At 70.3% G+C, this 57,521-nt stretch carries 53 protein-coding genes and 1 tRNA gene (1 of these 54 running past the window's edge); 6 read left to right on the forward strand and 48 right to left on the reverse strand.

The features are described from left to right. Together rpsA and polA are read right to left on the reverse strand one after the other, a co-directional pair. A partial coding sequence (gene rpsA, locus VJ976_RS05595) for a 30S ribosomal protein S1 (protein ID WP_324099127.1) occupies positions 1-1,358 on the reverse strand: 1,358 nt, incomplete at its 3' end. 224 nt (positions 1,359-1,582) lie between these two features. Continuing rightward, on the reverse strand, positions 1,583-4,306 hold the full coding sequence (gene polA / locus VJ976_RS05600; RefSeq protein WP_414693569.1) for a DNA polymerase I: 2,724 nt from the start codon (positions 4,304-4,306) through the stop codon (positions 1,583-1,585). On the opposite strand from polA, the gene VJ976_RS05605 reads away from it, so the two are divergent. Both VJ976_RS05605 and VJ976_RS05610 read left to right on the forward strand, forming a co-directional pair. Further along, positions 4,305-4,745: a hotdog fold thioesterase gene (locus VJ976_RS05605; protein WP_324099129.1), complete on the forward strand. Its 441-nt coding sequence runs from the start codon at positions 4,305-4,307 to the stop codon at positions 4,743-4,745. The genes polA and VJ976_RS05605 overlap by 2 nt on opposite strands. Before the next feature lie 31 nt (positions 4,746-4,776). Next, positions 4,777-5,565, forward strand: a complete 789-nt coding sequence (locus VJ976_RS05610) for a DUF554 domain-containing protein (protein ID WP_324099130.1) — start codon at positions 4,777-4,779, stop codon at positions 5,563-5,565. 37 nt (positions 5,566-5,602) lie between these two features. Here VJ976_RS05610 and VJ976_RS05615 read toward each other — a convergent pair whose 3' ends face one another. The 15 genes from VJ976_RS05615 to VJ976_RS05685 form a co-directional block, all read right to left on the reverse strand. Then, entirely contained in the window at positions 5,603-6,202 is a 600-nt protein-coding gene (locus tag VJ976_RS05615; protein WP_324099131.1) for an ANTAR domain-containing response regulator, read from the reverse strand. Between the two features lie 17 nt (positions 6,203-6,219). Beyond that, positions 6,220-6,302: transfer RNA gene (locus VJ976_RS05620), tRNA-Leu, on the reverse strand. A gap of 15 nt (positions 6,303-6,317) precedes the next feature. Next, positions 6,318-7,787 carry a pyruvate kinase gene (pyk, locus tag VJ976_RS05625; RefSeq protein WP_324099132.1) on the reverse strand — a complete coding sequence of 490 codons (1,470 nt, stop codon included), beginning with the start codon at positions 7,785-7,787 and terminating at the stop codon, positions 6,318-6,320. Positions 7,788-7,796: 9 nt separating this feature from the next. After that, a complete protein-coding gene (gene lgt, locus VJ976_RS05630) occupies positions 7,797-8,726 on the reverse strand; it encodes a prolipoprotein diacylglyceryl transferase (RefSeq protein WP_324099133.1) in 930 nt (309 codons plus the stop codon). Continuing rightward, positions 8,723-9,391: a DsbA family protein gene (locus tag VJ976_RS05635; RefSeq protein WP_324099134.1), complete on the reverse strand. Its 669-nt coding sequence runs from the start codon at positions 9,389-9,391 to the stop codon at positions 8,723-8,725. Before VJ976_RS05635 ends, lgt begins: the two co-directional genes overlap by 4 nt. 55 nt (positions 9,392-9,446) lie before the next feature. Beyond that, the gene (locus VJ976_RS05640; protein WP_324099135.1) at positions 9,447-9,992 is read right to left on the reverse strand and encodes a DoxX family protein; all 546 of its coding nucleotides are present in this window, start codon (positions 9,990-9,992) and stop codon (positions 9,447-9,449) included. Further along, positions 9,989-10,783 carry a tryptophan synthase subunit alpha gene (gene trpA / locus VJ976_RS05645; RefSeq protein WP_414693570.1) on the reverse strand — a complete coding sequence of 265 codons (795 nt, stop codon included), beginning with the start codon at positions 10,781-10,783 and terminating at the stop codon, positions 9,989-9,991. Before trpA ends, VJ976_RS05640 begins: the two co-directional genes overlap by 4 nt. Then, positions 10,780-12,063, reverse strand: a complete 1,284-nt coding sequence (gene trpB / locus VJ976_RS05650) for a tryptophan synthase subunit beta (RefSeq protein WP_324099136.1) — start codon at positions 12,061-12,063, stop codon at positions 10,780-10,782. Before trpB ends, trpA begins: the two co-directional genes overlap by 4 nt. Beyond that, a complete protein-coding gene (trpC, locus tag VJ976_RS05655) occupies positions 12,060-12,884 on the reverse strand; it encodes an indole-3-glycerol phosphate synthase TrpC (protein WP_324099137.1) in 825 nt (274 codons plus the stop codon). The genes trpB and trpC overlap by 4 nt, the downstream gene beginning before the upstream one ends. 40 nt (positions 12,885-12,924) lie before the next feature. After that, complete coding sequence (locus VJ976_RS05660) at positions 12,925-13,137, reverse strand: HGxxPAAW family protein (RefSeq protein WP_324099138.1); 213 nt, start codon at positions 13,135-13,137, stop codon at positions 12,925-12,927. A gap of 50 nt (positions 13,138-13,187) precedes the next feature. Then, positions 13,188-13,784, reverse strand: coding sequence for a Trp biosynthesis-associated membrane protein (locus VJ976_RS05665; protein WP_324099139.1), 597 nt, complete (start codon positions 13,782-13,784; stop codon positions 13,188-13,190). Further along, entirely contained in the window at positions 13,781-15,601 is a 1,821-nt protein-coding gene (locus tag VJ976_RS05670; protein ID WP_324099140.1) for an ABC transporter ATP-binding protein, read from the reverse strand. The genes VJ976_RS05665 and VJ976_RS05670 overlap by 4 nt, the downstream gene beginning before the upstream one ends. Continuing rightward, on the reverse strand, positions 15,598-17,502 hold the full coding sequence (locus VJ976_RS05675; RefSeq protein WP_324099141.1) for an ABC transporter ATP-binding protein: 1,905 nt from the start codon (positions 17,500-17,502) through the stop codon (positions 15,598-15,600). Before VJ976_RS05675 ends, VJ976_RS05670 begins: the two co-directional genes overlap by 4 nt. 91 nt (positions 17,503-17,593) lie before the next feature. Further along, on the reverse strand, positions 17,594-18,856 hold the full coding sequence (locus VJ976_RS05680) for an RNA polymerase sigma factor (protein ID WP_324099142.1): 1,263 nt from the start codon (positions 18,854-18,856) through the stop codon (positions 17,594-17,596). 11 nt (positions 18,857-18,867) lie between these two features. After that, the gene (locus VJ976_RS05685; RefSeq protein ID WP_324099143.1) at positions 18,868-19,224 is read right to left on the reverse strand and encodes a YciI family protein; all 357 of its coding nucleotides are present in this window, start codon (positions 19,222-19,224) and stop codon (positions 18,868-18,870) included. A gap of 121 nt (positions 19,225-19,345) precedes the next feature. On the opposite strand from VJ976_RS05685, the gene VJ976_RS05690 reads away from it, so the two are divergent. The 3 genes from VJ976_RS05690 to VJ976_RS05700 are packed head-to-tail and all read left to right on the forward strand — an operon-like array spanning position 19,346 to position 21,726. Then, on the forward strand, positions 19,346-19,984 hold the full coding sequence (locus VJ976_RS05690; RefSeq protein WP_324099144.1) for a TIGR03085 family metal-binding protein: 639 nt from the start codon (positions 19,346-19,348) through the stop codon (positions 19,982-19,984). Further along, the gene (locus tag VJ976_RS05695; RefSeq protein ID WP_324099145.1) at positions 19,974-20,576 is read left to right on the forward strand and encodes a hypothetical protein; all 603 of its coding nucleotides are present in this window, start codon (positions 19,974-19,976) and stop codon (positions 20,574-20,576) included. Before VJ976_RS05690 ends, VJ976_RS05695 begins: the two co-directional genes overlap by 11 nt. Then, the gene (locus VJ976_RS05700) at positions 20,569-21,726 is read left to right on the forward strand and encodes an FUSC family protein (RefSeq protein WP_324099146.1); all 1,158 of its coding nucleotides are present in this window, start codon (positions 20,569-20,571) and stop codon (positions 21,724-21,726) included. The genes VJ976_RS05695 and VJ976_RS05700 overlap by 8 nt, the downstream gene beginning before the upstream one ends. A 28-nt stretch (positions 21,727-21,754) precedes the next feature. Here the strand turns inward: VJ976_RS05700 and VJ976_RS05705 are convergent, their stop codons facing one another. The 24 genes from VJ976_RS05705 to VJ976_RS05820 all read right to left on the reverse strand — a co-directional run bounded on the left by VJ976_RS05705 (position 21,755) and on the right by VJ976_RS05820 (position 51,631). Next, the gene (locus tag VJ976_RS05705; protein ID WP_324099147.1) at positions 21,755-22,234 is read right to left on the reverse strand and encodes a PH domain-containing protein; all 480 of its coding nucleotides are present in this window, start codon (positions 22,232-22,234) and stop codon (positions 21,755-21,757) included. Then, complete coding sequence (gene rpe / locus VJ976_RS05710) at positions 22,234-22,905, reverse strand: ribulose-phosphate 3-epimerase (RefSeq protein ID WP_324099184.1); 672 nt, start codon at positions 22,903-22,905, stop codon at positions 22,234-22,236. Before rpe ends, VJ976_RS05705 begins: the two co-directional genes overlap by 1 nt. 44 nt (positions 22,906-22,949) lie before the next feature. Further along, positions 22,950-24,389, reverse strand: a complete 1,440-nt coding sequence (locus tag VJ976_RS05715) for an RsmB/NOP family class I SAM-dependent RNA methyltransferase (RefSeq protein WP_324099148.1) — start codon at positions 24,387-24,389, stop codon at positions 22,950-22,952. Further along, entirely contained in the window at positions 24,386-25,342 is a 957-nt protein-coding gene (fmt, locus tag VJ976_RS05720) for a methionyl-tRNA formyltransferase (RefSeq protein WP_324099149.1), read from the reverse strand. The genes VJ976_RS05715 and fmt overlap by 4 nt, the downstream gene beginning before the upstream one ends. 20 nt (positions 25,343-25,362) lie before the next feature. Continuing rightward, positions 25,363-27,159 (reverse strand): ABC transporter ATP-binding protein, encoded by a 1,797-nt coding sequence (locus VJ976_RS05725; RefSeq protein ID WP_414693571.1) that lies wholly within the window; start codon positions 27,157-27,159, stop codon positions 25,363-25,365. Beyond that, positions 27,159-28,235: an ABC transporter permease gene (locus VJ976_RS05730; protein WP_324099150.1), complete on the reverse strand. Its 1,077-nt coding sequence runs from the start codon at positions 28,233-28,235 to the stop codon at positions 27,159-27,161. The genes VJ976_RS05725 and VJ976_RS05730 overlap by 1 nt, the downstream gene beginning before the upstream one ends. 7 nt (positions 28,236-28,242) lie before the next feature. Then, positions 28,243-29,760 (reverse strand): ABC transporter permease, encoded by a 1,518-nt coding sequence (locus VJ976_RS05735; RefSeq protein WP_324099151.1) that lies wholly within the window; start codon positions 29,758-29,760, stop codon positions 28,243-28,245. Between the two features lie 166 nt (positions 29,761-29,926). Next, positions 29,927-31,735, reverse strand: a complete 1,809-nt coding sequence (locus VJ976_RS05740) for an ABC transporter substrate-binding protein (RefSeq protein ID WP_324099152.1) — start codon at positions 31,733-31,735, stop codon at positions 29,927-29,929. A 204-nt stretch (positions 31,736-31,939) separates the two neighbouring features. Continuing rightward, the gene (locus VJ976_RS05745; RefSeq protein ID WP_324099153.1) at positions 31,940-34,027 is read right to left on the reverse strand and encodes a primosomal protein N'; all 2,088 of its coding nucleotides are present in this window, start codon (positions 34,025-34,027) and stop codon (positions 31,940-31,942) included. A 51-nt stretch (positions 34,028-34,078) separates the two neighbouring features. Beyond that, positions 34,079-35,293 (reverse strand): methionine adenosyltransferase, encoded by a 1,215-nt coding sequence (gene metK, locus VJ976_RS05750; RefSeq protein ID WP_324099154.1) that lies wholly within the window; start codon positions 35,291-35,293, stop codon positions 34,079-34,081. A gap of 57 nt (positions 35,294-35,350) precedes the next feature. After that, the gene (gene coaBC / locus VJ976_RS05755) at positions 35,351-36,631 is read right to left on the reverse strand and encodes a bifunctional phosphopantothenoylcysteine decarboxylase/phosphopantothenate--cysteine ligase CoaBC (protein ID WP_324099155.1); all 1,281 of its coding nucleotides are present in this window, start codon (positions 36,629-36,631) and stop codon (positions 35,351-35,353) included. A 37-nt stretch (positions 36,632-36,668) separates the two neighbouring features. Further along, entirely contained in the window at positions 36,669-36,938 is a 270-nt protein-coding gene (gene rpoZ, locus VJ976_RS05760) for a DNA-directed RNA polymerase subunit omega (protein ID WP_324099156.1), read from the reverse strand. Next, entirely contained in the window at positions 36,935-37,534 is a 600-nt protein-coding gene (gene gmk, locus VJ976_RS05765; protein ID WP_324099157.1) for a guanylate kinase, read from the reverse strand. The genes rpoZ and gmk overlap by 4 nt, the downstream gene beginning before the upstream one ends. A gap of 27 nt (positions 37,535-37,561) precedes the next feature. Further along, positions 37,562-37,879 (reverse strand): integration host factor, actinobacterial type, encoded by a 318-nt coding sequence (gene mihF / locus VJ976_RS05770; RefSeq protein ID WP_324099158.1) that lies wholly within the window; start codon positions 37,877-37,879, stop codon positions 37,562-37,564. A gap of 227 nt (positions 37,880-38,106) precedes the next feature. Next, the gene (gene pyrF, locus VJ976_RS05775; protein ID WP_324099159.1) at positions 38,107-38,961 is read right to left on the reverse strand and encodes an orotidine-5'-phosphate decarboxylase; all 855 of its coding nucleotides are present in this window, start codon (positions 38,959-38,961) and stop codon (positions 38,107-38,109) included. Beyond that, the gene (gene carB / locus VJ976_RS05780) at positions 38,958-42,284 is read right to left on the reverse strand and encodes a carbamoyl-phosphate synthase large subunit (RefSeq protein WP_324099160.1); all 3,327 of its coding nucleotides are present in this window, start codon (positions 42,282-42,284) and stop codon (positions 38,958-38,960) included. Before carB ends, pyrF begins: the two co-directional genes overlap by 4 nt. After that, positions 42,271-43,476 carry a glutamine-hydrolyzing carbamoyl-phosphate synthase small subunit gene (gene carA, locus VJ976_RS05785; RefSeq protein WP_324099161.1) on the reverse strand — a complete coding sequence of 402 codons (1,206 nt, stop codon included), beginning with the start codon at positions 43,474-43,476 and terminating at the stop codon, positions 42,271-42,273. The genes carB and carA overlap by 14 nt, the downstream gene beginning before the upstream one ends. Beyond that, on the reverse strand, positions 43,473-44,813 hold the full coding sequence (locus VJ976_RS05790) for a dihydroorotase (protein ID WP_324099162.1): 1,341 nt from the start codon (positions 44,811-44,813) through the stop codon (positions 43,473-43,475). Before VJ976_RS05790 ends, carA begins: the two co-directional genes overlap by 4 nt. After that, positions 44,810-45,742: an aspartate carbamoyltransferase catalytic subunit gene (locus VJ976_RS05795; protein WP_324099163.1), complete on the reverse strand. Its 933-nt coding sequence runs from the start codon at positions 45,740-45,742 to the stop codon at positions 44,810-44,812. Before VJ976_RS05795 ends, VJ976_RS05790 begins: the two co-directional genes overlap by 4 nt. Then, positions 45,739-46,293, reverse strand: a complete 555-nt coding sequence (pyrR, locus tag VJ976_RS05800) for a bifunctional pyr operon transcriptional regulator/uracil phosphoribosyltransferase PyrR (protein WP_324099164.1) — start codon at positions 46,291-46,293, stop codon at positions 45,739-45,741. Before pyrR ends, VJ976_RS05795 begins: the two co-directional genes overlap by 4 nt. 75 nt (positions 46,294-46,368) lie before the next feature. After that, positions 46,369-47,340, reverse strand: a complete 972-nt coding sequence (locus tag VJ976_RS05805; RefSeq protein WP_324099165.1) for an electron transfer flavoprotein subunit alpha/FixB family protein — start codon at positions 47,338-47,340, stop codon at positions 46,369-46,371. Next, positions 47,337-48,110 carry an electron transfer flavoprotein subunit beta/FixA family protein gene (locus tag VJ976_RS05810; RefSeq protein WP_324099166.1) on the reverse strand — a complete coding sequence of 258 codons (774 nt, stop codon included), beginning with the start codon at positions 48,108-48,110 and terminating at the stop codon, positions 47,337-47,339. Before VJ976_RS05810 ends, VJ976_RS05805 begins: the two co-directional genes overlap by 4 nt. Further along, positions 48,107-50,629 carry an FAD-dependent oxidoreductase gene (locus tag VJ976_RS05815; protein WP_324099167.1) on the reverse strand — a complete coding sequence of 841 codons (2,523 nt, stop codon included), beginning with the start codon at positions 50,627-50,629 and terminating at the stop codon, positions 48,107-48,109. Before VJ976_RS05815 ends, VJ976_RS05810 begins: the two co-directional genes overlap by 4 nt. A 228-nt stretch (positions 50,630-50,857) precedes the next feature. After that, positions 50,858-51,631: an IclR family transcriptional regulator gene (locus VJ976_RS05820; protein ID WP_324099168.1), complete on the reverse strand. Its 774-nt coding sequence runs from the start codon at positions 51,629-51,631 to the stop codon at positions 50,858-50,860. A gap of 208 nt (positions 51,632-51,839) precedes the next feature. Here VJ976_RS05820 and VJ976_RS05825 point away from each other — a divergent pair, with 208 nt between their 5' ends. Further along, on the forward strand, positions 51,840-52,631 hold the full coding sequence (locus VJ976_RS05825) for an IclR family transcriptional regulator (RefSeq protein WP_324099169.1): 792 nt from the start codon (positions 51,840-51,842) through the stop codon (positions 52,629-52,631). Here the strand turns inward: VJ976_RS05825 and VJ976_RS05830 are convergent. The 7 genes from VJ976_RS05830 to aroC form a co-directional block, all read right to left on the reverse strand. Next, on the reverse strand, positions 52,628-53,506 hold the full coding sequence (locus tag VJ976_RS05830; RefSeq protein WP_324099170.1) for a methylenetetrahydrofolate reductase: 879 nt from the start codon (positions 53,504-53,506) through the stop codon (positions 52,628-52,630). The genes VJ976_RS05825 and VJ976_RS05830 overlap by 4 nt on opposite strands. Before the next feature lie 55 nt (positions 53,507-53,561). Beyond that, on the reverse strand, positions 53,562-53,975 hold the full coding sequence (gene nusB, locus VJ976_RS05835) for a transcription antitermination factor NusB (RefSeq protein WP_324099171.1): 414 nt from the start codon (positions 53,973-53,975) through the stop codon (positions 53,562-53,564). 6 nt (positions 53,976-53,981) lie between these two features. Next, positions 53,982-54,542: an elongation factor P gene (gene efp / locus VJ976_RS05840; RefSeq protein ID WP_324099172.1), complete on the reverse strand. Its 561-nt coding sequence runs from the start codon at positions 54,540-54,542 to the stop codon at positions 53,982-53,984. An 86-nt stretch (positions 54,543-54,628) separates the two neighbouring features. Further along, on the reverse strand, positions 54,629-55,102 hold the full coding sequence (locus tag VJ976_RS05845; RefSeq protein ID WP_324099173.1) for a type II 3-dehydroquinate dehydratase: 474 nt from the start codon (positions 55,100-55,102) through the stop codon (positions 54,629-54,631). A 9-nt stretch (positions 55,103-55,111) separates the two neighbouring features. Then, complete coding sequence (gene aroB / locus VJ976_RS05850) at positions 55,112-56,251, reverse strand: 3-dehydroquinate synthase (RefSeq protein WP_324099174.1); 1,140 nt, start codon at positions 56,249-56,251, stop codon at positions 55,112-55,114. Next, complete coding sequence (locus VJ976_RS05855) at positions 56,248-56,817, reverse strand: shikimate kinase (protein WP_324099175.1); 570 nt, start codon at positions 56,815-56,817, stop codon at positions 56,248-56,250. The genes aroB and VJ976_RS05855 overlap by 4 nt, the downstream gene beginning before the upstream one ends. After that, on the reverse strand, positions 56,814-57,521 hold the 3' portion of the coding sequence (gene aroC / locus VJ976_RS05860; RefSeq protein WP_324099176.1) for a chorismate synthase. It continues 555 nt past the right edge of the window; the window shows 708 of its 1,263 coding nt (coding positions 556-1,263); its start codon lies beyond the right edge, outside the window; the stop codon is at positions 56,814-56,816. The genes VJ976_RS05855 and aroC overlap by 4 nt, the downstream gene beginning before the upstream one ends.

Below are 57,521 nucleotides of genomic sequence, written 5' to 3' on the forward strand. Positions count from 1 at the left end.
GAGCTGGAGCCGGACGAGGCGTGGGTGTCCTCCGCCTCGGCCTCGGCTGCCGCGACGGCCGCGCGGTGGGCCTCGAAGCGGTCGTGCGCGTCGGCGTACTCCTGCTCCCACTTCTCCCGCTGTGCCTCGAAGCCGGCCAGCCACTCCTGGTTCTCGGCGTCGAACCCTTCCGGGTACTTGTAGTTGCCCTCCTCGTCGTACTCGGCCGCCATGCCGTACAGGGTGGGGTCGAAGTCCTGGTGGACCGCCTCACTGGCCTGCTTGAGCGACAGCGAGATGCGCCGGCGCTCCAGGTCGATGTCGATCACCTTGACGAAGATGTCGGCACCGACGCCCACCACCTGCTCCGGCAGCTCCACGTGGCGCTCGGCCAGCTCGGAGATGTGCACAAGGCCCTCGATGCCGTCCTCGACCCGCACGAAAGCGCCGAAGGGCACGAGCTTGGTGACCTTGCCGGGCACGATCTGGCCGATGGCGTGGGTCCGGGCGAAGTGCTGCCAGGGGTCCTCCTGGGTGGCCTTGAGCGAGAGCGAGACCCGCTCGCGGTCCAGGTCGACGTCGAGAACCTCCACCGTCACCTCGTCACCGACCTCCACGACCTCGCCGGGGTGGTCGATGTGCTTCCAGGAGAGCTCGCTGACGTGGACGAGGCCGTCCACCCCGCCACCGAGGTCCACGAAAGAGCCGAAGTTCACAATGCTGGAGACGACACCCGAGCGCACCTGGCCCTTGGCCAGCTCCTTGAGGAAGGTCGTGCGAACCTCGGACTGCGTCTGCTCCAGCCACGCGCGCCGGGAGAGGACGACGTTGTTGCGGTTCTTGTCCAGCTCGATGATCTTGGCTTCGATGGCCTTGCCGACGTAGGGCTGCAGGTCGCGCACCCGCCGCATCTCCACCAGCGACGCCGGCAGGAAGCCGCGCAGGCCGATGTCGAGGATGAGGCCGCCCTTGACGACCTCGATCACGGTGCCCGTGACCACTCCGTCCTCTTCCTTGACCTTCTCGATCGAGCCCCAGGCCCGCTCGTACTGCGCGCGCTTCTTGGACAGGATCAGGCGGCCCTCTTTGTCCTCCTTCTGCAGGACGAGGGCCTCCACGGGGTCGCCGACGGCGACGACCTCGGCCGGGTCGATGTCGTGCTTGATGGCCAGCTCGCGGGAAGGGATGACCCCTTCGGTCTTGTAGCCGATGTCGAGCAGGACCTCGTCCCGGTCGACCTTGACGATGACACCCTCGACGATGTCGCCGTCGTTGAAGTTCTTGATGGTCGCGTCGATCGCCGCGAGCAGCTCGTCCGCTGAGCCGATGTCGTTGACAGCGATCTCAGAGGGGGCCTGTTCGGCCGTGGTTGCAGTCATGTAGGAGGGACTCCGATGGTGGGCATGGTAGGGGAACGGCCACCGGCACGGGACGCCGGAACGTCGCGGACCGTCGTGGGCCGTTCATATGGTCAGATGCACATGAACACGCGCAGATGCGGACGCACCTTGCGCGAAGGCTCAGCCTACTGACGCCCGTGGGGCAGGTCAATCGCGCTGACGACGGTTCCAGGCTGTCGCCACGACCGCGCCCAGTGTGGCAGTCAGTGGGTGGCCTCGTGCCAGGTCCGGCCTACTCCGACGCTGACGTCCAGCGGCACGTCCAGGTCGGCCGCGGCGGCCATCTCGGCCCGGACCAGGGACTCGACGGCTTCCCGCTCATCCGCAGCGACCTCCAGCACCAGCTCGTCGTGGACCTGCAGCAGCACTCGCGAGCGCAGCGAGCGCTCGCCCAGCGCCCGAGCCACGTTGAGCATGGCGATCTTGATGATGTCGGCGGCGGAGCCCTGGATGGGCGCGTTCAGCGCCATCCGCTCAGCGATCTCGCGCCGCTGCCGGTTGTCGGAGGTGAGGTCGGGCAGGTAGCGGCGACGTCCGTGGATCGTCTCGGTGAAGCCCGTCGAGCGCGCCAGGGCCACGACGTCGGCCAGATAGTCCCGCACCCCCCCGAAGCGTTCGAAGTACTCCTGCATCAAGGACTTTGCCTCGTCGGTGGACACCCCGAGCTGCTTGGACAACCCGAACGCCGACAGACCGTAGGCCAATCCGTAGCTCATCGCCTTGACCTTGGCCCGCATGGCCGGGGTGACCTCCGGGGGCTCCACCGCGAACACCCGCGATCCGACGAAGCGATGCAGGTCCTCTCCGGTGTTGAACGCCTCGATCAGGCCCTCGTCCCCCGACAGGTGGGCCATGATCCGCATCTCGATCTGACTGTAGTCCGCCGAGAGCAGTGACTCGAAGCCCTCCCCCACGACGAAGACCCGGCGCAGCCGACGCCCCTCCTCGGTGCGGATGGGGATGTTCTGCAGGTTCGGGTCGGTCGAGGACAGTCGCCCCGTGGCTGCGATGGTCTGCTGGTAGGTCGTGTGGATACGCCCGTCGTCGGCGACCGAGCGCAGCAGACCCGTGGCGGTGACCCGCAGGCGGGTGGCGTCCCGGTGGCGCAGCAGCGCCTCGAGGAACGGGTGGTCGGTCTGTGCGTACAGCCCGGCCAGGGCCTCGGCGTCCGTGGTGTAGCCGGTCTTGGTGCGCCGGGTCTTGGGCAGTCCCAACCGGTCGAACAGGACGGCCTGCAGCTGCTTGGGTGACCCGAGGTTCACGCTGTCGTCGGCGATGGCGTCCCAGGCATCCTGCGCAGCGGCGCCCATCGCTTCGGCGAACTCCTCGTCCAGCCGGCGCAGTCCCTCTTGGTCCACCGCGATGCCGACCCGCTCCATGGTGGCCAGCACCTCGACGAGCGGGAGCTCGACTGTGCGCAGCAGCTCGGTCCCCTGCACGTCGGCCAGCTGGGAGTCCAAGGCCACGGAGAGGTCGTGGATGGCCCGAGCCGCGACCATGGACGCCTGCGCGGCGTCCTCGTGGTCCTGGTCGAGGTCGAGCTGGAGCTGTGCGCTCTCCGCGGTCGCGCTGTCCGCCCTGAGCTCGCGATGCAGGTAGCGCAGCACCAGGTCGGCGAGGTCGTAGGAGCGCTGGTCCGGGCGGACCAGGTAGGCGGCGAGTGCGGTGTCCTGCACTACCCCGGCCACCGGCAGCCCGCGCGCGTGCAGCGCGTGCAGCAGTGCCTTGTCGTCGTGCACCGCCTTGGGGTACGCCGTCTGGCCCAGCCACTGGGCCAGTGCCTCCTCGTCGGCGGGCTCCAGCGCGGCGAGGTCGATGTAGGCGGCCTCGTCCGCCGTGGCGATGGCGACGCCTTCGGCATCGGCGGCGAGCTGGCCCTCGACCGGCCTGCCCACCATGGACATCGCGGCACGGACGCCCGCTCCCGCGTGCTGCGTCAGCCATGGCGCCACCTGACCAGAGGTCAGGACCGTCCCGTGCAGGTCGATCCCTGCGTCGGCCTCCCGTTCGTCCTCGACCGCTCCCAGGGTGTCGAACAGGCGCTCGCGCAGCACCCTGAACTCCAGCCCGTCGAAGACCCGGTGCACCTCGTCGCGGTCCCACGTGTGACGCACGGTGTCCGAGATGCTCAGACCGACCTGCAGGTCGTCGACGAGCTGGTTGAGCTTGCGGTTGCGCAGAACGTTGCCGATGTGCTCTCGCATCGCCTGCCCGGCCTTGCCGCTCAGCTCATCGACGTGAGCGACGACGCCGGCCAGGTCCTCGTACCGAGCGAGCCACTTCGCGGCCGTCTTGGGGCCCACCCCGGGCACACCGGGAAGGTTGTCCGAGCTCTCCCCCACCATCGCGGCGAGGTCGCTGTAGCGTTCCGGCACCACGCCGTACTTGTCCACCACTGCCTCCGGGGTCATCCGGACCAGATCGGAGACGCCCTTACGCGGGTAGAGCAGGGTGCACCGCTTGTCGACCAGCTGGATGGCGTCACGGTCGCCGGAACAGATCAGCACCTCCATCGCGTCCTCACGCGCCTGGGCGGTCAGGGTGGCGATGATGTCGTCGGCCTCGAACCCGTCCATCTCGAGGTGCACGATCCGCAACGCGTCGAGCACCTCCCGGATCAACGGGAGCTGGCCCGCGAACTCGTCGGGGGTCCTGGCGCGACCGGCCTTGTACTCGGCGTACTCCTGGGTGCGGAAGGTGCTGCGCGACTTGTCGAAGGCGACCGCCACGTGGCTGGGCTCCTCGTCGCGCAGCACGTTGATGAGCATCGACACGAAGCCGTAGACCGCGTTCGTCGTCTGCCCGGTGCTGGTGGAGAAGTTCTCCGCCGGCAAGGCGAAGAAGGCGCGGTAGGCCAGCGAGTGGCCGTCCAGGAGCAAGAGCCGCGTCGCGCTGTTCGCCGTCACAGGTGGCAGCCTATGACGCATGGCCGACAGTCACCCAGCCTCCGCCTCCACCTCCGATCTCGCCGAGATGTCGCGCGGGACCCTCATCGACCGTCTGGGCATCGAGGTGATCTCGGCCACCGCCGACCGCGTCGTCGGCACGATGCCGACGGAGGGCAACACCCAGCCCTACGGTCTGCTGCACGGCGGCGCCAGCGTCGTTCTGGCCGAGACCCTGGGGAGCGTGGCCGCCGGCCTTCACGCCGGTCCCACCCGGGCGGCCGTCGGGGTGGACATCAACGCGACCCACCACAAGGCGGTGCGGCCTCCGGAGGTGGTCACGGGCGTCGCCTCGGCGCTGCGTCTGGGCGGAGCCATCGCCTCCTACGAGATCGTCATCAGCGACGAGTCGGGTGACCGCGTGTGCACCTGCCGCCTGACCTGCGCGCTGAGGGACCGTCCCCCCGCCGCGTCCGACTGAGCGGAAGGACCCACGGCGTACGCTGCGGCCCGTGGACGGTGCATTCCCCGGTGTCGGGACCTTGGTGAACGTCGCGGCCATCGTCGTCGGGTCCGTCGTGGGGATGACGGCCGGCCACCGGCTGCCCGACCGTGTGCGCCTGGTGGTGACCGACGCCCTGGGCCTGGTGACCCTGCTGGTCGCGGCATTGGCGGCGGTGGACGTCACGGCACCGTCACTGCGAGCGGCGGTCGGCCCCGGGGTGCCGGTCCTGGTGGTGCTGGGGTCCTTGGTCATCGGAGGGATCACCGGGGCCGCCCTGGGGCTGGAGCGACGCCTGCAGGCACTGGCCGGGCAGCTGCAGCGAGCAGCCGCCCAACGCTGGCCGGGCAGCGGGCAGGGCACAGCGGGCGTCGATGGCGGCCAGGCGCGGCTGCGGTTCATCGAGGGATGGCTGACCACGTCACTGCTGTTCTGTGTGGGGCCGCTGACGGTCCTGGGCTCGCTGAGCGACGGGTTGGGGCAGGGGATCGACCAGCTGGTGCTGAAGTCGATGCTGGACCTGTTCGCCTCCCTCGCCTTCGCGGCGACGTTCGGGGTCGGCGTGCTCTTCTCCGCCGTGTCCGTGGCCGTGGTCCAGGGCGGGCTCACCGTGCTGGGCTGGGCCCTCGGGGCGGTCATCTCCCCGGCTCAGATCGCTGCGCTGACCGCGGTGGGCGGTGTGCTTCTGGTGGGGCTGGCGCTGCGGCTGCTGCGCCTGCGAGAGGTCCCGGTGGCCGACCTGCTCCCCGCGCTGCTCGTGGCTCCGCTCCTCGTCGCGGCGGTGGCGGGGCTGCGCTAGACCACGTGGCCGACCGAGCGCCGGGCGTGCCGCCTGCTCAGGCGCTCTCGGTGCCGGCCACCACCGCGTCGGCGACCTCCCGCATCGACATCCGCCGGTCCATCGCGGCCTTCTGGATCCACCGGAACGCCTCGGCCTCGCTGATCTTCAGCTTGGACATCAACAGGCCCTTGGCGCGGTCCAGCCGCTTGCGCGTCTCCAGCCTCTCCTCCAGCGTGGCGACCTCCTCCTGCAGGGCGTGCCGCTCCTGCCAGCGGGCCACCGCGATATCGAGGGCGGGCAGCACGTCGTGGGAGGCGAAGGGCTTGACCACGTACGACATCACTCCGGCGTCGCGGGCACGCTCGACCAGCGTGCGGTCGCTGAAGGCGGTGAGCATCACCACCGGGGCGACGTTGTCCTTGCCCAGCAGCTCGGCCGCGGTGAGCCCATCCATGACCGGCATCTTGACGTCCATCACGACGATGTCGGGGCGGAGCTCACGAGCCAGGTCGACCGCATGCTCGCCGTCACCGGCCTGACCGACGACCTCGTGGCCGGCCTCGACCAGCATCTCGATCAGGTCCAGCCGGATCAGCGCTTCGTCCTCGGCGACCACAATGCGAAGCGGGGCGGTCGCGGAACCGTGTTCAGCCATGGTCATCCTCTACGGTGTGCCGGGGGCGGGACTCGAACCCGCACGCCCTTGCGAGCAAAGCATTTTGAGTGCTCCGTGTCTGCCATTCCACCACCCCGGCCGGTGGGCAGACAGATCATAGCCGCCCCTCCTGGAGCGCGCGCAGTCGCGCGTAGGCCGGCGTGCGGCCGTACACGGCATCGCCCACCTTGTGGATGCGCAGAGCGTTGATCGACCCCGGGACCCCCGGCGGCGAACCGGCGACGATGACGATGAGGTCCCCCGCCGCGCATCGCTTCTCCCGCAGCAGGGCCTCGTCGACCTGCATCACCATCTCATCGGTGTGCTCCACGTAGTCCGTGAGGAACGTCTCGATGCCCCAGGTGAGGGCCAGCTGGGAGCGTGTGGTCGGCTCCGGGGTGAAGGCGAGCATGGGCACGGAGGAACGCAGCCGGGACATCCGGCGAGCGGAGTCGCCGGTCTGGGTGAACGTGACCATGAAGGAGACCCGGAGCAGGGTGGCGATGTCGGCCGCGGCACGGGTCACCGCGCCACTGGTGGTCTTGGGCTTGCTGCCCAGCGGGGTGATCCGCTCCAGCGCCTCCTCCTCGATGTTCTCGATGATGGTGTCCATCGTCTCCACTGCCTTGACCGGCCAGTCCCCCACGCTGGTCTCCCCGGAGAGCATGATCGCATCCGCACCGTCGAGCACGGCGTTGGCGCAGTCGCTCGCCTCGGCCCGGGTCGGCCGTGGGCTGCTCACCATCGACTCCAGCACCTGGGTCGCCACGATGACCGGCTTCGCGTTGCGGCGGGCCATCTCGATACAGCGCTTCTGGACCAGCGGCACCTGCTCCAGCGGCAGCTCAACGCCCAGGTCACCCCGCGCCACCATGATCGCGTCGAACGCACTGACGATGTCGTGCAGGTTCTGCACCGCCTGCGGCTTCTCGATCTTGGCGATGACGGGGCGGCGGATGCCTTCCTCGTCCATGATCCGGTGCACATCCTCGATGTCGCTGCCCGTGCGGACGAACGACAGCGCGACCAGGTCGACCCCCGCCCTCAGTGCCCAGCGCAGGTCGTCGGCGTCCTTGTCGCTGAGCGCAGGAACACTCACCGCGGTACCGGGCAGGTTGATGCCCTTGTTGTTGGAGACCTCCCCGCCGATGAGCACCTCGGTCACCACGTCGGTGTCGGAGACCTCGGTGGCCCGCAGATGCACCTTGCCGTCGTCCAGCAGCAGGTCGTCCTCGACCTCGACGTCTCCGGGCAAGGCCTGGTGGGTCGTGCCGACCTCGTGACAGTCTCCCGGCACGTCCCGGTTGGTGATGACGAACCGGTCGCCCTCGTTCAGCGTCACCGGGCCGTCGCTGAAGCGCCCGGTGCGGATCTTCGGGCCTTGCAGGTCGGCCAGGAGGGCGACCGCCCGGCCCACCTCGTCGCCGGCCCGGCGCACCATGTCGTAGCGGCGCTGGTGGTCTTCGTGGTTGCCGTGGGACATGTTCATCCGCGCGACGTCCATCCCCGCGCGCACCAGGGAGGTCACCAGCTCCTGGGTGTCGACGGCGGGCCCGAGCGTGCAGACGATCTTGGCGCGGCGCATGGTTCCACCCTAGTGCGCCGAGCCGTGCTCGATGACCGGGTCATCCGCCTGCTGCCCCGGGTCGAGCAGGTGCGCGGCACCGCGTGGAGGGTAGTCCGCACGTGCTCCCCGGATGAGGTAGAGCGCCAGCCCCAGGGCGAAGATGGCCACCGACACCCAGACGTTGACGCGCTGGCCGAACACGATCTCGGCCGGGTCGCTGCGCATCAGCTCGATGACGAAGCGACCCAGGGTGTAGCCCATTACGTACAGCGCGAAGACCTGACCGCGGGCGAAGCGATGACGCCGGTCCCAGACCACGAGGACGACGGCCACGAGCAGCATCCAGACCGACTCGTACAAGAAGGTGGGCTGGAAGGTGCCCAGGACCACGGCTTCGCCCTGAGAGTCGAGCACCGCCCGCCCGGACGAGGGGTCCCACTCGTGGATCTGCAGGGCCCAGGGGGCGTCCGAGGGGCCGCCGTAGAGCTCGTTGTTGAAGTAGTTGCCCCAGCGCCCGATCGCCTGGGCCACCAACAGCCCGGGGGCGATGGCGTCGGCGAGGTCGGCGAAGGAGTGGTCGTGCCGGCGACAGCCGATGTAGGCACCCACGGCACCGAGCGCGATGGCCCCCCAGATGCCCAGCCCGCCTTGCCAGATCTTCAGGGCGTCCAACGGGTTGCCACCCTCCCCGAAGTAGGGCCGTGGCGAGGAGATCACGTGGTAGAGGCGACCTCCCACGATCCCGAAGCCCACCGCCCATCCCGCGATGTCGTAGATCTCCTCCCCCGTTCCGCCGCGCGCCCGCATGCGGTGGAAGGAGATGAGGATGGCCGCGACGATGCCGAGCAGGATGCACAGAGCGTAGGCCCGGAGGGGCAGCGGACCGAGGTACCAGACCGCCTGTTCGGGGCTGGGCAGCGTCGCCGGGAGACCAGGGCCGCCCAGCGCCGCCCTCACTGGCTCTCCGCCAGCACGGAGTCGAAGGCGCTCGGGTCGCTGAGCAGCTGCTGCATCTGCTGCTGGCCGAGGGCCTCACCATCGACGGTGATGGTGGGCGTGGAGGTCACCCCGTCCTGGCTGGAGCGCTCGGCCATGTCCTGCACGTAGCCCTGGTACTCCTGCTCCTGAACACAGGTGGTGAACTGCTCGAGCTGCTCGCCCTCCACCCCGGCGGACTCGGCCGCCTCGAGGAACGCCTCGTCCTCGTAGCCCACACCCTCCTGGGGCTGGTCCTCGAAGACCTCGAGGACGAAGTCCGGCAGCACGCCCGCATCCGCGGAGCACACCGCCGCGTTGGCGGCTCTGGAGGAGGACTGGTTCCCCGAGGCACCATCCAGGAAGGACATGAAGATGTAGGTCAGCTTGATGTCGCCCTCCTGCGCCGCCTCGACGATCTGTGGGCCGGAGGTCTGCTCCAGCTGACCGCAGAACGGGCACTGGAAGTCCTCGTACACGATGACCTCCGGCACGTTCCCCGCATCCGGGTTGACCACCAGCCCTCCGCCTTCGGCGAGGGCGTTGGCCCCCCCGGCGGCATCGAGACCGTCCCCGCGCGAAGCCAGGTAGACCACGACCGCCACGATGGCCACCAGGACCGCGGTCACCGCACCGATCAGTCCCATCGGGGCTCCCGAAGCCTTGGTCGGCTTGCTCTTCGGAGCGGGGGGTCGTGGCATGTCAGTCGGTCCTCTCGTGGTGCGGGTGGCGGGTCAACAGGGCGTCCAGGGACAGCGGGGTCCGGGGTCGCAGCACCAGCCACCCGCCGGCCACCGCCAGCCCGACGTCGCGCACGATCTCCTCCAGGTACCGCGTGGCTCCCGGTGCGACCGGCCCGCCGGTGCCGAAACAGCCGCAGTCGATCGAGAGCCCCCGCGCCCATGCGGAAGCGACACCGGCGATGAAGACCACCATCAGAGACGCACCGACCAAGCCCGCGGCCCGCGTGAACAGGCCGAGGACGAGCAGCGCGCCCACGGCCACCTCGACCACCGGCAGGGTGAGCCCGATGAACTTGGCGATCTCGTAGTCGAAGAGGTCGTAGGCCACCACCGAGCGCACGGACCCGTCCAGGTCGACCAGCTTGAGGTAGCCCGCCACGAGCAGCACCGCGCCCAGAGCCAGGCGGGCGACCACGCCGACCCCGTCCGTGATGAGGCGACGGGCTCTGGGCCCTGTGCCCGGGGGTGTCGGCGCTGCGGCCTCCCGCAGCGACGTCGGCTTCATCCCCGCCGTACCCCTTCTGCCAGCTCTTCGGTCAGTCGTACCAACGCCTGACCCTCCGGATCGGTGCCCAAGGCGGCGACCAGGGCCGAGCCGACGATCACGCCGTCGGCGAAGGTGGCCACCTGGGCCGCCTGGGCACCGGTCGAGACCCCGAGGCCGACACAGGCGGGCAGGTCGGTGACCGAGCGCAGTCGGGTGACCAGAGCCTCCGCCCCGGCCCCGACGGAGTCCCGGGCGCCGGTGACGCCCATGGTCGACGCGGCGTACACGAAGCCCCGGCAGGCGTTCACGGTCTGCTGCAGCCGGGCGTCGGTGGAGGAGGGGGCCACGAGGAAGATGGGCGCGAGCTCGTGAGCGGTCATGGCCGCGGTCCAGTCCACGGCCTCGTCGGGGATGAGGTCCGGAGTGATCACGCCGGCCCCACCCGCCCCGTCGAGGTCGCGGGCGAATCGCTCGATCCCGTAGCGCAGGACGGGGTTCCAGTAGCTCATCACCACGGGCACGGCGCCGGCATCGGCCACCGCCTCGACGCATCGCAGCAGGTCCGGGAAGCGGAACCCGGCAGCCAGGGCGCGATGAGCAGCGTCCTGGATGACGGGGCCGTCCATCAGCGGGTCGGAGTACGGAACCCCGACCTCGACGATGTCGGCCCCGTGCCGGGCCAGGCTGGCGCACGCCTGTTCCGCACCGTGCTGGTCCGGGTAGCCGGCCGGCAGGTAGCCCACGAGCGCCGCCCGCTGCTGGGTTCGGCAGGTCTCGAAGGTCTGGCTCAGGTCCGCGAGCCCGCTCACCAGCCGCTCCCTTCGGCCTCGTTCACTGGTGCGTCCGCCTTCTTGGCCTCGGCCGCGACCAGGTCCTGGGGGTCGACGAGACCGAACCACCGGGCCGCCGTGTCCACGTCCTTGTCTCCGCGGCCGGACAGGTTCACCAGCAGCACGGAGCCCTCCGGGCTCTCCCGACCCACGCGCAGAGCACCGGCGAGCGCATGCGCGCTCTCGATGGCGGGAATGATCCCTTCGGTGCGGCACAGCAGCGCGAAGGCATCCATGGCCTCATCGTCGGTGACGGGGTGGTACTCCGCTCGACCCGAGGCGAACAGGCCGGCGTGCTCGGGGCCGACCGAGGGGTAGTCCAGACCGGCGGAGACCGAGTGCGAGTCCAGGGTCTGGCCGTCTTCGTCCTGGAGCAAGAAGGTCGCGGCGCCGTGCAGGACGCCGGGTGAGCCCGCGGAGAAACGCGCCGCGTGCTTGCCCGTGTGGACGCCTTCCCCGCCGGCCTCGAACCCGATCAGACGCACCGAGGGCTCGTCGATGAAGCGATGGAAGATCCCCATGGCGTTCGAACCACCGCCCACGCATGCGAGCACCGCGTCCGGGAGCCCCCCGGTCGTCGCCCGCAGCTGGTCATGGGCCTCGTTGCCGATGACGGCGTGGAAGTCGCGCACCATCGTGGGGAAGGGGTGCGGCCCGGTCACGGTGCCCAGCAGGTAGTGCGTGTCGTCCACCCGCGTGACCCAGTCCCGCATCGCCTCGTTGATCGCGTCCTTGAGGGTCGCACTTCCGTGGTCGACCGGAATGACCTCGGCCCCCAGGAGCCGCATCCGGGCGACGTTCAAGGCCTGGCGTTCGGTGTCCTTCTTGCCCATGTACACCGTGCAGTCCAGACCCATCAAGGCGGCTGCCGTCGCAGTGGCCACCCCGTGCTGGCCCGCTCCGGTCTCGGCGATCACCCGGGACTTGCCCATGCGCACGGTCAGCAACGCCTGGCCCAACACGTTGTTGATCTTGTGCGAGCCGGTGTGGTTCAGGTCCTCCCGCTTGAGGAAGACCCGCGCTCCGCCTGCGTGCTCGGCGAACCGCGGCACCTCGGTCAGGGGGTTGGGACGGCCGGTGTAGGTGGCCTGCAGGGCGTCCAGCTCGGCCGTGAAAGACGGGTCCTTCATCGACTCCAGCCGGGCGGCGTCCAGCTCGTCGAGGGCAGCGACCAAAGCCTCCGGCACATAGCGGCCCCCGAAGTCGCCGAACCGGCCGGTCACGGGCACGCCGTGCACCGGCGTGGAGATGTCGCTCACGATCCGGCCTCCACGCCTTGGGGCTCACGAGCCGGGGCCCCGGCCGCCACCAGCTCGGCCACCGCCTCCCGGGGCCGACCGCCCGTGACCAGCGCCTCGCCGACCAACACGGCATGAGCACCGGCGGCTCGCGCCTGGACGACATCGCCGACATCGCGGACGCCGGACTCGGCAACCAGCGTGACGCCGGCCGGGATCTGGGGCGCGACCCGCGCGAACGTGGTGCGGTCGACTCGGAGGGTGCGCAGGTTGCGGTTGTTGACACCGACGAGGGCCGCTCCGGCGGCCATCGCCCGCTCTGCTTCCTGCGTGTCGTGCACCTCGACCAGCGCTTCCATGCCCCAGGAGCGCGTCCGAGCCAGCAGACGTGCCAGCGTGTCGTCGTCCAGGGCGGCGACGATCAGCAGCACCAGGTCCGCTCCGTGGGCGCGAGCCTCGTCGACCTGGTAGTCGTCGACGATGAAGTCCTTGCGCAACAGAGGGATGTCGACGACCTGACGGACCTCATCGAGGTCGGCCAGGCTGCCACGGAACCGGCGCGGCTCGGTCAGCACGCTGATCGCGCTTGCTCCGCCGGCGGCGTAGTCGGCGGCCAGGGTCGCGGGGTCCAGGTCCGGCGCGAGGGGGCCACGCGAAGGGCTGGCCCGCTTGATCTCGGCGATCAGGTGCACCTCAGGCCGTCCACGCAACGCCGACAGCGCGGCGACGGGTGGCGGCGCGGCGGTCGCCAGGGAACGGATCTCGGCGGGAGGGACGTCGCGACGCCGCTGCGCCATGTCCTCCCGGACGTCCCTGACGATCTCATCCAGTACCGAAGGCATCAGCTCAGCCTAACGGCCCCGAGACCGTGCCCAGGCGCGGCTAGTCCTCCTGCACGTGAAGCTTCTGCCCGTAGCCGGCACGGTTCAGAGCCACCCAGGCACCGACTCCGATGAGGACGCCCGCGATCCCCACCCAGTTGGCCCACATCCAGCCGAAGAAGACACCGGCAGAGATGAACACGCTCGCCACCAGCAGGATGGCTACTCCGGTCCAGGCAGCGACGCTGTGCCCGTGGCCGTACTCGTCATCCATCTCCGTCTCCTCCGGTCGTGTTCGGACGCCCATTCTGCCAGGTTTCGACCCTAGTCCGTCGGGTCTCTTCCGTCCGACAGGTCCTTCCACGCATCATGGTTGGCCCGTCGGGCGCGCTCGGCGTCGGAGAGAGGTGGTGTGGCCGCCCCGCCACGCTGCAAGGGCCCGGTCGAGGGCGAGGCGGAAGGCCGCCGCGATGTCGCGAGCCACGCCCAGGCCAGGCACGCCGTCCCCGCCAGGACGAGCACGATCCCCGCGAGACAGATCCACGGCCACATCGTGGCCCCACCCCGGAGGACCTCGGCGGCGGCCCCGTCGAGATCCGGGCCGGTCACAACACCCCGCGCCGAGGCGACGGGGTCGCGCAACGCCTGGACCGTGAGCCACGCCGCCCAGAGCGCACTGCCCACCAGCACCACGAGACCGCTGAGGCGGGCCCGGCCGCGGGTCAGCACCAGCACGAGGGTGGCCGCCAGAGCCACCAGGGCGCAGGCCGACAGCGCCGGCGACAGAGCCGAGCCGGCCACGTCTCGGGTCTGCAGTCCCAGCACCGGGTCCTGGACCGTGACCCGCGCCCAGACCCGGCTCCCGGCGACGGCCGACAGGAGCAGGCCCAGTCCCAGGAGCAGGGTGCCGTAGCGGCTCATGTCGCCTCCTGTGGTGTGACCTGGTCGCGTTGTTGGGCGGCCCAGGAGGCATACAGGTCCGCGTAGACCCCGGGCTGGGCGACGAGCGAGCGATGGGAGCCGATCTGGACGACGGCGCCGCGGTCCAGCACGACCACGACGTCAGCCGCTTCCGCGGTGGAGAGGCGATGGGCGATCGCCACCGACGTTCGGCCCTGTGTGAGGCCTTCGAGTGCTCGCTGTATGCGCACCTCGGTGGCCGGGTCGACGGCGCTCGTGGCCTCGTCCAGCACGAGCAGGTCCGGGTCGGCGAGGTAGGCCCGCGCGAGGGCCACGAGCTGGCGCTCGCCCGCGGACAGTGACTCGCCCCGCTGGCCGACCTCGGTGGACAGGCCATGCGGCAGCGTCTGCACCCACGCGTCCAGCCCCAGCTCGGTCAACGCCAGGGCTACCTGCTCGTCGTCCGCGTCGGGACGCCCGTAGCGGATGTTCTCGATCAGCGGCTCGTCGAAGAGGAACCCTTCCTGCGGGACCATCACGACTCGCCGCCGCAGCGAGTCGAAGGAGATCTGCGGCAACGGGTCGCCGTCGATGGTGATCGCCCCGGTCGTGGGGTCCATCAGCCGAGTCAGCAGCTTGGCCATGGTGGTCTTGCCCGACCCGGTCTCACCAACGATGGCGACGCGGGAATGAGGCTCGATGCGCAGCGTCACCTCGCTGAGGACGGGCGGACCCTCCGGGTAGGCGTACCCGACGCCTGAGAAGTCGACGCTGATCGCCCCTCGGCGCTGATGGGTCCCCGCGGAGCCGGGGTCCGACACGTCGGCCGGCGTGTCGATGATGCCGATCACCCTCCGCCAGCCCGCCACCGCGTTCTGCAGCTCGTTGAGGATCTCGGTGGCCATCAGCACCGGCTGGGTGAACAGGTTCACCAGGAACAGGAACGCCAGGAGCTCGCCGAGCGTCATCCTGCCTTGCGAGGCCAGGACCGTGCCCACCACCAGGACCACGGCCAGGGTCAGCCCGGCGAACGTCTGGCCGGAGCTGAAGGCGAGCACCGACCGGCTCTGCGCTCGGATGGCTGCGCGCCGGTGGGCCTCGATCGCGGTGTCGATCTTCGCCTCGGTGCGCCGCTCGACGCCGTAGGCCCGGATGGCCACCGCACCCACCACCGACTCGGAGATGGCCCCGAGCATGTCGCCGACGCGGGCCCGGACCTGCCCGTAGGCCCGGCCGAGCATCGGCTGGAAGCGGCGGACCAGGAGCACCAGCGGAAGGAAGCAGAGGTACACGACCCCCGCAAGCGGCGGGCTGTAGATCACCATCAGGACCGTGGCCACCAGGATCTGAGCGGTCGAGATGAGCAGCATCAGTCCGCCGAACTGGACGAACATCGAGATCGTGTCCACGTCGCTGGTCACCCTGGAGACCAGCGCACCCCGCCGTTCGGTGCTCTGCGTCAGCACGGAGAGATCATGGATGTGGCGGAACGCCTTCCGGCGCAGGGTGGCCAGGCCGGATTCGGCCGCCGTGAACAGGCGTACGTTCACCAGGTACTGGGCCGTGCTCGTCACGGCCACCGCCGCAGCGGCAAGCGCGATGGCGGTCCAGACGAACCGGACGTCGGGGCCCCCCGGGGCCAGGATTCCGTGGTCCGTGGTCTGTTGCACCACGAACGGGATCATCACGCGTCCCCCGGTAGCCAGCAGGGCCAGAAGCACCGTGACCGCGAGGCCCCGGAGCAGCTCCGGCGACAGCTCGAGACCGCGGCGCAGGGTGTCGCGGGTGGACAGCTCCGAGCTCGCGGCGATGGTGCTCTGCGGCGCCGCGGCCGTCACCGGCGTGCCTCTTGCTGCAGACCCACCCGATGCGCCGTCTCGCGCGAGTAGGCCTCGACCAGGTTGGCGTACCCCTCGCAGCGGCCCAGGAGCTCGTCGTGGTCGCCCTTGTCGACCACCCGGCCGCGCTCCACGTAGACCACCTGGTCGGCCAACAGGATGGTGGCCATCCGGTAGGCCACCACCAGCACCGTCGTCCCCTCGCTGCTTCGCCTCAGCGCGTGGAGGATCTGCTGCTCCACGGTGGGGTCCACCGCGCTGGTCGCGTCGTCCAGGACCAGCAGCCGCGGGTGACGTACCACGGCTCGCGCCAGAGCGATCCGCTGGCGCTGACCACCGGAAAGGGTCCCGCCCCGCTCCCCCACCTGGGTGTCCAGACCCTCGGGGAGCTCGGCCACGAACGACCTGGCTTGAGCCACGTCCAAGGCGTGCTCGATCTGTGCGCGGTCGAAGTCCCCACCCAGGGCCACGTTGCCGGCGACGGTGTCGTCGAACATGAACGTCTGCTGCGAGACCAACGAGGCGACATCACTGACTCCCCCCGGACGCAGCGTGCGCAGGTCGACACCGTCGATCTCCACCCGGCCCGAGTCGGGATCGACCATGCGCACCAGCAAGGAGGCCAGCGTGGACTTGCCCGAGCCGGTGGGGCCGACCAGCGCGACCGTCGACCCACGCTCCACGTCCAGGTCGACCTGGCGGATGACGGGCACCTGCTCCACCCGAGTGTCCGGGAGCGTCTGGCCGGTGGCGGCAGGCTGACCCCACGCGGACTGCACCGACCCCACCTCCACCCGGTAGGCGAAGTCCATCTCGCGCGCGCGGGCCGCGGCGGGTCCGTCGGCGCCCAGCTGCGCCTCTCCGTGCGGCATCGCGCCCTGCGCCTGCAACACTGCGGACACCCGCTGGTGGCCCACGACCGAACGCGGGATCTCGGCGAGCACCCAGCCCAGAGCACGGACCGGAAAGGCCAACAGGGAGAACAAGTAGGCGACCTGCACCACCTCCGCCGCACCGAGGTCGGCGTTCGCGACCCGGGCGGTGCCGACCCCGAGTACGGCCAGTGTGCCCAGCGTGGGGATGGCCTCGATGGCGGGCTCGAACACCCCCCGGGTCCGCCCCACGTCGATGAGCGAGTCCCGCAGCGTGTTGGTGACCCCGGTGAAGCGTGAGCTCTCGCGCTCCTCACGTCCCATCGCCTTGACCACCAGGGCCGCTTCGAACGACTCGTGGGCCACCTCGCTGACCTCGGCGCGCAGCTGCTGGGCTCGTGTGACCTTGGGCGACATGGCGCGTTGGTACACCAGGTTCGCGGCCAGGAGGGCGGGGAAGACGAGCAGGCCGATGACCGCGAGGACCGGGTCGATCATCACCATCTGGCCTCCGGCGATGACCAGCATCACGACGACCCCGAGGGCCATGGGCAACGGGTTGAAGACCTGCCAGGTGGCCTCCACGTCGGAGTGGGCGTTGGAGAGCAGCTGACCGGAGGGATGCCGATGATGCCAGGTCAACGGAAGCCGCAGGTACTGACGGGTGACTCGCTGCCGGTACAAGGCCTGCAGGTTGAAGCCCGCCACGGTCGCCAGCACACGGCGCAGCACCACGCCGGTCACGTTGACCACGAGGATGGCCATCAGGAGGCCGAAGATCGCCGCCAGCCCGCCGGTGGATACCTGCCCGGCACGGATCGCCGGGGCGATCACGGTGTCGGTGAGATGACCGATGGCCCAGGCCGTCGCCACGGTGGCCCCGGCCCACAGGACGGCTCCCAGCACCGCCCCGGCAAGCCACCACGGCTGCTCCCGGGCCCCGGAGGCGATGATGCCCAGGCCACGCCGCAACACCGCGCCACTGGGTCGCGCGGGCGAGACCGGGCGAGACACAGGGGCAACGGTCATCGTGCAGGGGGAGCCTTTCCGGGGGCATGGCGGCGCAACGGTGCTGTCACGCGGCCGCGCGCTTCCATCCTCGCACGGAGCATCGAGCCACCTACTGACCAGGGGCGGCCACCTCGTCGCGGCGGCGCCGGAGCAGTCGCTGCTGAGACCCGTTGCTCGCTGTGGCCAGGGCGGCGTCGAAGGCGGCGACACTGTCCTGCCAACGGCCGAGGTCGGACAGCATCTCGGCTCTGGCGCCGTGGTAGGCCGCGGAGTTCACCGCCCCGCCCGCTGCCGCGATCTGCAGGTCCTCCAGGATCTCCAGCCCCGCCCGTGGCCCGTGCACGTACCGCACAGCCACGGCTCGGTTCACCGCTACCACCGTCGAAGGCTGGTGTGACAGCAGCACGTCGTAGAGCGCCAGGATCGCCCGCCAGTCGGTGTCCTCGAAGCTCGGCGAGCAGGCGTGCAGGGCGGCGATCGCCGCCTGGTACTGGTAGGGGCCTCCCCGCCCGCGCGCGTGGGCCCCCTCCAACAGGGCCAGCGCACGCGCGATCATCTGCCGGTCCCAGGTGGACCGGTCCTGCTCCGCCAGGAGGACCGGCGCGCCGCTGGAGTCCACCCGCCCGGCTCGGCGAGCATCGTGCAACAGCATGAGCGCCAGAAGACCGGCCACCTCAGGGTCCGTCGGGACGAGCTGGACCAGCAGCTCGCCGAGCCAGATGGCCTCGTCACACAGATCGCCCCGGACCAGCTCCGGCGAGGTGGTGCTCAGGTGGCCCTCGGTGAAGATGGAGTAGACCACGGCGCGCACCGCCGGCAACCGCTGCTGCAACGTCTCTCGGTCGCTTCGCGTGAACGGGATACCCGCGTCGCGGATCTTGGCCTTCGCCCGGGTCAACCGGCGAGTCATCGTGGCCTCGGAGACGAAGAAGGCCTGCGCGATCTGTGCGGTGGACAGGCCACCGACGATACGCAGCGTCAGAGCCACCCGCGCAGGCTCGGACAGCGCCGGATGTACGCATCCCAACAGCAGCGAGAGATGGTCGTCCACCTCCTGCGGATTCATCGCCGGCCGGTCCTGCCACTGATGCTCCGTCAGGAGCAGCACCTGCGGCAGCAGCTGGCGCAGCCGGGCCGACCTGCGCACCGAGTCGACCGCGCGGCGCCGCGCCACCGTATGCAGCCAGCCAGCCGGGCGGTCGGGCATCCCGGACTCCGGCCACAGGCGGCTGGCCTCCGTGAACGCTTCGGCGGCGCAGTCCTCGGCCAGCCCGACATCGCCGAGGTCCCGCACCAGCCGGGCCACGAGCCGCGGCCAATGCGTGGCGAAGACCTCGGCGATGTCGCCTGGCTCAGCCGCGGATCGAGGCATCGAGCCGCGGCTCAGCTGTCTCCCAGGTCCATCACCGGACGGATCTCGACCGACCCGGTACGGACGTTGGGGGTGCGCGCCGCCCAGTCGATCGCCGTGTCCAGGTCGGGCACGTCAATGATGTAGTACCCACCGAGCACCTCCTTGGACTCGATGAACGGGCCGTCGGTCACCACCCGGCCGCCGTCTCGCACGGTGACCGTGGTCGCGGTCTCGGGGCCGTGCAGGGCCTCACCGCCGACCATCGCGCCCGCCTTGACCAGCGCGTCGGTGTAGGCGAACCACGCCTGCATCTCCTCGTCGTGAGCGTGCGTCCCCGGCTGTGCTCCCTGTTGGGGGTCGTCGGTAAGCAGAAGCATGTACTTCATGGCTGACTCCTTCGTGGGCCCTGGGCCCGTCCTCATCTGATAGTGACACCCTTGGTCGAACGAGACCTCCCGCTTCGGACACCGGCGTGGAAAGTGACCCGCCGAGTGTTTGGATGGACCCATGAACCTCGCCCAGGAGCATCGTCGTGCGTTGTGTGAGTCGGCCGTGCGCGCCGGCGCCGACGCTCCCACGCTGTGCGGTGACTGGTCCGTCCGGGACCTGCTCGTCCACCTGGTCGTGCGTGAGGGGCGCCCGGACGTCACGGCGGCCGGGTTGGTGCCGGCCGGGCGCGGGTATGCCGACCGGGTCCAGGCCGAGTATGCGGCCATGGAGTTCGACGACCTCGTGGCCCGGGTGCGTAACGGCCCGCCACGGCTGTCGCCCTTGTCCATCGCGCGGGTCGACGATGCGGCGAACACGGTGGAGTTCGTGCTGCACCACGTGGACATCGTGCGAGCCACACCGAGCCGGCACGGTCCTGCTTTCGAGGAAGTAACGCATCGGGCGATGTTCACGACACTGCGCCGCCTGGGCCGCCTGCTCTTCCGTCAGGCCCCGGTGGGCGTGGTCGTCGTCGCTCCCGGCCGGGGGCGGGCGGCGCTGCGTCGGCCCCGGCCGGGTCACGGGAGCGTGGTCCTGACCGGCGAGCCGGTGGAGCTCATGGTGTACGCCTCGGGCAGACGTGCCCACGCCTCGGTGGAGATATCCGGTGACACCGCTGATACGGAAGCCCTGGCGGCGACTCCACTTGGCATGTGAGACCTCGGCGGAGACGGCGCGCGACATCGTCCGCGCGTTGTCGGGGGCGCCCACGCCGTCGCCACGGCTGCTGGGCATCGACGGTCGTAGCGGGTCCGGCAAGTCTCGGCTCGCCCGGCGGGTATGCCAGGCGCTGGACGAGGTGGGGCTGAGCCGAACCCTGGTGGTCATGGACGACCTGTACGAAGGATGGGCCGGGCTCCCCCAGGCGCCGTCGACGCTGTGCTCACGGGTCATCGATCCGCTCAGCGCGGGCGGTCGCGCCGCATACCGACGTTTCGACTGGCACGTCGGCGCCCTCACCGACACGGTCGAGGTGACGGACGCCGAGGTCATCGTCATCGAGGGCGTCGGCTCTACCTGGCACCGGAGGCGTGAGGCTTTCACCTTGACGGTGTGGGTGCAGGCGCCGGCCGAGGTCAGGCACGAGCGAGCCTGCGCTCGCACCGGACAGGGTGACTTCGCCGCTCAGGGGCAGGCCTGGGCGCGAGCCGAGGACGCCCTGTTCGGGCCCGACGGCTACCCCCATCCCCCGGCGCCGTTCGACATGGTCCTCGACACTCGCCTCGATCGGGAAGGGTGCCGTGACTGACACCACCGGAAGCCGTGGCGCGGATGCCTCGGTGCGGGCGCGGCTCGGAGCCCAGGCATGGCGGCGCCGCGGCAAGAGGCTGCGCGACCGCCTCCCGCCCATTCTCCAGGCTTCCGTCGGGGCTGCCCTGGCCTGGTTCATCGCCAGCGACCTGCTGGATCATCGTCTTCCGTTCTTCGCTCCCGTGACGGCCATGATCTGTCTCGGTCTGACCTACGGCAACCGGGTGCGCCGGGTGGTCGAGCTCACCGTCGGCGTCGCCATCGGGGTCTCGGTGGGTGACGCCTTCGTGGCGTTCTTCGGCGTGGGCGTATGGCAGGTGGCCGCGGTGTGCTTCGTGGCGATGTCGTTGGCGGTGCTCGCCGGGGCTGGTCAGCTGCTGATGCTGCAGGCGGGCACCCAGGGGGTCATCGTGGCCACCTTGGTCACCAACGAGGAGCAGGCGTTCGACCGCTGGATCGATGCGCTGGTCGGTGGGTTGGTCGCGTTGTTCATCACCGTGGCCCTCCCCGCGGCGACTCCCATGCGCCGTCCCCAGGAGGAAGCCTCCAGCGTGGTGGGCCACCTGGCGGCCGCGCTCGGCCGCTGTGCGCTGGGACTGCGCGAGAAGGACCTCGACCTGGTCAGCGGGGCACTGGAGGATGCGCGAGACCTCCAACCGGAGATGGAGGACCTGCAGGAGATCGCCGCCGAGGGCCTGGCGGTGGCCCGGGTGGCGCCGTTCCGCCGGCGGCACCGGCCGGCCGTGCAGGTGGTCGACAGCCTGCTTTTCCCCCTGGACCTGGCGATCCGCAACGTGCGGGTCCTGATCCGGCGGGCCGAGGTCGCCCTGTCCGAAGGCGAGGTCGTGCCGGAGACCTACGTGGAGATGCTGTACGAGCTCGCCTTGGCGGCCCAGCACATCGCCGACGAGCTGGGTGAGGGACGCACCGCGGCCGAGGCTCGCGAGGACCTGGTCAACCTCGCCCGGCGTTCGACCTGGTCGGTGCGCGACGCCGGCCTGTCCGCCGAGGTGATGCGAGCACAGGTGCGCTCGACGGTGGTGGATCTGCTGCGCCTGACCGGCCTGTCCGTCGAGGAGGCCACCCGCCGCGTGCCGCCGACGAAGGCCGACCTGGACCCCGGACCTCGCTCGGAGTCGGGCTCCTAGGTCATCCCGGCGGCGTGCACCCGGGCGGTCACGACGGGCTCGGGCCGGCCGTCGAGGAGTGGTGCGAGACCAGGGCGGCCAGGCGTGAGGCTTCCCGCCGCGCCCGCGCCCCGTCAGCACGCTGGATGGCCATCACCGCCACCTGCTCGGTGTCTGCCAGCTCGACGACCGCCCAGGGGCCACCGTCGTGGAAGCCCACCGTCACGATCGAGGCCCAGCTGAGGTCGTGCCGGCCTACCAGGTTGACCACCCGAAGACCTTCGGCGCTCGGAACTGCCCGCAGAGTCGCGAACTTCACCAGCAGCACGGCGATGCCCACTCCCAGAGCAGCCGTCATGAGGCGGTCGGGCGCTGCCCACCCGACGTCGCCGGAAGTGGGGCTGAGGATCGCGAGACCACCGAACACCAGCACGCTCGCCAGCGCGCATACCCAGGCGACCCAGGCTCCGCGGCGTGGCCGGAAGACCGCGTAGGCCCGGCCACGGTCGCGGGGCGGGGAGGTACCCATCACCGGGCGGGCGCGCCCCCGCCCGAGGCTTGCGCCTGCGAGCGCAGGCGCTCGACGGCGGCCGCGGGGTCCTGTTGGCCGTACACCGCCGACCCGGCGACGAAGACGTCTGCTCCGGCCTGGGCGCACGTCTCGATGGTGTCCGCAGAGACGCCCCCGTCCACCTGGATCCATACCGGCACTCCGGCACGGTCCACGGCCTCGCGCACCTGCGTGACCTTGTCCATCTGGTCGGCCATGAAGGACTGGCCACCGAACCCGGGCTCTACGGTCATCACGAGCACCATGTCCACCTCGGCGAGCATGTCCGCGTATCCCGCGAACGACGTGTCGGGCTTCAGCGCGATGGCCGCGCGCGCACCTGCCTCCCGGATCGAGCGGGCCGTGGCCACGACGTCGGCCGCCGCCTCCACGTGGAAGGTCACCGATCGGGCTCCCGCGTCCGCGTACTGGGCCGCCCACCGGTCAGGGTCCTCGATCATCAGGTGCACGTCCAACGGGACCGGGCTCACCTCGGCCAGCGCCTGCACCACCGGCAGGCCGAGGGTGAGGTTGGGCACGAAGTGCCCGTCCATGACGTCGACATGCGCCCAGTCGGCGCTCGAGATGCGACCGATCTCGCGCTCGAGGTTCGCGAAGTCGGCGGCCAGGATGCTGGGGCTGATCTGCATCGCCATGAGGAGAAGCCTAGTCGGCTCCGGCGCCGCTCATCGGGTCAGGTGCGACGCAGCAGGCACACGAACATGGCGTCGGTGCCATGCCGGTGCGTGAACAGCTGGGCTCCGGGCCCAGGACCCAGGCCCTCGTACGCGCTGCCGTCGCGATGGCGGACCAGAGGCCGGGCATCCAGCTGGGTCACCGAACCGGACCGCATCATGGCGTCCTGCACGACCAGGGCGGTCTCGGCGATGTGCGGGGAGCAGGTGGCGTAGACCACGACACCGCCGGGCCGGGTGGCCTGGAGCGCCGAGGCGAGCAGACCGCGTTGCAGTGGAGCCAGCTCGACGAGGTCACCGGGCTGACGACGCCAGCGCGCCTCCGGGCGGCGCCGCAGCGCGCCCAGGCCGGTGCACGGGGCGTCCACCAGCACCCGGTCGAAGCGATCCGGGTGCTCACGCCCCACGGTGGTGCCGTCCCCGGTGGTCACCTCGACCTGAGCACCGGCGAGGCGAGCGGCCTCGAGGGTCTTGCGCACCAGCTCGGCGCGATGCGGGGCCACCTCGTGGGCGCTCAACCGGGCACCGCGCGCGAGCGCGGCTGCGGCCAGCAGACCGGTCTTGCCGCCGGGCCCGGCGCACAGATCGAGCCACTGGCCGGTGTCCACCCCTTCCACCTCGGCCTCGAGCAGCACCGCGGCGACGAGCTGGCTGCCGGCGTCCTGCACGGCGGCCCGGCCGTCCCGCACCGGGGCGAGGTCGGCCGGGTTGCCTCGCGACCAGGTCCACGCAGTCGGCGCAGCGTTCGACGGGGTGGCGCCCGCCGCCGTCAGGTCACCCTCGGCCTGCAGACCCGGGCGGGCCGCCACGGTGAGGGGGCCAGGGTCGTTGTTGGCGGCCAGCAACGCGGACAGCTCGCTTTCGAGCTCGGCTGGGGTGCTCTCCCCCTGGGTCAGCAGCGCCGCTCGCAGCGCACGGACCACCCACACCGGGTGCGAGTGCTCACGCGCCAGGATGTCGACCGCCTCGTCCAGACCGGTGGTGACCTCGGCCACCCACGCGGCACGGTCCCGCTCGCTCACCCGCCGCAGAACGGCGTTGACGAAGCCGCCGGACCCCTGGGAGATCTCCTGCCGGGCCACCGCCACGGTCGCGCTCACCGCGGCGTGGTCGGGCACACGCATCGCGAGCAGCTGGTGTACCCCGAGACGGAGCACGTCGAGCACCGGCTCGTCGATCTTCGCCACCTCCCGGCGCGCCGCCACGGCCAGGATGGGGTCGTAGAGGCCGCGCATGCGCAGGGTGCCGTGGGTCAGCTCGGTGCAGAACGCGGCGTCGCGGCCCGACAGCCGGGCCCGGCGCTGCTGCTCCCCCAGCTCGAGGTTGGCGTAGGCGCCGTCGGCCACCGCACGCAGGGTGAGGTATGCGGCCGTGCGGGCGGGGTCGCTGCGGCGCTGGCGGTCGGCGGGCCGGGTGCGCGAGCGCGGTCGATCGCTCACGCGCCATCCTCGAAACGCTCGCCGGGCTCGGGGCGGGTGCCCCGGGCCCAGTCCGCCGCTGGCATCACGGGTTTGCCCGGAGGTTGGACGGCACCCAGGAGCACGGGCTCGCTTGCTGTCCCGACCCAGACCCGCTGCCTCGCAGCGTGTAGCTGACCGACACGCAGGTCTGCTGGTGCCGCGGCCTGGTCGGGCGAGGCGGCAGCGGAGCGCAACGGGTGCAGGTTGAGCCGCGAGCCCCGCCACTGGGTCCAGGCGCCGGGCGCGGGGGTGCATCCTCGGATCTGCCGCTCCACTGCGAAGGCCGGGCGGGACCACCGTACGGCCGCATCGTCGCGCGTGAGCTTGGGGGCGTGACTCACACCGACCGGCGACTGCGCTTCGGGCTGCGCCTGCCCCGAGGCCAGCGCCTCGAGACTGTCCACCAGGAGGGGCGCTCCGGCTTCGGCCAAGCGGTCGAGCAGTGACCCGCCGGTGTCGTCGGGTCGGACCCGCTCGGTGAGGCTTCCCAGCACAGGCCCGGTGTCCAGCCCTTCGTCGATACAGAACGTCGTGGCCCCGGTGATCTCGTCACCCGCCATGATCGCGTGCTGCACGGGGGCAGCCCCTCTCCAGGCGGGAAGCAGCGAGAAATGCAGGTTCACCCAACCGTGGACGGGGACCTGCAAGAGGGCTGGGCGCAGCAGGCCGCCGTAGGCGACGACCGCGGCCGCGTCCGGGCTCAGGGTCTCGATGGCCTCACGGAGCCCCTCCTCGGCCGTGGACGTCGGGGTGAGCACCCGTAGGCCACGGCTGCGGGCGAGCTCGGCGACCGGGCTGGCCCGCTGCCGCCGGCGCCGACCCGCGGCGGCGTCGGGTCGGGTGAGGACACCGACGACATCGTGGGAGGAGTCCAAGAGGGCGTGCAGGGAGGGCAGGGCGACCTCAGGGGTCCCGGCGAACAGGACGCGCACGGACTCAGCAGCCCATGAGGTCAGGCACGGTCGTTGTCGGTGGACATCGCGTGCGCGCGGTGGAACTGGTCGGCGTCGATCTTGAGCTCGGTGATGTCGTCACCCAGGGAGCGCAACAGCTCGTGCCGCTCCTCGCGGCGCTTGCGCTGCTCGCGGGGGTCGGGCACCGGAGCGGCGGCGATGAGACGCTTGGTGTACTCCTTCTGCGGGTCGCCCAGTACCTCGGTGCGGGAGCCGTGCTCGACCACCTTGCCGTCCTGGAGCACGACCACCTTGTGCGCCAGCAGGTCGATGACGGACAGGTCGTGGCTGACGAACAGGCAGGCGAACTTGTACTCCGCCTGAAGCTCGCTGAAGATCTTCAGCACCCGTGCCTGCACCGAGACGTCCAGCGCCGAGGTCGGCTCGTCGGCGACCAACAGCTCGGGGTCCAAGGTCAGCGCCCGGGCGACGCTGATGCGCTGCCGCTGACCGCCGGAGACCTCGTGCGGGTAGCGGTTGTACACCTCGCGGGGCAGCTGCACGGCGTCCAAGAGCTCGTACACCTTGTTCGTCTGGCTCGCCTTGTCGCCGACCTTGTGCACCACGAGGGGCTCGGCGATGCACTCGCCGATCGGCATCCGGGGGTTGAGCGAGGCCGCGGGGTCCTGGAAGATCACGCCGATCCGCTTGCGCAGCGCCTTCAGCTCCGCCTTCTTCAACGACAGAAGGTCCTCCCCGAGCAGCCTGAACTCCCCGGAGGCGGCAGGGATCAGGCCCAGGGCACACCGTCCGATGGTGGACTTCCCGGACCCGGACTCCCCGACCAGGCCGACGATCTCACCTTGCCTGACGTTGAAGGTGACGTCGTCCACAGCGCGGAAGGGGGACTTGCCCAGACGCTGGTACTCGATGACCAGGTTCTTCAGGTCGATCGCCAGGTCTGCGCTCTCGTCCAGCTCCTCCCGGACGCTGATGCCCATCTGACCACGCCCGGAGCCCAGCCGTGGCACCGAGCCCAGCAGCATCTTGGTGTAGTCGTGCTGGGGGTCGGTGAGCACCGACTGGGCCGTGCCCTGCTCCACCAGCTCGCCCTTGAACATCACCGCGACGCGGTCGGCCATGTCGGCCACGACCCCCATGTTGTGGGTGATGAGCAGGATGCCGGTGTCCAGCTTGTCCTTCAGCGACCGCAGCAGGTCCAGAATGTCCGCCTGCACCGTGACGTCCAGGGCAGTGGTGGGCTCGTCGGCGATGATCACCTTCGGGTCACAGCTGATCGCGATGGCGATGACCACGCGCTGGCGCTGGCCGCCGGAGAGCTCGTGCGGATACTGCTTGACCCGGCGCTCCGGCTCGGGGATCCCGACCATCTCCAGCAGCTCGACCGCCCTCTTATCGGCGTCCTTGCCCACCGCGATCCCGTGCAGCTCCATCGACTCGGTCAGCTGGCTGCCGATGGTGAGCACCGGGTTCAGCGCGGTCATCGGCTCCTGGAAGATCATGGCGATGTTGTTGCCGCGCATCTTGCGCATCTTGCGCTCGGCGATCTCGCCCACCGAGGTGCCGGTCACGGTGACGTGCCCCTCGATGCGAGCGTTGCCGGGCAACAGCCGCATCGCGGTCATCGAGGTCACCGACTTGCCGGAGCCGGACTCCCCGACGACGGCGACGACCTCACCCGGCTTGACGTCGAGGCTCACCCCCTTGACGGCATGCACCGAGCCGAACTCGGTCTTGAACCGGACGTCGACCTCCTCGAAGCTCAGCACCGCCGTGTCGTCCGTGCCGCCGCTGCGCTCCTCTCGTCCCGAGGACTCGCTCATCGCCGTTGCCATCAGTCCTCGCTTCTGCTCTGCCGCGGGTCGAACGCGTCGCGCAGACCGTCGCCGATGAAGTTCACCGACAGGGCGATGGCCAGGATCATGATGCCGGGCCACCAGAACAGCCATGGGCGCGTCTGGAAGGCGGTCTGGTAGGTGCTGATGAGCTGGCCGAGAGAGCTGTCCGGCGGCTGGATGCCGAACCCGAGGAAGCTCAGCGCGGTCTCCAGCAGGATCGCCACCGCGATGGTCAGCGTGGCGCTGACGATGATGGTGCCGATCGTGTTCGGCAGGATGTGCTTGAAGATGATCCGGCTCGAAGGTGTGCCGATGGCCTCGGCCGCAGTGACGAACTCGCGCTCGCGCAACGACAGGACCTCGCCGCGGACGAGCCGGGCCAGGCCGGTCCACACCAGGATGCTCAGCACGAACGAGATCCCCCAGATGCCGCCCCCGAGCCCCTTGGACATCGTGGCCGCCAGGACCAGCAGTGGGATGACGATGAACAGATCGGTGGCGCGCATGAGCACGGCCTCGACGCGGCCGCGATAGAAGCCGGCCAGGGCGCCCACGGTCACTCCGATGATCGTGCTGCCGATCCCCACGCTGAAGGCGACCAGCAGTGACTGCTGGGTCCCTCGCATCGTCAGAGCGAAGTAGTCCTTGCCGGTGGTCTCCTGGCCGAAGGGGTACTCCCCCCACGTCGGGGGGAAGAGCGACAACGTGGGCCGTCCGCCGTCGACCACCATGGCGCTGCTGCGGTAGGACTTGTCCCACCACCCCGGGAAGGCGGCGGTGCCGATCGAGGAGTAGGCCAGGATGGTGACGCCCAGGAGGGTCACCAGGCCGATCATGGCGCCTTTGTGCCGGAAGAACCGGCGCAGGACCAGCTGGTTCTGCGAGTAGGACTTCTGGGTGAAGTCCAGCTGCTTCTCCACCGAGTACTTCGACTCGACGTCGGCCTCGTCGTGGGGCGCCTCGGGGTCGGCCTGACCGGTGACCGGCGAGAGCTCCTCACGGCCGGAGCCGGGAGCGTCGGGGCGGTCCTGCTCAGGGCGGTCGCCGGCGGAGCCGGAGGATGTGTCGGCCATGGGACTCCTACCTGCGGATCCGGGGGTCGAGGGAGGCGTACGCGATGTCGGCCAGCATGTTCATCAGGATCGCTGCGGCCCCGGTGACCAGGAAGAACGCCATCACCGGGGCTGGGTCCACGGTGTTCAGCCCTTCTTGGAACAACGCGCCCATCCCGCTCCAGCCGAAGACCCGCTCGGTGATGACCGCGCCGCCGATGAGCGAGGCGAAGTCGAAGGCCACGATGGTGGTGATCGGGATGAGAGCGTTGCGCAGCGCGTGCTTGGTGTTCACCACCCGGTCGGACAGGCCCTTGGATCGGGCGGTGCGCATGTAGTCCTGCTGGGTCGTCTCCAGCATCGAGGACCGGGTATAGCGGGAGTACTGGGCCAGGGAGATCAACGTCAGCACGATGGTCGGCAGGATGAGCTGGGTCGCCCAGTTCCAGATCCCCTCGTAGAAGTTGCCGGAGAACAACGGGGACCCGGAGCCGATGGTCGAGATGGGGCGGGAGTTGCCCTCGAGGTAGAGCCCCCAGTTGCGCAGCAGCTGGTCGAGGAAGACGAGGAACCCGAAGGAGAGCGCGGTCCCCACCGAGATCACGATAGCCGTGCTCCGCTCGTAGCCGCCGAAAGCGACGCCGATCACCGCGCCGACCACCGCTGCCACTGCGGCGAGCACGAGAATGAGTGTCCAGCTCGGGTCCTCCATGAGCGAGCGAGTGGCGAAGAAGGACACGATCCCGACGCCGATGGTGGCGAGGCCGCAGTAGATGACCCGGCGGTTGCGCAGCCCCACCGTCAGCATGAGCAGGACCGCGAGGGCGGCCAGCGACAGCAGCACGATCAGGCCCAGACCCAGTGCCGGGCGCCGCCACCAGCCCACGGCGTCGAAGTAGGTCACGACCGCGAAGAGCACCACGGCGGTGATAGCGAAGGTGAGCACCCGGCGCCGGGTGTCGCCCCCGGCGATGACCGAGAAGACCATCCCGAAGAGCAGAGCGAGGAGCAGGGTGGTGACCAGCGACACCCCGGGGTCGGCGATCCAGTTGTTGAAGTCGATGGCGCCGTACTGCTTGAGCAGGACCGCCGCCCAGAAGACCGGGAGCGAGAAGAACAGGAACGCCAGGAAGGTCACCACGTAGTCGAAACCGCTGTACTGCCGGATCGCGGCGAGAATGCCCACGGTGACGCCGAACACGATGGCCAGCACCGTGGCCAGGGTGACCAAGCGAAGGCTGCTCGCCGCGGCGTCCGCCACGAGCTCGTTCACGCTCTGCCCGGTGCGGTTTGTGCCCAGGTCACACTGCAAGATCAGGCACTTGCTGGCTCCACCGAGCCAGATCGCGTAGCGCGTGTACCACGGCTCGTCGAGGTTCATGTTCTCGACGCGCGCCGCGATGAGCTGCTCGCGGTTGCTCGAGTTGGTCTGGCGCAGGTCCTGCAGTGGGTCCCCGGAGTTGATGGTGAGCACGTACATCAGGACTGACGCCAGCCACAGGATGAAGATGGAGACACCGATACGACGAAGGATGAACTGGAGCACTACGCCGCCTTTCTCCCCGGTGCCGTTGCACGACACCAGCTCTCATCAGGGTGTAACCGACCTCGGCGCTGGGTGACGAAGTGGAGCCGGGGCCGAGCCCACCTCTCGGGGATACCGGGTAAGAGGAACTCGGCCCCCGAGAGGCGGTGCTGTACGACGGGCTACCTCACTCCGAACGCACCCACTGCTCGGCGTTCCAGGCCACCTGGGTCTGGGTCGAGTTGAAGTACACGTTGTCGAGGGTGGCGTCGTAGCCGACGACGCCCGGATGAGCGAACAGCGGGATTCCGTGCAGCTCCTCCCACAGCAGCCGCTCGATCTTCTTGCGCTGCTCGTTGAGCACCTCGGAGTCGTTCGACGAGGCCAGGGTCTCCCATGCCTGGTCGACCTCCTCGTTGCTGAACCTGCCCTTGTTCTGGTCGCCGCCGGTCTCGTAGATGACCCGCCCTGAGGCTTTCTGGCCCGAGCCGGCCCACGCGAAGAGCGCGATGTCGAAGTCGCCGACGTCCAGCGGGCCACCGGCGTCGAAGAAGTCACCACTGCCGTTGTCCTGGATGTTGAACCCGGCCTCGTCACAGCTGGCCTTGATGGCCGAGACGATGTTGGTGCGCCGCTGGTTGGGTGCCGAGTAAGCGATGTTGACGTCGACCGGGGTCTCCAGCCCGGACTCCTCCAACTTCTGGGTGGCTCCTTCGATGTCCACCTCGTCGTACTGTCCCTCGTAGGCGGCATCGACGACGTCCTTGTAGCCGTCCTGGAAGGGGAAGATCTCGCGGGCGTTCATCACCACGGCCTCGGGATCCACCGGCTGCACGAGGTTGCTGACGATCTGCTCCCTGGGCACGCACATCGCGAACGCCTCTCGAGCGGCGAGACCACCGTTGGCTTCGGCGAACGGGCTGCTGTCGCGGAAGCTGTAGTCGAGGTGCTCCCACGTCAGCGTGGGGCCTGTCAGCAGCTTGAACCCGTCGCCCATCGACTCGATGGCTTCGACGGTGTCCACGTCCGGCTGCGGTTCGATGACGTTGATGTCGCCGTTCTGGAGCGCCTGCACCATCGCTTCCGGCGCGGTGAACCGGAACGTCAGGTTGGCGGTGGCGGGGGGCGGTCCCCAGTACTCCTCGTTCGGCACCAGAGTGAGCGACTCTGGGCTGTTCCAGGTTGCACCGTCGAATGTGTAGGGGCCGGTCGACGGCGTCAGTGCCGGGTCCGGGAGGCTTCCTCCGGTGGCGGTCCAGCCCGAGTTGTAGAACTCGGCCGCCTTGTCCAGACCCTGCGGGTCCTTGTCCAAGATCTTCTGAGCCATCTCGGAGGGCTCCATGCCCGCCTGCTCGGCGACCACATGAGAGGGCAAGGGGCGCTCGAAGATGATCTGCCAGTCCGGATACGGGTTCTCGTAGACCAGCGTGAACTTCTTGCTGTCCACCTCGGTGTCGAGCCCCTCCGGGACCTGGACCCCGAGCGAGTCACCCACCGAGTCGAAGGGTGCTGCATCGTCGCCGCTGCCGAAGAGCGTTTCCGGGTTGCTGGCCGCCCACAGGAAGAGGAAGTCGTTAGAGGTGACCGGCGTACCGTCGGACCACACCGCGTCGTCGGAGATCGTGTACTCGACGGTGAGGGGGTCCTCGCTGGTCCGTTCGAAGGTTCCGAAGGTCTCGTCGCGCACGATGGTGCCGTCGGTCCCGAAGTACGTGAACCCGGTGCGTGTGCGGTCGTTGATCACCGAGTTGTAGGTGGAGTAGGTGCCCGAGGTGAGCTCGTTGTAGCTGTCCCACTCCTGCTCCCCGACGGAGTAGGTGACCTGACCGTCCTTGGTCTGGATGTCACCCAGGTCAGGCTTCTCGATGACCTCTTCGCCGGACCCCGACCCGGAGCCGCCGTCGCCCCCGGAGTCATCGTTGGAGCCCCCTCCGTCACCCCCGGAGTCCGACGTGCAGGCCGTGAGGGCAAGAGCACCCGCCGCCACGATGGCCATCGTTGTCCGCCTGATCTTCACTGTGCCTCCTGGATGGACGGTTTCGAGGTCGACGCCCGGCAACCAGGCCTCCCACGGTCCACGGGCGGGAGAGGTAGACCCTGCCGTCGTCCGGTCAGAGTATGCCGCCTTCTCGCGCTGGCGGAAGGGAAGTCGCCCACTTGACCCAAAAGTTACCGACGTGAAAGACGTGACGCACAGCCCTCATGGGGCCAGGTCGGCCGGATCCACAACCATGGACACCTGCCCAGGGGCTTTGGTCGCACTGCGATGGGCTCGCTCGCCGCGGACCAGGCGCCGTAGCTCACGCGAGCCTGCTGCCGCCTCCCCGTGGGCGCTCAGCGTCCGCAGGACCAGCCGCAGGCCGTCCTCCCCGGCCGGAGCGGGCCCGCTGGCGCCGACCAACGCCGGGTCGAGGTGGTCGTGGTCGTGCAGGTGTCGCTCCACCTCACGCACGGCAGCGGCGTCACCGGTGATCACCGCAGCCCGGCTGACCGGCGGGAGGCCGATCTCTTCCCGCTCGTGCAGCTCGGAGTCCACCAGCCACTGCGGGTCCCAGCGCACGAGGGCCTCGATGGGCCGCAGACCGGCGTGTGCCGGCACCCCGCACAGCACGACGCGACCGCCGTCCTCCGCCGGGCGCGCGAGGCCGGCCGCCGCGGACCACCGGCGTAGGGACTCCACCGGAGCGTCCAGACCCGCACGCCCGAGCAGGGCCCAGCCGTCAAGGAGGAGCACAGCCGCGTACCCCTCGGCGGCCGCGGGCTCGGCGCCGGGGGTGGCGACCACGATCGCCGGGCGCGCGTCCACTGTGTCGAGCACGTGTCCGGAGCGGGAGGTCATCACCGGTACCTGCGCGAACGCGCGACCGATCTCGTAGGCCGTGCGTTCGTCACCGGCGTTGTCGGCACGTCGTCGGGTGGAGCCACACGCGGGGCAGGGCACGGCCGTCACGTCTGTGTCGCACCAGCGGCACCGCGCGCCACGCTGGTGCCCGGCTACCTCGGTGGGGCCGTGGCAGCTCGGACAGCGCACTCGCGTCCGGCACTGCAAGCAGCTCAGCCCCATGACGTACCCGCGTCGAGGCACCTGGACCAGCACCGGGCCCCGCTGCAGGCCCTCGGAGACGGCGCGCCAGGCCAGCGAAGGCAGCCGCGCCGACTGGGCCGCGGCATCCCGGCTCGGCTCGTATCCTTCCCCCGCCACCTCGACGCGGGGGCCGGCTGCTCTGACGACGTCTCCCGGAGCGTGCACACTGTGCATCCGCTCCCCGCGGACCCACCACCCCACCTCCGCGGTGCGGACATAGCCGGAGACGACCAGGCCCGCACCCGCGTCCTCGGCCCGGAGCCGCAGCACCTCACGGGTGTGCGGATACGGAGAGCGGGGTTCGCGATGGAGGTCGTCACCGTCGTCCCACAGCACGAAGAGGCCCGGCTCGTGCACCGGCGCGTAGGCAGCGGCTCGCGTCCCGATCACGACCCGCTGCTGGCCCCGCAGCACCGACAGCCATGAGCGGTAGCGCGCTTCTGGCCCCTGGTCGGCGGTCAGCTTCACGTGACGGCCCACCCCGAGCAGCGCGTCGAGGGCGGCCCCGAGACGCTCGACGTCGCGGTGGTCGGGCACCACGACCACGCTGCCGCGCCCGGCCGACGAGGCTGCGGCCACCAGTGCGCCCACCTCCGCGGCCCAGCGCGGTCGGGGCGCGGAGCCGGGAAGAGCCAGCACCGAGGCCCAGGGGCCCTCACCGTCAGCGAGGCGCCGCAGCAGAGCCTCCCCGGCGGGGTAAGGCTGCCACGGCGAGTGGATGCGCTCCGGCTCCGGTGCGGGCTCTTCCGATGCGGGTGCAGCCTCGGGGGTGCTGCGCTCGGCCCGAGCGTGGCGTGGGGGAACGGCCAGGCGCAGCACGTCAGCGAGGGTGCCGGCGTAGTGGTCGGCGACGCGGCGCGCGACCCGGTGGATGTGCGGGGTGAGCACGGGTTCGGGGCTGACCACACGACGCAACGGCGTCAACGTCCCGACGTGCTGTGCGTTCGCGCGACGTTCGAGCAGGAAGCCGTCGTGGTCCCGCCCCGCGAAGCGCACCCGTACCCGGACTCCGGGGACGGCGGTCTCGTCCAGTGCGGCCGGCACCGCGTACTCGAACACCCGGTCCAGGTGAGCCAACGGGGTGTCGATCACCACGTCCGCCACCGGGTCGGCGACCTCTGGTGCGGCGTTCTCGCCTGCGGGCCGCTGGCGGCTCGGGGTGGGGGGCACCAACGCCAGCTGCTCCCCGCTGGAAGCGGTCATACCCGGTGTTCTACCGCAGGGCGCCGACAGTGCAGGCAGCGCCACCTGCACTCACAGGGCCGACTGCAGAGCCTCCACGCGGTTCGTCTCCTCCCAGGTGAAGCCCCGCTCGAGCCCCTGGGGGCTGCGCCGCCCGAAGTGGCCGTAGGCGGCGGTCGCCTGGTAGATCGGGCGCAGCAGGTCCAGCTCCTCCATCAGGGCCATCGGGCGGAGGTCGAAGACGGTGTCGATGGCGCGCTCGATCTTCTCCACCGGCACCGTCTCGGTGCCGAAGGTCTCGACGTACAGTCCCACCGGGCTCGCGGTGCCGATGGCGTAGGCGACCTGGATCTCACACCGGCGCGCCAGGCCGGCGGCGACGACGTTCTTGGCCACCCACCGCACGGCATAGGCCGCGGACCGGTCCACCTTGCTGGGGTCCTTGCCGGAGAAGGCGCCGCCCCCGTGGCGAGCCATCCCGCCGTAGGTGTCGACGATGATCTTGCGACCCGTCAGCCCCGCGTCGCCCATCGGGCCGCCGACCACGAAGGTGCCGGTCGGGTTGATCAGCACGCGGTAGTCGGTGGTGTCCCAGGTCACCCCGGCCTCCTCACACTGTTCGAGCACGGGCACGATCACCCGCGTGCGGATATCGGGGTCGAGCTGACCGGACAGCGAGATGCCTTCGGCGTGCTGGGTGGACAGCACGACCGTGTCGAGGCGCACAGCGTTGTCCCCGGCGTACTCCACGGTCACCTGGGTCTTGCCGTCCGGACGGAGGTAGTCCAGCTCGGCGGTCTTGCGCACGGCCGAGAGCTGCTCGGCCAGGCGATGGGCCACGAAGATCGGCAGCGGCATCATCTCGGGAGTGTCATCGCAGGCGTAGCCGAACATGAGGCCCTGGTCTCCGGCCCCCTGGCTGCTGCGCGCATCCTGCGTTCCCCCGCTGCGGTGCTCAGCGGCGGTGTCCACCCCGACGGCGATGTCCGCCGACTGCTCACCGATGGAGACCTCGACCCCGCAGGTGCGCCCGTCGAAGCCCTTGTGCGAGTTGTCGTAGCCGATGCCCAGGATGGTCTCCCGGACGATCTTGGGGATCTCGGCGTAGCCGCTGGTGCGGACCTCCCCGGCGACGTGGACCAGACCCGTGGTGACCATGGTCTCGACCGCGACCCGAGACTGAGGATCCTGTCGCAGGATCTCGTCGAGGATCCCGTCGCTGATCTGGTCGCAGATCTTGTCGGGATGACCCTCGGTGACGGACTCGGAGGTGAACAGACGGGGCACAGGTTCTCCTTGGCTGCAGCGGCTGCTGACGTCAATGGCCACATGGCCGCGGTGAGTCTACCGGCGCTGGGCCCGGTCGTCGTCGGCCTCCAGCACCGCGTCCCAGACCGCGTGCGCGGTCGCGGTCTTGCTCGCGGGGCCCACCGTACGCGGCGGCACCCTCGCGGAACGCAGGATGTGCACCGTGCTCTGGTCGGACCCGAAGGCACCGCCCGCGCCGACGTCGTTGGCCACGAGGATGTCGCAGCCCTTGCGCTGTAGCTTCTGCCGGGCGTGATGCAGCACGTCGCCCTCCGCGTCGCCGGTCTCCGCCGCGAAACCCACCAGGATGGGGGCCGGCGCCTCGCCACGCTGACGCACCAGACCGGCCAGGATGTCCGGGTTGCGGACGAGATCGAGCCGAAGGCCGTCCTGGGTCTGTGGGCTCTTCTTCATCTTGGCCTCGGCGACCTCCGCAGGCCGGTAGTCGGCCACCGCCGCGGACATCACGACGGCGTCGTACTCCTCGCGCGCGAGGAGCTCGTGCACGGACTGCTCCATCTCACGCGCCGGCCCGACCCGTCTGACCTGCATGCCATCCGGGAGGTCGACGGAGACATCGGCCGCGACGAGGGTCACCTCGGCGCCACGCTGGGCGGCCGCCGAGGCCAGAGCGACGCCCTGCTTGCCCGAGGACCGGTTCCCGAGGAAGCGCACGGGATCGAGGGGTTCACGTGTGCCCCCCGCCGTAACCAGAACCCGCCACCCCGCCAGGTCCTTCGCCCGCGAGGAGGCCTCGTCGCCGTTGTCGTCCGGGTCGGCTGTGTGGACTCGCTGCTCGAGCACCTCCAGCGCCGCGGCGTAGATGTCCTCCGGTTCAGCCAGTCTGCCCGGCCCGCTGTCGGCGCCGGTCAAGCGTCCCTCCCCCGGCTCGAGCACGTGCACTCCTCGGCCCCGCAGGGTGCGCACGTTCGCCACCGTGGCCGGGTGCTGCCACATCTCGGTATGCATCGCCGGGGCCAAGACCACCGGAGCTCTGGTGGTCAGCAACACGTTGCCCAGCAGGTCCCCGGCCAGACCGTGGGCCGCCTGCGCCAGCAGGTCGGCGGTGGCGGGGGCGACGATGACGAGGTCGGCCTGCTGGCCGACCCGTACGTGCGGAACCTCGTGGACGTCGTCCCAGACCCGCGACGACACCGCACGACCGGACAGGGCCGCCCAGGTCGCCTCCCCGACGAACTGCAGCGCAGCCTGCGTGGGCACGACCTGGACGTCGTGCCCCTCGGTCACCATGCGGCGCAGCAGAGAACAGGCCTTGTAGGCCGCGATCCCGCCTCCCACACCCAGCACCACCTGCATCGGCCAGGCTCCTGAGGTGTCCGTGACTCCCGAGGGCCTAGCTGGTCCCGTCGGGACGACTGGTGGCGAGCTTGTGCTGGTCGACCTCCTGCAGCGCGATGGAGAGAGGCTTGTCGGTCTGCTCCGCCTCGACCAAGGGCCCGACGTACTCCAGCAGTCCCTCGCTGAGCTGGGAATAGTACGCGTTGATCTGTCGCGCGCGCTTGGCGGCGTAGATCACCAACGCGTACTTGGAGTCCGCCTTCTCCAGCAGGCTGTCGATGGGGGGGTTGGTGATGCCGTCCGGGTGAGCGATGGTGCCAATCACGAAGTGTCTGTCCCTTGGTTGGTGGGGTCATCTGAGGGGTCCGTGAGCAATGATACGAGTTCTTCGCCCGCCCGGGCGACATCGTCGTTGACGATGGTCGTGTCGAACTCCGCGACTGCGGCCAGCTCCTGCCTGGCGGTCTGCAGTCGTCGCTCCCGTTCGGCCGACGACTCCGTGCCGCGCCCGTCCAACCGATGCACGAGCTCCTCCCACGAGGGAGGAGCGAGGAAGACGAAAAGTGCGTCGGGCATCTTGTTCTTGACCTGCCGAGCCCCCTGCAGGTCGATCTCCAGCAACGCCGGACGGCCCGTGGCCATGGCGCGCTCGACGGCGCTTCTCGGGGTGCCGTACTTGGCGTGTCCGTGCACCACCGCCCATTCCAGCAGCTCGCCCGCCTCGCACATCCGGTCGAACTCGGCGTCGGAGACGAAGTGGTAGTGCACACCGTCGGTTTCACCCGGCCGCGCCGGGCGCGTGGTCACCGAGACCGAGACCCAGATCTGGGGGTGCTGGGATCGCACGTACGCCGCCAGGGTCCCCTTGCCGACGGCGGTGGGGCCGGCCAGCACGACCAGACGCGTCGGGGCAGGCGACATGCGCTCGGCTTCCCGGACAGCCTGCGGCTAGGAGGCGTCGAAGCGCGCCAACAGCTTCTCGGTCTGGTTGGCCCCCAGGCCACGCACCCGGCGGCTCTGTGAGATCCCGATCTCGTCCATGATCTGGCGGGCCCGCACCTGGCCCACGCCCGGCAGCGACTCGAGGAGCGCGGAGACCTTCATCTTCCCGACCACGTCGTTGTCTTTGCCCATGGCGATGACTCCCTTGAGCGACCCCTGCGAGTGCTTGAGCCGGTTCTTCACCTCGGCCCGCTCGCGCCGGGCTTCTGCGGCCTTGGCCAGGGCCTCGGCGCGCTGCTCGGGCGTCAGTTGTGGAAGTGCCACTGTCGATCTCCTCGTGTCCATCGCAGCAAAGCGTGCTGCTGTCTCGTGCCGTCCAGCCGGTGCGGGAGACGCACCCGCCACAGAAGCCGCCCCAGGCTCACGTGCCTCTGGCCGAACTTATCGACTGGACCGGCGACTGCCAAGCCCTAGCATGCGGGGTGCGACACCGGTGCGCGACCGCAGCGGCTGTGGGGTGGTGTTCGGCGCGGCGGGAGGGCCGGATTGCCTCACCGGTAGAGAGATTCGCGAAGTTCTTGGTTGAGCCTGTGACACCGCTCACGCACCCTTGTGGCGTCGAGGCCGGCATCGAGCAGACCGCGGCTGACCGGGGCGAGGACCCGGTCAGCGCTGCTGCCGAAGCCGGCAGCGAGGTCAGCCGGCGTGGCGCCCTGGGCACCCACTCCGGGGGCCAGGATCGGGCCCCCGCAGGCGCCCAGACTCTCGGCCAGCCCCAGCTGGATGAGCGTGGGCCCGAGGTTCGCTCCCACGACGACGCCCACACTGCCCAGCGATGGACGGCCCGACGGCGCCGCCGCATTCCGCTCGGCGACCTGGGCCAGGATGTCGGCCGCCACCGGGGGGTCGCCGCGGTGCTGCACCTGGGCACCCTCGGGGTTGGAGGTCAGCGCCAGCACGAACACTCCGCGCCCGGACTCCTGCGCCTCGTCGAGCGCTGGGGCCAGCGACCCGAACCCGAGGTAGGGGCTGAGCGTCACGGCATCGGCCGCCAACGGTGCACCCTCGGCCAGGTACGCCTGCGCGTAGGCGGTCATCGTCGAGCCGATGTCCCCCCGCTTGACGTCGAGGATCGACAGCGTCCGGGCCGAGGCCAGGTCCGTCAGCAAGGTCTCGAGCACGGCGATCCCGGCGGCGCCGTGCCGCTCGTAGAAGGCGGACTGTGGCTTGACGGCCGCGACCCGCCCGGCGACGGCCTCGGTCACGGTGCCGGTGAAGCGGCGCAGTGACTCCACGGTGTCGGGCAGCCCGGCCCGGGCGAGCAGCTGGGGGTGCGCGTCGATCCCGGCGCAGAGAGGTCCGTACTGCCTCATCGCCTCGGCGAGGCGGACGCCGAACGGTGTCACTCGCGCACGCGTCCGTAGAGGTTCAGGGCCGCGGTGTGGTCCTGCAACGAGACGACGCTACTGACACCGGCACGCATGGCCTCGATGCCCAGGACCGCAGCGCCGAGCTGCTGGACCGTGGTGATGATGGGTTTGTCCAGGCTCGTCGTGGCGGCCCGGATGGCGTAGCCGTCGGCTCGGGCGTCCCGTCCGGATGGAGTGTTGACCACCATGGCCACCTCACCACCGGAGATGAGGTCGACGACGGTGGGCTCACCGTCGGGGCCACGCCCCTGGCTGTGCTTGCGCACTTGGCGGGACTGGATGCCGTTGCGGCGCAGGACGTCTGCCGTCCCGGCGGTGGCCAGCACCTCGAACCCCAGGTCGACGAGGCGCTTGATCGGGAAGATCATCGAGCGCTTGTCCCGGTTGGCCACGGAGACGAACACGGCGCCGCTGGTGGGCAGGCCCGATCCGGCGCGCAGCTGGGACTTGGCGAAGGCCGTGCCGAAGTCGGTGTCGATGCCCATCACCTCCCCCGTGGAGCGCATCTCGGGCCCGAGGATCGAGTCCACAGCCTGACCGGTCTGGGTGCGGAACCGGCGGAAGGGCAGGATCGCCTCCTTGACGCTCACCGGCGCCTGGGGTGGCAGCATCGCGCCGTCCACACCGGCCGGCAGCAATCCCTCGCCCCGGAGGTCTTCGATCGTCGCGCCCAGCATGACCCGAGCGGCGGCTCGCGCCAGCGGGATGCCCGTGGCCTTGGCCACGAACGGCACGGTGCGACTCGCCCTGGGGTTGGCCTCCAGCACGTAGAGCACGTCCTGGGCCAGCGCGAACTGCACGTTGATCAGACCTCGCACGCCGATCGCCTCGGCCAGCCTGGTCGTGGCCTCGCGGACCCGCCGCATCTCCTCGCGGCCCAGCGTGATGGGCGGGAGCACGCACGCCGAGTCTCCCGAGTGGATCCCGGCCTCCTCGATATGCTCCATGATCCCGCCCAGGAAGAGCTCGTGACCGTCGTACAGACCGTCCACGTCGATCTCCACGGCCTCGTCCAGAAAGCGGTCGATCAGCACCGGGTGCTCCGGGGCCGCGGCGACGGCCCGGGAGACGTACTGCTGCAGCGAGGTCTCGTCGTAGACGATCTCCATGCCACGGCCACCGAGGACGTAGGAGGGCCGCACCAGGACCGGGTATCCGATGGTCTGCGCGATCGCGGTCGCCGCGCCGACGGAGTAGGCGGTGTCGTGCCGGGGCGCCGACAGCTGGGTCTGGGCCAGCACCCGGCCGAAGGCGCCACGGTCCTCGGCCAGGTGGATGGACTCCGGGGGCGTACCCACGATCGGCACCCCTTCGGCCTTGAGGGCCGCGGCCAGGCCCAGTGGAGTCTGCCCTCCGAGCTGCACGACGACGCCGGCCACCGGCCCGGCCTGCCGTTCGGCGTGCACCACCTCCAGGACGTCCTCCAGGGTGAGCGGCTCGAAGTAGAGCCGGCTGGAGGTGTCGTAGTCGGTGGACACGGTCTCCGGGTTGCAGTTCACCATCACGGTGTCGAAGCCGGCGTCGCGCAAGGCCATCGAGGCGTGGACGCACGAGTAGTCGAACTCGATGCCCTGCCCGATCCGGTTCGGACCGGATCCCAGGATGAGCACCGCGGGACGCTCTCGGGGCGCGACTTCGGTCTCGCTGTCGTAGCTGGAGTAGTGGTAGGGAGTGAGCGCGACGAACTCCCCGGCGCAGGTGTCCACCGTCTTGTAGACCGGTCGGATGCCCAGCGCGTGTCGCACCCCACGGACGACATCGGTGGCCATCCCGGTCAGCTCGGCGATCTGGGCGTCCGAGAGCCCGACCCGCTTGGCCCGGCGCAGAGCCTCCGGCGCCAGTCGCGTCGACCCTCGCTGCCCGCCGCGGCCGACCTGCTCGGCCACCTCGTTGATCATGGCGATCTGGTCCAGGAACCACGGGTCGATCCCGGTGGCGTCGTGGGCTTGGGCCACACTCACTCCGCCGCGCAACGCCTGCTGCACCAGCACCAGCCGCCCGTCGGTCGGCGTGCGGGACTGGTCCAGCAGAGCGTCCGCCTGCTCGGGGCCGGGGCTGTCCTCGCGTCGCCAATGGAAGGAGGAACCCGCCTGCTCGGTGGAGCGCAGTGCCTTGTTGAGGGCTTCGGCGAAGCTCCGGCCGATCGCCATGGCCTCCCCGACCGACTTCATCGTCGTGGTCAGGGTGGCGTCGGCGGCCGGGAACTTCTCGAACGCGAAGCGGGGCACCTTGACCACGACGTAGTCCAGGGTGGGCTCGAAGCTGGCCGGAGTGGCGCCGGTGATGTCGTTCGGCACCTCGTCCAGGGTGTAGCCCAGCGCCATCTTGGCGGCGATCTTGGCGATCGGGAAGCCCGTGGCCTTCGACGCCAGGGCCGAGGAACGGGAGACCCGGGGGTTCATCTCGATCACGATGACGCGGCCGTCCACCGGGTTCACGGCGAACTGGATGTTGCACCCGCCGGTGTCCACCCCGACCTCGCGGATGATGGCGATGCCGATGTCGCGAAGGTTCTGGTACTCCCGGTCGGTCAGGGTCATCGCGGGCGCCACGGTGATCGAGTCGCCGGTATGTACCCCCATCGGGTCGAGGTTCTCGATGGAGCAGACCACGACCACGTTGTCGGCCGTGTCCCGCATCACCTCGAGCTCGTACTCCTTCCAGCCCAGGATCGACTCCTCGAGCAGCACCTCGGTGGTGGGGCTGTCCTGCAGCCCGGCACCGGCGATCCGCCGCAGGGACGGCTCGTCGAAGGCGAACCCCGAGCCCAGACCGCCCATCGTGAAGCTGGGACGGACGACGACGGGGTACCCCAGCTCCTCGGCCGCAGCCAGGACCTCGTCCATGCTGTGGCAGATGGCGCTGCGCGCCACGTCCGCTCCGCACCGCTTCACCACGCCCTTGAAGGCCTGCCGGTCCTCGCCGAGCTGGATCGCCGCCACGTTGGCGCCGATCAGAGGACATTCGTACCGGGCCAGCACCCCGGCCTCGTCCAAGGCGATCGCGGTGTTCAGGGCGGTCTGACCGCCCAGGGTGGCCAGCACGGCGTCCGGGCGCTCCTTGGCGATGATCGCCTCGACGATCTCGGGGGTGATCGGCTCCACGTAGGTCGCGTCGGCCACCCCCGGGTCGGTCATGATGGTCGCCGGGTTGGAGTTGACCAGGACGACCCGCACACCCTCCTCCCGCAGGACGCGGCAGGCCTGCGTCCCGGAGTAGTCGAACTCGGCCGCCTGGCCGATCACAATCGGCCCCGAGCCGATCACCAGCACACTGGTGACGTCCTCACGTCTCGGCACGGCCGGCCTCCTGGTCGGGTCGGGTCTGGTGCTCGCGCAACATCGAGGTGAACCTGTCGAACAGGTAGGCCGCGTCGCGGGGGCCCGCCGCGGCCTCGGGGTGGTACTGCACGGAGAACGCGGGACGGTCCAGGCACGACAGCCCCTCCACCACCCCGTCGTTGAGCGCCACGTGGGAGACCACGACCGAGCCGTAGGGGGTGCTCACCGGCTCGTCGACCTCGCCCGGCCAGTCGACGGCGAAGCCGTGGTTGTGGCTGGTCACCTCGACCTTGCCGGTCGCGCGGTCCAGCACCGGCTGGTTGATGCCCCGGTGCCCGAAGGCCAGCTTGTAGGTCTCCAACCCGAGCGCCCGGGCCAGCAGCTGGTTGCCGAAGCAGATGCCGAAGAACGGCACCCTCGCCTGCAGCACCTCCTGCAGCAGAGCGACCTCGGCGTCCGCAGTAGCGGGGTCACCGGGGCCGTTGGAGAAGAACACCCCGTCGGGCCGCACGGCCATCACGTCGGTGAAGGTGCTGCGGGACGGGAGCACGTGCACGTCGATGCCCCGCCGGGACAGCAGGGCGGGCGTCATCCCCTTGATCCCGAGGTCCAAGGCGGCCACGGTCAGCTTCGGCAGGGCAGATCCCTCGCCCGAGGGGGGCCCGGCCGCGGGCACCAGGTACGCCTCCCGCGTGGAGACCTCGGCGGCCAGAGCCTGCCCGGCCATGCGCGGCGCCTGCTGCACCGCGTGCTCCAAGGCATCGGTCCCGGCTTCGGCCGCACCACCGGAGAAGATGCCCACACGCATCGCGCCGCGATCCCGCAGGTGCCGCGTGAGCGCCCGGGTGTCGAGCTCACAGATCCCCACCACCCCGTGGTCGGCCAGCGCCTGCTCCAGGTCTCCTTGCGAGCGCCAGTTCGAGGGGCGGATGGCGGGGTCGCGTACCACGAACCCCGCGACCCAGATCTGCTTACTCTCCATGTCGCCGCTGTTGACGCCGGTGTTCCCGATGTGCGGCGCGGTCATCACCACCACCTGGCGGTGGTAGCTGGGGTCGGTCAGCGTCTCCTGGTAGCCCGTCATCCCGGTGCTGAACACGGCCTCGCCGATCGTGCTGCCGACGGCCCCGTAGGAGCGACCGGTGAAGACGCGGCCGTCCTCGAGCACCAGCACGGCTCGGGTGCGGTCCGGCGGGGTCGTGCCGGTCACGACTGGGCTCCCCAGGCCAGACCCTCGCGGGCTGTCACCAGCCCCCGGAGCATGGTCAGGTGGACAGCGCCGGTCAGCGGACGACCGTGCCAGGGGTTGTTGCGGGACAGTGACTGTGAGTGAGCCGCGTCCACCACTACCGGGCGCGTCGGGTCCACCAGCGTGAGCGTCGCCGGTGCGCCCGGCTGAAGGGGCTGGCCGTGCTCGGGTAGACCTGCGATGGCCGCGGGTGCGATGGACATGACCCTGGCCACGTCGGCCCAGCCCATCATGCCCGTCTGCACCATGGCCGTGCTGACCACCGAGAGGGCCTGCTCCAGGCCGAGCATCCCGAAGGCGGCGTCGGCGTAGGCGTGCTCCTTGTCCGCCCGCACGTGCGGTGCATGGTCCGTCGCCACGACGTCGATGGTGCCGTCGGCGAGCGCACCACGCAGCGCCTGCACGTCGCTGGAGGGCCGCAGCGGGGGGTTGACCTTGTACACCGGGTCGTAGGTGCTCAGCAGCTCGCAGTCGAGCATGAGGTGGTGCGGGGTCACCTCCGCGGTGACGGCGATGCCCTGCGCCTTGGCCCACCGGATGACCTCCACGCTGCCGGCGGTGGACACGTGCGCGATGTGCACCCGGGAGCCGGTATGCCGGGCCAGCATGACGTCCCGGGCCACGATCGACTCCTCGGCCACCGCCGGCCACCCGGGCAGCCCGAGCCGCCCGGACAGCTCCCCCTCGTGGGCGCAGGCGGAGGGGCCGGCCAGCTGGGGATCCTGCGCGTGCTGGGAGACCACGCCGCCGAAGGCACGCACGTACTCCAGCGCCCGGCGCATCAGCCGGGCGTCGTGGACGCACTTGCCGTCGTCGGAGAACAGGCGCACGCGGGCCCGGCTGCGGGCCATGAGCCCCAGCTCGGCGAGCTCGCCTCCGGCCAGGCCCTTGGACACCGCCCCGACCGGCAGCACGTCCACGTATCCGGCCCGTCGTCCCAGGTCGTACACGCGCTCCGCGGCTTCGGCGGTGTCCGTCACGGGGGTGGTGTTGGCCATCGCGTGGACCGCGGTGAAGCCGCCCACCGCAGCGGCCCGGGAGCCCGAGGCGATGGTCTCGCTGTCTTCGCGGCCCGGCTCGCGCAGGTGCGTGTGCAGGTCCACCAGACCGGGCAGCGCCACCATCCCGTCGGCGTCCAGCCGGGCCAGCCCCTCGCCCATGCCCTCCGCGGCCTCGGTGGCCTCCGGGCCCACGGCGCGGATCCGGGAACCGGAGACGAGGAGGTCTCCGCGCCCGGATCCCGCGAGGTCGGCCCCGGTCACGAGCAGGTCCGCTGCGGGACGGTGCGGCTCGTTCATGCGCTCATCGCCTCTCCGGACAACAGGTGGTACAGGATCGACATCCGCACCGCCACCCCGGCCGAGACCTGCTCGAGCACCAGTGACTGCGCGGCGTCGGCGGCCTCTCCGGAGATCTCCAGACCGCGGTTCATCGGCCCGGGGTGGGCGATGACCGCGTGCCCGGGGAGGGCGGCGAGCCGAGCGGTGGTGAGGCCGTAGGTGACGGCGTACTCCCGCGCCGTCGGGAAGTACCCTCCGCTCATCCGCTCGCGCTGCACGCGCAGCATCATCACGGCGTCGACGCTCGGCAGCACGTCGTCGAGGTCGTAGGAGGTGGCGAAGCCGTCGCCCTCCGACCACGGCCCGATGCCACTGGGCATGAGCGTGGGTGGGGCCACCAGGGTCACCCGCGCGCCGAGGGTGCGCAGGCAGATCAGGTTGGAGCGCAGCACCCGGGAGTGCGCCAGGTCACCCACCAGGGCCACGTGCCGGCCCTCGAGGTCCCCGAGCCGGGCTCGCATCGTGTACGCGTCGAGCAGGGCCTGGCTGGGGTGTTCGTGCGTCCCGTCTCCGGCGTTGACGATGGAGCAGTTGGTCCACTGCGCGATGGTCGCCGGTGCCCCGGAGGCCATGTGCCGGATGACCATCATGTCCACCCCCATGGCGTCGATGGTCTTGACCGTGTCGCGCAGACTCTCCCCCTTGGACACCGACGTGCCCTTGCCGGTGAGGTTGATGGTGTCGGCCGACATCCACTTGCCGGCCAGCTCGAAGCTGCTCCGGGTCCGGGTGGAGTCCTCGAAGAAGAAGTTGATGATGGTCCGGCCCCGCAGCGTCGGCAGCTTCTTGACCTCGCGGTGCTGCACCTCGTGCATGGTGGCCGCGGTGTCCAGGATGGCCAGGATCTCCTCCCGCGAGAGGTCCGCCATCGACAGCAGGTGCTTCACGAGCCGGCCTCCTGGGCGATGCGCACCTCGTCGTGACCGTCGACCTCCGCCAGTCGCACCCAGACCCGTTCGGTCTTGGCCGTCGGTAGGTTCTTGCCCACGTAGTCAGCACGGATGGGCAGCTCACGGTGTCCGCGGTCGACCATCACGGCCAGCCGGACGCTCTGGGGCCGGCCGTAGTCGGCCAGGGCGTCGAGGGCCGCACGCACCGTCCGGCCGGAGTAGAGCACGTCGTCGACCAGCACGACGACCTTCCCCTCGACGCCGCCTGGGGGCAGTGAGGTGGGCTCGACGTGACGCACCGGCTGTCGGCGGAGGTCGTCGCGGTACATGGTGATGTCCAGGGCGCCGCACGGCACGTGCTCGCCCTCCACCTCGGCCATGGTCTGCGCGAGGCGATGGGCCAGGGGGACGCCGCGACTGGGGATGCCGAGAAGGACGAGGTCGGCGGAACCCTTGTTCGCCTCCAGCACCTCGTGTCCCACCCGGCGCAGCGCACGCGCCATGTCAGGACCGCTCAGTACCATCCGACCGGGCAAGGCGTCGTTCATCGAGGCCCCACGCTCCTTCCCCGCCTCACTGGACGGTGGTTAAAGGATTGACTGGCCTCACCCTACCCCGGCGACCTAGCCGGCGACGCGACGCCTGATCTCCTCGTTGATGGCCGGCACGATCTCGTGCAGGTCCCCGATCACGGCGTAGTGCGCCCGGGTCACCATCGGCGCATCGGGGTCGTTGTTGATGGCCAGGATCGTCTTGGCGCTGGAGCATCCGGCCCAGTGCTGGATGGCGCCGCTGATCCCGCACGGGACGTACAGGTCGGGGCTGATCCGGGATCCGGTCTGGCCGACCTGCTCGTGGTGTGGCCGCCAGCCCAGGCTGGTCACCACCCGCGAGACGCCGAGGGAGCCGTGCAGCAGGTCGGTCATCTCCAGCAGCTCCTCGAACCCGTCGGAGCTGCCGACACCACGGCCGGCGCCGATCACGACCTTGGCCGACTTCAGCGACCCGGACTCGTCCGGCGCACCGGGCTCGGTCCGTGCCACCTGGACGGCGATGTCGGCGGGGGTCGTGCTGACCTCCAAGGCCTGCACCTGCGCAGAAGCAGGCTCGTCGGCCGGCTCGGCGCTGCAGGCGTGGCCCGCCACGCTGAGCACCGCGAGATCCTCGGAGAGAGACATCACCTCGAAGGCGGTGCCGCCGAACACCTGGCGGCTCACCAGCAGCGGCTCCCGGCTCTCGACGTTGACCGCGTTCGCCGCCATGAGCACGTCCGCGCGCGCGGCGACGTGCGCCATCAGCTCGTTGCCGCGGGGCGAGCCCGGCGCCAGGACGACCGACGTGTCGCAGGCCCGCGACGCCGCCAGCACTGCCGCCGACCACGCCCCCGGGGCGTAGGCGGCGAACGCCGCATCCGAGTCGTCGACCTGGTGGATGGTCGACACCCCGAACTGGCTCAGCGGCTCGGCGAGCTCGTCGACCGAACCCACGACCACCGCGTGGAGCTCCTCACCCAGACCACGCGCGAAGGTCAACGTCTCCTGCGAGACCTCGCTGACCTCGCCCTCGACGACCTCGACCCAGACCAGCACACTCATCGCAGGACTCCTAGCTCTTGTAGCAGGTCGGCGACGGCGGGGGCCGCTTCCGGCCCCTCCCCGAGCACCCTCACCTGGCTCGACGGGGCGGGCGGCAGGACCAGCCGGACCCGCCCGGACCCGTCGGGCTCACGCTCGGGCTCGACGGTCTCGATCTTGGCCCGCTTGGCCTTCATCCGTCCCGGGATGCTCGGGTAGCGGGGTTCGACGCCGCCCTCCATGACCGTGACCACCGCGGGAAGGGCGATCTCGTAGACCTGGTTGCCGCCGGTCGGACTGTCGCCCGTGGCGACGACGTGGCCGTCCCTCAGCTCGACGGTCGAGATGCCGGTGACCACGGGACGCTCCAGCGCATACCCCAGCCGCACACCCACCTGGAAGTCGCCGGTGTCCGCGGCGTCGTTGCCGAGCAGGATGAGGTCGTAGGACCGCCCCTGCTCCTCGTGGGAGCGCACCACGTCGGCGATGGCGAGCGCGATGTCGCGGGGGCCGAACCTGGCCGGCGTGGCCTCAACGAGGACCGCGTTCGTACATCCCAGCGCCACCGCGTCGCGCAGCTGCTCGACGGCGTTGTCGTCACCGAGGGAGAGCACCGTGACCTCACCGTCGGTGGCTCCGGCCTGCTGCACGGCCAGCTCGATCGCAGCCTCCTCGTGCGGGCTGACCGTCGCGCCCAGGTGGGCGATGTCGATGTTCATGCCGTCTTCGTCCAGGCTGACCTCGCCCCCGGTGTCGGGGACACGTTTGATACACACCAGCACGTCGCTCATGAGGCGCTCCTGATCCGCTCGTTCTCGGGGTCGAACAGGGAGGTCGCGTCGACGGAGCCGACCCGCACGGGGTACAGCTCCTCCATGTACGAGACCGTCAGCTCGGTGTCGATCTCGGCCTGCTCGCGGGGCAGGTACGCCATTAGCACGTGCTTGCCCAGGGACGGCGCCGAGCCGGCGCTGGTCACGTACGGGTGGTGGCCTTCGGCGTCCGTCAGCAGCTCGCCCTCCTTGCTCAGGATGGGCTCGCCACCCAACATGTAGCGCTTCATGCCCGAGGCCGAGGTGTGGTCCTCCACGGTGAGAGTGCACAGCACCGAGGGGGGCTCCTCCTCGCGCTGCTTGAGGTAGGCCGCGCGGCCGACGAACTCGGCCTCCTTGACCTTGGGGCGCTGCATCCCGGCCTGCACGATCGAGCGCTCGGAGTCCAGCTCCGCGCCGAACGCGCGGTAACCCTTCTCGATGCGTCCGGTCGTGCTGTAGACACCCACGCCGACAGGCACCGCACCGTGCGGAGCACCGGCCTCGAGCAGCAGGTCCCACAACCGGGCACCCTGCTCGATCGGCACGTACAGCTCCCAGCCGAGCTCGCCCACGTAGGAGATGCGCGAGGCCAGCACCGTCAGCGAGCCCAGCTCGAGCTCGCGGCAGGTGGCGAACCTGAAGCCCTCGTGGCTCACGTCGCCGCTGGTCAGCGAGGCCAGGATGGCGCGCGCCTTCGGGCCCCAGATGCCGATCGTGGTCCAGGAGGAGGTCAGGTCGACCACGGCGGCGCTGCCGTCGGCCGGCATCCGGTCGGCGAACCACTTGAGGTCCACCATGCCGTGGGCACCGCCGGTGACCACCCGGAAGCGATCGTGAGCCAGTCGCATCACGGTCAGGTCGGACACGAAGCCACCCTTGTCGTCCAGCACCGGCGTGTAGATGACCCGTCCCACCGGCAGGTCGGCCTGCGAGACGATGACGGACTGGACCGCGTCGAGCGCCCCCGGGCCCACCACGTCGAAGAGGCAGAAGGCCGACAGGTCGATGACCCCGGCCCGCTCGCGCATCGCGAGGTGCTCGGCGTTGATGATCGGGGACCACCACCGCGAGTCCCACTCGTGCTCGCGCGGCATCACCGCATCGCCGAACTCCTCGAGCAGCGCGGAGTTGGACTCGTACCAGTGGGGCCGTTCCCAGCCGGCAGCCTCGACGAAGACGGCACCCAGCTCTTGCTGCCTCGCGTGCATGGGCGACAGACGCAGGTTGCGGTCGGACTCGTACTGCTCGCCCGGGTGGACGATGCCGTAGGTCTTGATGAAGGCCTCGCTGGTGCGGGCCCGCGTGTGGTTGCGTGTGCGCTGGTGCGGGTGGAACCGGGCGATGTCGGAGCCGGCCAGGTCGATCTCGCTGTGTCCGTGCGTCATCCACTCGGCCACGGCGCGCCCGACGCCGGGTCCTTCCTTGATCCACACCGCTGCGGCCGACCACAGTCCCTTGACCTCGGGTGTCTCGCCGAGGACGGGCGCGCCGTCCGGGGTCAACGACAGCAGACCGTTGATCGCGTAGCGGATCTCCGCGCCCTCGGCGCCCAACAGGTCGGGCATGAGCTCGAAGGCCTGCTCCAGCTGGGGGTCGAAGTCGTCGGCCGTGAACGGCATCTCGGTGGGTGAGAGCTTGGATGCCTCGATCGAGGGGATGTCCTCGGGCTCGTGGATGATCGAGCGGTGGGCGTAGGAGCCGACCTCCATGTCGGCGCCGTGCTGACGCTCGTAGCACAGGGCGTCCATGTCGCGGATGATCGGGTAGCTGATCTCACCTTCCTGCTCGGTCAGCAGCGGCACCGGGCCGACCGAGATCAGCTGGTGCACCATCGGCGAGAGCGGGATCCTGGCGCCCGCCATGTCACCGATCTTCGGGCTCCACACCCCGCACGCGATGACCACCGTGTCCGCGGAGATGGTGCCCCCGGTCGTCTCGACCCCGGTGATCCGACCCTCGTGCGTGCTCAGGCCGGTGACCTCGACGGTCGGGACAACGGTGAGCGCGCCGGTCTCCATGGCCCGCTCGCGCATGATCGTCCCGGCCCGCAGCGAGTCCACGACCCCGACGGTGGGAGTCCAGAACGCACCGACGATCTGCTCGGGGTCGAGGTAGGGCACCTTCTCCACGACCTGCTCAGGGGTGACCAGCTCGGACTCGATCCCCCACGCCTTGGCCGACGACATCCGGCGGCGCAGCTCCTCCATCCTCTCCTCGGTGCGCGCGACCTCGAAGCCGCCGGGCTGGATCATGACGCCCATCTCGTCGTACTGCTCCATGCTGTCCAGCGTGAGGTCGGTGATCTCGCGAGAGTGGTCGACGGGGAAGATGAAGTTCGACGCGTGACCGGTCGAGCCGCCGGGGTTGGGCAGGGGGCCCTTGTCGATCTGGACGATGTCACGCCAGCCGAGGCGAGCCAGGTGATGCACGAGGCTGTTGCCGACGATTCCGGCCCCGATCACGACCACGCCAGCAGATTCCGGTACCGAGGCCATGAGGCCCCCCTTCAGTGGAGAAGTGTTGCGTTATACGCATTGCGGTGCGCTATACGGCACAACGCAATACTAGACCGGCATGGTGTGCTGTCAACTCTCGGAGGCGCCGCGTCGCGGCAGGACACAGCGCGGTCGATGCTGCCCTGATGGGACAGCCCCGGGAGTGCCCCGGCTGGGCGGCAGGTGGACGGCCCGGCTTCGTGGCAGGTGGCCACCCCGGCTTGCGCGTCACGCGGGAGCCGCGGCTCCGAGGCGCCCGGAGACCGTCGAGGCCGCCGTCATTAGCAACGGCAGGACCTCTTCGATGCGCTCGGCTTCGATCCGGAAGGTAGGCCCCGAGACGCTGAGGGAGGCCACGACCTCACCGTGCGCGTCCCGGATGGGCGCGGCGACAGCCGTCAGCCCGATCTCCAGCTCGTCCACCGCGAGGGCATACCCGAGCTTGCGCGCCCGGGCGAGCTCGTCCCGCAGTTGCGCGCGGGAGGTGATGGTGGTCGGCGTGTACGAGGTGAGCCGGGGCAGCCGCTGCGTACAGTCCGCCTCGCTCAGCTCACTGAGCAGGACCTTCCCGTTCGACGTGGCGTGCAGTGGGATGTGCTGACCCACCCAGTTGTGCGGTTGCAGCGAGGAGGAGCCGGCCACCTGGTCCACGTAGAGGGCCGAGGTCTCGGCCAGGATGGCCAGGTTCACCGTCTCCCCGGTGCTGGTCGCGAGGTCGCGGGCGATCGGTCGAGCCTCCTGCACCACGTCCAGCCGGGCACTGGTGGCCCCCGCCAGGCGCAGCACCCCGACCCCCAGTCGGTACTTTCCGCGGTCGGAGTGCTGCTCGACCATGTCATGCGCTTCGAGGGTCGCTACAAGGCGGAAGACCGTGCTCTTGTGCACCCCCAGCTCTCGCGCGATGTCGCTCACGCCCGCCTCGCCTGCCCGCGACAGTATGCTCAACACGGACAGAGCGCGGTCGACGGACTGCACGCCCGCCGAGCCGTTGGAGTCACTCATGGGGGCACGTTAGCGCATCGAGCGTTGCGTATGACACATTGTGTCTCGAATAGCGCAACGCACGGCTCGACTTCTCGCCTCGACTCAAGCACAATAACTGACACCGGGGCGTGCTGAGGTGGCTGAGTCTGCAGCGGACGCAAGCCGCTCACGCACCTGCCCGACCTGACTCGACCCGATCAGACCTCATCGAAGGAGATCACGCGACATGACCGCCGGTGCGCCAGGTCTGGCCTCTCCGACCTCGCCCGGCGCCGGCACCCAGGCCGTCGACCGTGCGGCCAGGCTGATCGACCTGGTCATCCACTCCGACCGCCCGCTGACCACGAGCGAGCTGGCCGAGGCCACCGGGCTGGCCCGGTCTACCGCCTCACGGCTGCTGAGCGCGCTGGAGCGGACGGAGCTGCTCGAGCGCACCGTCGACGGCTACGTGGGGGGGCAGCTCTTCGCCCTCTACGCGGCCCTGCACGACCCATGGCCTCAGGTGGCGCGGCTCGCCGAGCCGGTGCTGCAGTCGGTCTCCGCAGCATGCGGGGAGACGGTGCACCTCGGCGTCGCGCGGTCCGACAACGTGTTCTACATCGCCCAGGTCGAGTCCACCTACCTGTTGCGCGCCCGGGACTGGAACGAGGTCGAGGTGCCGGTGCACTGCAGCTCGCTGGGCAAGGTCCTGTGCGCTTTCGGCGCCATCAAGGTCCCGCCAGGCCGGCTCGAGAAGCTGACCGAAGAGACACGCACACGGGAACAGCTGGTCCGGGAGCTCGGCGAGGTGCGAGCTCGCGGTTACTCCGTCTCCTGCGACGAGCTGGAGGTCGGCCTGTCGGGGCTGGCCGCACCGGTGGCCGGCCTGGAAGGCTCGGTGATCGCCTCGCTGGGCGTCTCCGGGCCCACCGTCCGGTTGCAGGAGCAGATTCCCCAGCTGGGGCGACTGTTGGCGGACGAGGGCGCGCGTCTGGCCTCGTTGCTGCAGGCGCCCGCCCAGGCTCGGGGAGTGGCCTAGTCCGTCGCCGCCGCGGGCTGCTGCACGCCCGCACCCAGGCGGGCCAGGAAGTCCCGACGCCACCGCTCGGTCGCCGCCACCTGGTTGAAGGTGTAGAGGTGGATCCCGGTCACCCGCGCCTCGGGTGCGGCCATCGTCTGAGCACACCCCTGCAGGAAGCGCTCGCCGGTGAAGCCGCCCGGCGCGGCCAGGCGGGTCATGATGCTCTTGTGCTTGCTCAGGAAGCGGGTGGAATCCCCCACGCCGATCCTCGTGGCCATGGTGAGCAGCTTGGCCCGGTCGATGGGTCCCGGCACCCCGAGCAGCACGGGCAGGGTGATCCCCCGAGCACGCATCCGTGTGATCCAGCGATGCACCTGCTGCGGGTCGAAGGTCAGGTTGCTCACCACATGGGAGGCGTGCTTGCGCTTGTCCCACATCGACTGCACCGTCAGGTCGTCACTGATGCTCGGGTGGGGCTCCGGGTAGCCGGTGATGCCGACGGTCATCGCCGGGTGCCCCATCGCGGTGAGGTCCTGCAGCAGGTCCAGGGCGCAACCGTAGTCGCCTGCTGGCGGCTGCTGATCCCCCCCGGGGACGAAGACGGTTCCGACCCCGGCCTGGTGCAAGCGCCCCACGAGGTCGGAGAGCTCAGCCCGGCCGGAGACCATCCTCGCTGCCAGGTGGGGAACAGCGTCATAGCCGTGGGCCGCCAGGCGGATGGCCAGGTCGACGGTGGCCTCGATGCCCTGAGCCGGGGAGGCGGTCACGGTGACCGTGCTCCCAGGCTCGAGGGCGGCCACGACCGAATCCTCCGCGGTGGGGGTCGGCAAGACCTCGAAGCGTGCCGACTGCAGCATTCGGACCAGGAACTGTTGACGATCTTTGTTGCGCATGTTGCAACTCACTTCACGATACGCGACGGGTTCCCGAACGGTACCACTCTCGGGCTCAGACCAAGGTGACCTTGACCGTCGAGATGCGGGCGAGCAGCCCGTTGACGAACTTGGGCGACTCATCGGTGGACATGGCCTGCACCAGATCGACCGCTTCGGCGATGGCCACGACGTCCGGCACCTCGTCGTTCCACACCACTTCCCAGGTGCCCAGCCGCAGCACCGCACGATCCACCGCCGGCATCCGCTCCACCGGCCAGCCTTGGCTGTACGTGCTCAGGACCTCGGCGATCTCGGCCCAGCGCGACAGGACGCCGTTGACCAAGGTCGCGGTGTAGTCCGGAAGCGGGTGCTGGGTACTCGGGTTCTCCAGGCGCTGCCGCAGCAGCTCCCCGATGTTCAGGCCGCGCTGCTCAGCCTCGTAGAGGAGCTCGACGGCTCGCTTGCGTGCCTTGGTGCGGGCGGCCACCGGAGCTCAGTTGACCCGGCCGAGGTACGAACCGTCCCTGGTGTCCACCTTGACGCGAGTGCCCGCCTCCAGGAAGAGCGGCACCGCGATCTGCGCACCGGTCTCGAGGGTGGCCGGCTTCGTGCCGCCGGTGGAGCGGTCTCCCTGCACCCCGGGGTCGGTCTGGGCGATCTCCAGGACCACCGACGGCGGCAGCTCGACGTAGAGCACCTGGCCCTCGTGCCGAGCGATCATGACCTGAGAGTTCTCCAGCAGATAGTCACTCGCGCTGCCCATCACCTCGGGCGTGACCGGGATCTGCTCGTAGGTCTTGGTGTCCATGAAGATGTAGTCGGTGCCGTCGTGGTACAGGTACTGCATGTCGCTGCGGTCCACCGTGGCGGTCTCCACCTTGGTGCCCGCGTTGAAGGTCTTGTCGACGATCTTGCCCGAGAGCACGTTCTTGAGCTTGGTGCGCACGAAGGCCGGCCCCTTGCCCGGCTTCACGTGCTGGAAGTCGAGGACTTGCCACAGGCCGTGGTCCATGTTCAGGACCAGCCCGTTCTTGAGGTCGTTCGTCGTGGCCACGTGTTTCTCCTGTTGGGGGCATCAGAGTCCCCGTGGCTCCACTCGGGCGGTGGGCCGGGTGTGAGGGCACAGGGACGGCACGGAGTCTAACGCGCCTGCGCGCGCTGCCTCCCCGTGCTCTCCGGCCCGGCCAGGGCCTGCAGCGCCAGGAGGTAGGACCGTGCGCCGAAACCGGCCACCGTTCCGGACGCCACCGGCGCCACGACCGAGACCTGCCGGAAGCCCTCGCGCGCGGCGGGGTTCGACAGGTGCACCTCGATCAGTCGCGACCCGCGGCTCCTCGCGTGGGCGCACGCATCGGCGACCGCGTACGAGTAGTGGGTGAACGCCGCTGGGTTCAGCACGATGTCGGACCCGGCGGCCGCCGCTTCGTGCAGCCAGGCCACGATCTGCGCTTCGTCGTCGCTCTGTCGGCACTGGCAGTCCAGACCGAGGGCGGCGCCCTCGGTCACCACCTGGTCGTGTACCTCGGCCAGGGTCTGGGTGCCGTACACCTCGGGCTGGCGCGAGCCCAGCGCGGCGAGGTTGGGCCCGGAGATCACCAGCACCGAACGCGACATGGGGTCACACTAGTGCTCAAGGGCGGCGTAGGCCCGAGCCAGGACGTCCTCGTCGGGGGCCTGAAGTCGACCGGGCCGGCCGACATCCTCCAGCACCACGAAGCGCAACCGCGACCCCCGTGCCTTCTTGTCCCGGCCCATGGCCGTCCGCAGCGCCTCCCAGCGGTCCAGACGGTAGGTGGTGGGCAGTCCCACCGCGGTGAGGATGCTGCGCACGCGCTCGGGCAGATCGGGCGGGGTGCGTCCCGCCAGGACCCCGAGCTCGGCAGCGAACACCATACCGACGGCCACGGCGTCGCCGTGCCGCCACCGGTAGTCCTCCACCAGCTCGATGGCGTGTCCCAAGGTATGTCCGAAGTTGAGGATCTCCCGGTGCGAGGCCTCCCTCGGGTCGGCGGAGACGACGTCTGCCTTCACCTGCACGGCGCTGGCGACGAGGTCGACCGCGAGGGCGGGCTCGGCGGCCACGGCAGCGTCGGGGTCCGCTTCGACCCGGGTGAGGATCTCCGGGTCGGCGATCAGCCCGCACTTGATCACCTCGGCCAGACCGGACACATAGTCGGCGCGTGGCATCCGGGCCATCCACGCCGGGTCGCACAGCACCGCACGCGGGTGGTGGAACGCCCCCACGAGGTTCTTGCCCTCCGCGGTGTTGATCCCCGTCTTGCCTCCCACCGCGGCATCGACGGCGGCCAGCAGCGACGTCGGCAGGTGGACGACGTCCACGCCGCGCAGCCAGGTGGCGGCCGTGAAGCCGGCGAGGTCGGTCACCGCTCCCCCTCCCAAGCCGACCACGAGGTCGTCCCGGGTGAAGCCCGCCCGCCCCATCTGTGCCCACAGCTCCGACAGCACGTCCACGTTCTTGGCCGCCTCCGCGTCGGGGACGCGGGCCAGGTGGGCGAGCGCGCCGGCGGTGTCGATGGTCGATCGCACCTGCTCGACCAGGTCGTCGCGGCCCGGCTGCGCCACCACAAGCACCCGCCGGCCGGGGTGCAGGTGGTCTCCCAGCCGGTCGAGCACCCCCGACCCCACCCGTACGTGGTACTCACCACCCGCCGTGAGCACGCTTGCGCTGCTGCCGGCGCTCCTCGTGCCCACAGTGCCGCCGGGGCATACCGGGATCGAGCGCAACGGCTGGCCGCCGCTCACCCTTCCTGCCCGGTCAGCGGCGAGGGGACGAGACGCTCGATCTCGTCGGCGATCTCCTCGACCCCACGACCCGCAGTGTCGACGTGGACGTCGGCGAGCTCTTCGTAGGTGCTGCGCCGTGCGTTCATCAGTCGGTTCCATGACGCCCGCGGGTTCACGACCAGCAGCGGACGAGAAACGTCGAACCCGACCCTGGAGGCGGCGTCCGCGATGCCCACGTCGAGGAAGACCACGGTCCCGCGGTGGCGGGGATGACCCAGTGCCCGCGCCACGTCCGCCGTCATCACCGCGCCGCCCCCCAGAGCAAGCACATCGCGGTGCTCGGACAGGGCGCGGATCACCTCGAGTCGCTCCATCTCTCGGAAGGACGCCTCCCCGTCTTCGACGAAGACGTCGCTGATCGAGCGGCCCTGCGCGGCCTCGATGGCAACATCGGTGTCCCAGAGCTGCCCGCCGCTGCGCCGCGCGAGCTCGGCCCCGAGGGTGGACTTCCCCGATCCCGGGGGGCCGATCAACACCACCCAGGGTCGTGCCTCTTCGTGTGAATGCTCCGTCGCTCGACTCATCGCGCCTCCACCTCGGCCGGCACGGCCATCGTCTCCGGAATGGCTGCGAGATAGCTGCGCAGGTTCCGACGCACCTCGCTGACGCTGTCACCCCCGCACTTCTCCAGCACCGCGTCGGCGATCACCAGGGCGACCATGGCCTCCGCGACGACCCCGGCCGCCGGCACCGCGCAGACGTCCGAGCGCTGATGGATGGCCGTCGCCGTCTGCCCGGTCGTGACGTCGACCGTGCCCAAGGCTCGTGGCACGGTGGAGATCGGCTTCATGGCCGCACGCACGCGCAGCACCGAACCGGTGCTCATGCCGCCCTCGGTACCCCCGGAGCGCAGGGTCGCGCGGGTCACACCACCGTGAGCAGCCGGCTCGATCTCGTCGTGGGCCTGGCTGCCGCGGCGAGCCGCGGTGCGGAAGCCCTCCCCGATCTCAACGCCCTTGATCGCCTGGATTCCCATCAGCGCCGCGGCCAGGCGGCTGTCGAGTCGGCGGTCCCAGTGCACGTGCGAGCCCAGGCCGGGCGGCAGGCCCCAGGCGAGCACCTCGACCACGCCACCGAGCGTGTCCCCGTCCTTGCGGGCGGAATCGACCTCGGCCACCATCGCAGCTGACAGCTCGGGGTCCAGGCTGCGGACGGGGTCGGCGTCGAGCGCGTTCACATCACGGGGTCCGGGGAGGCTGCTCACCGACGGCGCGTCGGCGCCGGGCCC

The sequence above is a fragment of the Ornithinimicrobium sp. genome (assembly GCF_035267225.1).
Lineage (GTDB): Bacteria > Actinomycetota > Actinomycetes > Actinomycetales > Dermatophilaceae > Ornithinicoccus.

Excerpts from the sequence above, each read along its gene's own strand:
- VJ976_RS05605 (WP_324099129.1), top strand. The coding sequence starts at position 4,305 with ATGGCCGACAGTCACCCAGCCTCCGCCTCCACCTCCGATCTCGCCGAG.
- polA (WP_414693569.1), bottom strand. The coding sequence starts at position 4,306 with ATGCGTCATAGGCTGCCACCTGTGACGGCGAACAGCGCGACGCGGCTC.
- VJ976_RS05615 (WP_324099131.1), bottom strand. The coding sequence starts at position 6,202 with ATGGCTGAACACGGTTCCGCGACCGCCCCGCTTCGCATTGTGGTCGCC.
- pyk (WP_324099132.1), bottom strand. The coding sequence starts at position 7,787 with ATGCGCCGCGCCAAGATCGTCTGCACGCTCGGGCCCGCCGTCGACACC.
- VJ976_RS05635 (WP_324099134.1), bottom strand. The coding sequence starts at position 9,391 with ATGGGACTGATCGGTGCGGTGACCGCGGTCCTGGTGGCCATCGTGGCG.
- VJ976_RS05640 (WP_324099135.1), bottom strand. The coding sequence starts at position 9,992 with ATGAAGCCGACGTCGCTGCGGGAGGCCGCAGCGCCGACACCCCCGGGC.
- trpC (WP_324099137.1), bottom strand. The coding sequence starts at position 12,884 with ATGCCTTCGGTACTGGATGAGATCGTCAGGGACGTCCGGGAGGACATG.
- VJ976_RS05660 (WP_324099138.1), bottom strand. The coding sequence starts at position 13,137 with ATGGATGACGAGTACGGCCACGGGCACAGCGTCGCTGCCTGGACCGGA.
- VJ976_RS05665 (WP_324099139.1), bottom strand. The coding sequence starts at position 13,784 with ATGAGCCGCTACGGCACCCTGCTCCTGGGACTGGGCCTGCTCCTGTCG.
- VJ976_RS05675 (WP_324099141.1), bottom strand. The coding sequence starts at position 17,502 with ATGACCGTTGCCCCTGTGTCTCGCCCGGTCTCGCCCGCGCGACCCAGT.
- VJ976_RS05680 (WP_324099142.1), bottom strand. The coding sequence starts at position 18,856 with ATGCCTCGATCCGCGGCTGAGCCAGGCGACATCGCCGAGGTCTTCGCC.
- VJ976_RS05685 (WP_324099143.1), bottom strand. The coding sequence starts at position 19,224 with ATGAAGTACATGCTTCTGCTTACCGACGACCCCCAACAGGGAGCACAG.
- VJ976_RS05690 (WP_324099144.1), top strand. The coding sequence starts at position 19,346 with ATGAACCTCGCCCAGGAGCATCGTCGTGCGTTGTGTGAGTCGGCCGTG.
- VJ976_RS05705 (WP_324099147.1), bottom strand. The coding sequence starts at position 22,234 with ATGGGTACCTCCCCGCCCCGCGACCGTGGCCGGGCCTACGCGGTCTTC.
- rpe (WP_324099184.1), bottom strand. The coding sequence starts at position 22,905 with ATGCAGATCAGCCCCAGCATCCTGGCCGCCGACTTCGCGAACCTCGAG.
- VJ976_RS05725 (WP_414693571.1), bottom strand. The coding sequence starts at position 27,159 with ATGGCAACGGCGATGAGCGAGTCCTCGGGACGAGAGGAGCGCAGCGGC.
- VJ976_RS05730 (WP_324099150.1), bottom strand. The coding sequence starts at position 28,235 with ATGGCCGACACATCCTCCGGCTCCGCCGGCGACCGCCCTGAGCAGGAC.
- VJ976_RS05740 (WP_324099152.1), bottom strand. The coding sequence starts at position 31,735 with ATGGCCATCGTGGCGGCGGGTGCTCTTGCCCTCACGGCCTGCACGTCG.
- VJ976_RS05745 (WP_324099153.1), bottom strand. The coding sequence starts at position 34,027 with ATGACCGCTTCCAGCGGGGAGCAGCTGGCGTTGGTGCCCCCCACCCCG.
- coaBC (WP_324099155.1), bottom strand. The coding sequence starts at position 36,631 with ATGCAGGTGGTGCTGGGTGTGGGAGGCGGGATCGCGGCCTACAAGGCC.
- gmk (WP_324099157.1), bottom strand. The coding sequence starts at position 37,534 with ATGTCGCCTGCCCCGACGCGTCTGGTCGTGCTGGCCGGCCCCACCGCC.
- VJ976_RS05790 (WP_324099162.1), bottom strand. The coding sequence starts at position 44,813 with ATGAACGAGCCGCACCGTCCCGCAGCGGACCTGCTCGTGACCGGGGCC.
- pyrR (WP_324099164.1), bottom strand. The coding sequence starts at position 46,293 with ATGAACGACGCCTTGCCCGGTCGGATGGTACTGAGCGGTCCTGACATG.
- VJ976_RS05805 (WP_324099165.1), bottom strand. The coding sequence starts at position 47,340 with ATGAGTGTGCTGGTCTGGGTCGAGGTCGTCGAGGGCGAGGTCAGCGAG.
- VJ976_RS05810 (WP_324099166.1), bottom strand. The coding sequence starts at position 48,110 with ATGAGCGACGTGCTGGTGTGTATCAAACGTGTCCCCGACACCGGGGGC.
- VJ976_RS05815 (WP_324099167.1), bottom strand. The coding sequence starts at position 50,629 with ATGGCCTCGGTACCGGAATCTGCTGGCGTGGTCGTGATCGGGGCCGGA.
- VJ976_RS05820 (WP_324099168.1), bottom strand. The coding sequence starts at position 51,631 with ATGAGTGACTCCAACGGCTCGGCGGGCGTGCAGTCCGTCGACCGCGCT.
- VJ976_RS05825 (WP_324099169.1), top strand. The coding sequence starts at position 51,840 with ATGACCGCCGGTGCGCCAGGTCTGGCCTCTCCGACCTCGCCCGGCGCC.
- VJ976_RS05830 (WP_324099170.1), bottom strand. The coding sequence starts at position 53,506 with ATGCGCAACAAAGATCGTCAACAGTTCCTGGTCCGAATGCTGCAGTCG.
- VJ976_RS05845 (WP_324099173.1), bottom strand. The coding sequence starts at position 55,102 with ATGTCGCGTTCGGTGCTGGTGATCTCCGGGCCCAACCTCGCCGCGCTG.
- VJ976_RS05855 (WP_324099175.1), bottom strand. The coding sequence starts at position 56,817 with ATGAGTCGAGCGACGGAGCATTCACACGAAGAGGCACGACCCTGGGTG.